Origin of the sequence: Bacillus chungangensis, from assembly GCF_030812995.1 — a bacterium.
Lineage (GTDB): Bacteria > Bacillota > Bacilli > Bacillales > Bacillaceae_C > Bacillus_CF > Bacillus_CF chungangensis.
Map to the genome: position 1 here is coordinate 1 of NZ_JAUSTT010000012.1, position 57,671 is coordinate 57,671.

At 37.2% G+C, this 57,671-nt stretch carries 50 protein-coding genes, 2 pseudogenes and 2 riboswitches; of the genes and pseudogenes, 33 read left to right on the forward strand and 19 right to left on the reverse strand.

Annotation, left to right across the window (positions count from 1 at the left end):
• Positions 1–99: 99 nt before the first annotated feature.
• Positions 100–1,851, reverse strand: coding sequence for a sensor histidine kinase (locus J2S08_RS10855; RefSeq protein ID WP_307229414.1), 1,752 nt, complete (start codon positions 1,849–1,851; stop codon positions 100–102).
• A 4-nt stretch (positions 1,852–1,855) separates the two neighbouring features.
• The gene (locus J2S08_RS10860; RefSeq protein WP_307229416.1) at positions 1,856–2,566 is read right to left on the reverse strand and encodes a response regulator transcription factor; all 711 of its coding nucleotides are present in this window, start codon (positions 2,564–2,566) and stop codon (positions 1,856–1,858) included.
• 162 nt (positions 2,567–2,728) lie between these two features.
• Between J2S08_RS10860 and J2S08_RS10865 the strand changes: the two genes are divergently transcribed.
• Positions 2,729–3,931: a DUF418 domain-containing protein gene (locus J2S08_RS10865; protein WP_307229419.1), complete on the forward strand. Its 1,203-nt coding sequence runs from the start codon at positions 2,729–2,731 to the stop codon at positions 3,929–3,931.
• A gap of 81 nt (positions 3,932–4,012) precedes the next feature.
• Here J2S08_RS10865 and J2S08_RS10870 read toward each other — a convergent pair whose 3' ends face one another.
• On the reverse strand, positions 4,013–4,906 hold the full coding sequence (locus tag J2S08_RS10870; RefSeq protein ID WP_307229421.1) for an acetamidase/formamidase family protein: 894 nt from the start codon (positions 4,904–4,906) through the stop codon (positions 4,013–4,015).
• Positions 4,907–5,295: 389 nt separating this feature from the next.
• Between J2S08_RS10870 and J2S08_RS10875 the strand changes: the two genes are divergently transcribed.
• The gene (locus J2S08_RS10875) at positions 5,296–5,487 is read left to right on the forward strand and encodes a hypothetical protein (protein WP_307229422.1); all 192 of its coding nucleotides are present in this window, start codon (positions 5,296–5,298) and stop codon (positions 5,485–5,487) included.
• Between the two features lie 743 nt (positions 5,488–6,230).
• Here the strand turns inward: J2S08_RS10875 and J2S08_RS10880 are convergent.
• Positions 6,231–6,446, reverse strand: a complete 216-nt coding sequence (locus J2S08_RS10880; RefSeq protein ID WP_307229424.1) for a hypothetical protein — start codon at positions 6,444–6,446, stop codon at positions 6,231–6,233.
• Between the two features lie 1,102 nt (positions 6,447–7,548).
• On the opposite strand from J2S08_RS10880, the gene J2S08_RS10885 reads away from it, so the two are divergent.
• A complete protein-coding gene (locus J2S08_RS10885) occupies positions 7,549–8,166 on the forward strand; it encodes a helix-turn-helix domain-containing protein (RefSeq protein WP_307229426.1) in 618 nt (205 codons plus the stop codon).
• A gap of 119 nt (positions 8,167–8,285) precedes the next feature.
• Here the strand turns inward: J2S08_RS10885 and J2S08_RS10890 are convergent, their stop codons facing one another.
• From J2S08_RS10890 to J2S08_RS22750, 3 genes and pseudogenes are all read right to left on the reverse strand, one after another.
• Positions 8,286–9,671, reverse strand: coding sequence for a methyl-accepting chemotaxis protein (locus J2S08_RS10890; RefSeq protein WP_370875673.1), 1,386 nt, complete (start codon positions 9,669–9,671; stop codon positions 8,286–8,288).
• A gap of 255 nt (positions 9,672–9,926) precedes the next feature.
• The gene (locus tag J2S08_RS10895) at positions 9,927–10,448 is read right to left on the reverse strand and encodes a GNAT family N-acetyltransferase (protein WP_307229430.1); all 522 of its coding nucleotides are present in this window, start codon (positions 10,446–10,448) and stop codon (positions 9,927–9,929) included.
• Positions 10,449–10,891: 443 nt separating this feature from the next.
• Positions 10,892–10,993 (reverse strand): annotated as a pseudogene (locus tag J2S08_RS22750) (IS200/IS605 family transposase); the annotation flags it as partial.
• Positions 10,994–11,288: 295 nt separating this feature from the next.
• Between J2S08_RS22750 and J2S08_RS10900 the strand changes: the two are divergent.
• From J2S08_RS10900 to J2S08_RS10925, 6 genes are all read left to right on the forward strand, one after another.
• Entirely contained in the window at positions 11,289–12,734 is a 1,446-nt protein-coding gene (locus J2S08_RS10900) for a carbon starvation CstA family protein (protein WP_307229432.1), read from the forward strand.
• 231 nt (positions 12,735–12,965) lie between these two features.
• Positions 12,966–13,790, forward strand: a complete 825-nt coding sequence (locus J2S08_RS10905) for an MIP/aquaporin family protein (RefSeq protein ID WP_307229434.1) — start codon at positions 12,966–12,968, stop codon at positions 13,788–13,790.
• A 144-nt stretch (positions 13,791–13,934) separates the two neighbouring features.
• The gene (gene glpK / locus J2S08_RS10910; protein WP_307229436.1) at positions 13,935–15,425 is read left to right on the forward strand and encodes a glycerol kinase GlpK; all 1,491 of its coding nucleotides are present in this window, start codon (positions 13,935–13,937) and stop codon (positions 15,423–15,425) included.
• A gap of 526 nt (positions 15,426–15,951) precedes the next feature.
• The gene (locus J2S08_RS10915; RefSeq protein ID WP_307229438.1) at positions 15,952–16,767 is read left to right on the forward strand and encodes a TrmB family transcriptional regulator; all 816 of its coding nucleotides are present in this window, start codon (positions 15,952–15,954) and stop codon (positions 16,765–16,767) included.
• Positions 16,768–16,779: 12 nt separating this feature from the next.
• Positions 16,780–17,670 (forward strand): sulfite exporter TauE/SafE family protein, encoded by an 891-nt coding sequence (locus J2S08_RS10920; protein ID WP_307229440.1) that lies wholly within the window; start codon positions 16,780–16,782, stop codon positions 17,668–17,670.
• A 24-nt stretch (positions 17,671–17,694) separates the two neighbouring features.
• Positions 17,695–18,684 (forward strand): ornithine cyclodeaminase family protein, encoded by a 990-nt coding sequence (locus J2S08_RS10925; RefSeq protein WP_307229442.1) that lies wholly within the window; start codon positions 17,695–17,697, stop codon positions 18,682–18,684.
• A 468-nt stretch (positions 18,685–19,152) separates the two neighbouring features.
• On the opposite strand, the gene J2S08_RS10930 is transcribed toward J2S08_RS10925, so the two are convergent.
• Entirely contained in the window at positions 19,153–19,647 is a 495-nt protein-coding gene (locus J2S08_RS10930) for a PTS sugar transporter subunit IIA (protein WP_307229444.1), read from the reverse strand.
• Between the two features lie 264 nt (positions 19,648–19,911).
• On the opposite strand from J2S08_RS10930, the gene J2S08_RS10935 reads away from it, so the two are divergent.
• Together J2S08_RS10935 and J2S08_RS10940 are read left to right on the forward strand one after the other, a co-directional pair.
• A complete protein-coding gene (locus J2S08_RS10935) occupies positions 19,912–21,399 on the forward strand; it encodes a PTS transporter subunit EIIC (RefSeq protein WP_307229602.1) in 1,488 nt (495 codons plus the stop codon).
• 8 nt (positions 21,400–21,407) lie between these two features.
• Positions 21,408–22,097 (forward strand): N-acetylmannosamine-6-phosphate 2-epimerase, encoded by a 690-nt coding sequence (locus J2S08_RS10940; protein ID WP_307229603.1) that lies wholly within the window; start codon positions 21,408–21,410, stop codon positions 22,095–22,097.
• 38 nt (positions 22,098–22,135) lie between these two features.
• Here J2S08_RS10940 and J2S08_RS10945 read toward each other — a convergent pair whose 3' ends face one another.
• The 5 genes from J2S08_RS10945 to J2S08_RS10965 all read right to left on the reverse strand — a co-directional run bounded on the left by J2S08_RS10945 (position 22,136) and on the right by J2S08_RS10965 (position 27,404).
• A complete protein-coding gene (locus J2S08_RS10945) occupies positions 22,136–22,942 on the reverse strand; it encodes a MurR/RpiR family transcriptional regulator (RefSeq protein ID WP_307229446.1) in 807 nt (268 codons plus the stop codon).
• A 215-nt stretch (positions 22,943–23,157) separates the two neighbouring features.
• A complete protein-coding gene (locus tag J2S08_RS10950; RefSeq protein WP_307229448.1) occupies positions 23,158–24,912 on the reverse strand; it encodes an FtsX-like permease family protein in 1,755 nt (584 codons plus the stop codon).
• On the reverse strand, positions 24,909–25,616 hold the full coding sequence (locus tag J2S08_RS10955; protein WP_307229450.1) for an ABC transporter ATP-binding protein: 708 nt from the start codon (positions 25,614–25,616) through the stop codon (positions 24,909–24,911). Before J2S08_RS10955 ends, J2S08_RS10950 begins: the two co-directional genes overlap by 4 nt.
• The gene (locus tag J2S08_RS10960) at positions 25,573–26,217 is read right to left on the reverse strand and encodes a TetR/AcrR family transcriptional regulator (protein WP_307229452.1); all 645 of its coding nucleotides are present in this window, start codon (positions 26,215–26,217) and stop codon (positions 25,573–25,575) included. The genes J2S08_RS10955 and J2S08_RS10960 overlap by 44 nt, the downstream gene beginning before the upstream one ends.
• Positions 26,218–26,552: 335 nt before the next feature.
• Positions 26,553–27,404 (reverse strand): polysaccharide deacetylase family protein, encoded by an 852-nt coding sequence (locus tag J2S08_RS10965; RefSeq protein WP_307229454.1) that lies wholly within the window; start codon positions 27,402–27,404, stop codon positions 26,553–26,555.
• 214 nt (positions 27,405–27,618) lie between these two features.
• Here J2S08_RS10965 and J2S08_RS10970 point away from each other — a divergent pair, with 214 nt between their 5' ends.
• From J2S08_RS10970 to J2S08_RS10980, 3 genes are read left to right on the forward strand one after another with little or no spacing between them, the layout of a single operon-like run.
• A complete protein-coding gene (locus J2S08_RS10970; RefSeq protein ID WP_307229456.1) occupies positions 27,619–28,002 on the forward strand; it encodes a GntR family transcriptional regulator in 384 nt (127 codons plus the stop codon).
• Between the two features lie 14 nt (positions 28,003–28,016).
• Entirely contained in the window at positions 28,017–28,862 is an 846-nt protein-coding gene (locus tag J2S08_RS10975; RefSeq protein WP_307229604.1) for an ABC transporter ATP-binding protein, read from the forward strand.
• Entirely contained in the window at positions 28,855–29,475 is a 621-nt protein-coding gene (locus J2S08_RS10980) for an ABC-2 transporter permease (RefSeq protein ID WP_307229458.1), read from the forward strand. Before J2S08_RS10975 ends, J2S08_RS10980 begins: the two co-directional genes overlap by 8 nt.
• Positions 29,476–29,872: 397 nt before the next feature.
• Here the strand turns inward: J2S08_RS10980 and J2S08_RS10985 are convergent, their stop codons facing one another.
• The gene (locus tag J2S08_RS10985; protein ID WP_307229460.1) at positions 29,873–31,246 is read right to left on the reverse strand and encodes a dipeptidase; all 1,374 of its coding nucleotides are present in this window, start codon (positions 31,244–31,246) and stop codon (positions 29,873–29,875) included.
• Positions 31,247–31,389: 143 nt separating this feature from the next.
• A complete protein-coding gene (locus J2S08_RS10990; protein ID WP_307229462.1) occupies positions 31,390–32,376 on the reverse strand; it encodes a sodium:calcium antiporter in 987 nt (328 codons plus the stop codon).
• Between the two features lie 437 nt (positions 32,377–32,813).
• Between J2S08_RS10990 and J2S08_RS10995 the strand changes: the two genes are divergently transcribed.
• The 17 genes from J2S08_RS10995 to J2S08_RS11075 all read left to right on the forward strand — a co-directional run bounded on the left by J2S08_RS10995 (position 32,814) and on the right by J2S08_RS11075 (position 49,633).
• The gene (locus J2S08_RS10995; protein ID WP_307229464.1) at positions 32,814–34,040 is read left to right on the forward strand and encodes a Tm-1-like ATP-binding domain-containing protein; all 1,227 of its coding nucleotides are present in this window, start codon (positions 32,814–32,816) and stop codon (positions 34,038–34,040) included.
• Positions 34,037–34,864, forward strand: a complete 828-nt coding sequence (locus tag J2S08_RS11000) for a phosphoenolpyruvate hydrolase family protein (RefSeq protein ID WP_307229465.1) — start codon at positions 34,037–34,039, stop codon at positions 34,862–34,864. The genes J2S08_RS10995 and J2S08_RS11000 overlap by 4 nt, the downstream gene beginning before the upstream one ends.
• A gap of 180 nt (positions 34,865–35,044) precedes the next feature.
• Positions 35,045–35,740 (forward strand): YetF domain-containing protein, encoded by a 696-nt coding sequence (locus J2S08_RS11005; RefSeq protein ID WP_307229467.1) that lies wholly within the window; start codon positions 35,045–35,047, stop codon positions 35,738–35,740.
• Between the two features lie 58 nt (positions 35,741–35,798).
• The gene (locus tag J2S08_RS11010; protein ID WP_307229469.1) at positions 35,799–36,197 is read left to right on the forward strand and encodes a VOC family protein; all 399 of its coding nucleotides are present in this window, start codon (positions 35,799–35,801) and stop codon (positions 36,195–36,197) included.
• Entirely contained in the window at positions 36,194–37,045 is an 852-nt protein-coding gene (locus J2S08_RS11015; RefSeq protein WP_307229471.1) for a GNAT family N-acetyltransferase, read from the forward strand. Before J2S08_RS11010 ends, J2S08_RS11015 begins: the two co-directional genes overlap by 4 nt.
• A 134-nt stretch (positions 37,046–37,179) precedes the next feature.
• Positions 37,180–37,289, forward strand: a riboswitch (TPP riboswitch).
• Positions 37,290–37,370: 81 nt separating this feature from the next.
• Positions 37,371–37,460, forward strand: a riboswitch (TPP riboswitch).
• A 92-nt stretch (positions 37,461–37,552) separates the two neighbouring features.
• Positions 37,553–38,854 (forward strand): acetylornithine deacetylase, encoded by a 1,302-nt coding sequence (locus J2S08_RS11020; RefSeq protein ID WP_307229473.1) that lies wholly within the window; start codon positions 37,553–37,555, stop codon positions 38,852–38,854.
• Positions 38,855–38,872: 18 nt separating this feature from the next.
• Positions 38,873–39,562 carry a thiaminase II gene (gene tenA / locus J2S08_RS11025; RefSeq protein ID WP_307229475.1) on the forward strand — a complete coding sequence of 230 codons (690 nt, stop codon included), beginning with the start codon at positions 38,873–38,875 and terminating at the stop codon, positions 39,560–39,562.
• Between the two features lie 18 nt (positions 39,563–39,580).
• Positions 39,581–40,327: an ABC transporter ATP-binding protein gene (locus J2S08_RS11030; protein WP_307229476.1), complete on the forward strand. Its 747-nt coding sequence runs from the start codon at positions 39,581–39,583 to the stop codon at positions 40,325–40,327.
• Complete coding sequence (locus J2S08_RS11035; RefSeq protein ID WP_307229478.1) at positions 40,314–41,078, forward strand: ABC transporter permease; 765 nt, start codon at positions 40,314–40,316, stop codon at positions 41,076–41,078. The genes J2S08_RS11030 and J2S08_RS11035 overlap by 14 nt, the downstream gene beginning before the upstream one ends.
• Before the next feature lie 14 nt (positions 41,079–41,092).
• A complete protein-coding gene (locus tag J2S08_RS11040; RefSeq protein WP_307229480.1) occupies positions 41,093–42,106 on the forward strand; it encodes an ABC transporter substrate-binding protein in 1,014 nt (337 codons plus the stop codon).
• Between the two features lie 38 nt (positions 42,107–42,144).
• A complete protein-coding gene (gene thiW / locus J2S08_RS11045) occupies positions 42,145–42,633 on the forward strand; it encodes an energy coupling factor transporter S component ThiW (protein WP_307229483.1) in 489 nt (162 codons plus the stop codon).
• A 348-nt stretch (positions 42,634–42,981) separates the two neighbouring features.
• On the forward strand, positions 42,982–43,779 hold the full coding sequence (gene thiD, locus J2S08_RS11050; RefSeq protein ID WP_307229485.1) for a bifunctional hydroxymethylpyrimidine kinase/phosphomethylpyrimidine kinase: 798 nt from the start codon (positions 42,982–42,984) through the stop codon (positions 43,777–43,779).
• A gap of 94 nt (positions 43,780–43,873) precedes the next feature.
• Positions 43,874–44,677 (forward strand): hydroxyethylthiazole kinase, encoded by an 804-nt coding sequence (gene thiM, locus J2S08_RS11055; protein ID WP_307229486.1) that lies wholly within the window; start codon positions 43,874–43,876, stop codon positions 44,675–44,677.
• Positions 44,674–45,288: a thiamine phosphate synthase gene (gene thiE, locus J2S08_RS11060; protein WP_307229488.1), complete on the forward strand. Its 615-nt coding sequence runs from the start codon at positions 44,674–44,676 to the stop codon at positions 45,286–45,288. Before thiM ends, thiE begins: the two co-directional genes overlap by 4 nt.
• Positions 45,289–45,660: 372 nt before the next feature.
• A complete protein-coding gene (gene licT, locus J2S08_RS11065; RefSeq protein ID WP_307229490.1) occupies positions 45,661–46,494 on the forward strand; it encodes a BglG family transcription antiterminator LicT in 834 nt (277 codons plus the stop codon).
• Positions 46,495–46,818: 324 nt separating this feature from the next.
• Entirely contained in the window at positions 46,819–48,678 is a 1,860-nt protein-coding gene (locus tag J2S08_RS11070; protein WP_307229492.1) for a beta-glucoside-specific PTS transporter subunit IIABC, read from the forward strand.
• 124 nt (positions 48,679–48,802) lie between these two features.
• Positions 48,803–49,633, forward strand: coding sequence for a PHP domain-containing protein (locus J2S08_RS11075; protein WP_307229494.1), 831 nt, complete (start codon positions 48,803–48,805; stop codon positions 49,631–49,633).
• Between the two features lie 424 nt (positions 49,634–50,057).
• Here the strand turns inward: J2S08_RS11075 and J2S08_RS11080 are convergent, their stop codons facing one another.
• The 3 genes and pseudogenes from J2S08_RS11080 to J2S08_RS11085 form a co-directional block, all read right to left on the reverse strand.
• Entirely contained in the window at positions 50,058–51,806 is a 1,749-nt protein-coding gene (locus tag J2S08_RS11080) for a SulP family inorganic anion transporter (protein WP_370875671.1), read from the reverse strand.
• Between the two features lie 255 nt (positions 51,807–52,061).
• Positions 52,062–52,265 (reverse strand): annotated as a pseudogene (locus J2S08_RS22755) (ISL3 family transposase); the annotation flags it as partial.
• A 14-nt stretch (positions 52,266–52,279) separates the two neighbouring features.
• Positions 52,280–52,471, reverse strand: coding sequence for a MerR family transcriptional regulator (locus J2S08_RS11085; protein WP_307229498.1), 192 nt, complete (start codon positions 52,469–52,471; stop codon positions 52,280–52,282).
• A gap of 524 nt (positions 52,472–52,995) precedes the next feature.
• Here J2S08_RS11085 and ilvA point away from each other — a divergent pair.
• Positions 52,996–54,264 carry a threonine ammonia-lyase IlvA gene (gene ilvA / locus J2S08_RS11090; RefSeq protein ID WP_307229500.1) on the forward strand — a complete coding sequence of 423 codons (1,269 nt, stop codon included), beginning with the start codon at positions 52,996–52,998 and terminating at the stop codon, positions 54,262–54,264.
• A gap of 270 nt (positions 54,265–54,534) precedes the next feature.
• Positions 54,535–55,755, forward strand: coding sequence for an MFS transporter (locus tag J2S08_RS11095; protein WP_307229502.1), 1,221 nt, complete (start codon positions 54,535–54,537; stop codon positions 55,753–55,755).
• A gap of 112 nt (positions 55,756–55,867) precedes the next feature.
• Here the strand turns inward: J2S08_RS11095 and J2S08_RS11100 are convergent, their stop codons facing one another.
• Positions 55,868–57,391, reverse strand: a complete 1,524-nt coding sequence (locus J2S08_RS11100) for a multicopper oxidase family protein (RefSeq protein ID WP_307229504.1) — start codon at positions 57,389–57,391, stop codon at positions 55,868–55,870.
• Positions 57,392–57,671 lie beyond the last annotated feature (280 nt).

Here is a 57,671-nt window from a genome sequence, read left to right on the forward strand (position 1 = left end):
TTAATGCAAAAGTTATCAAAGCCGGTGAAATTTTACTCGTCGTAAAATTTCACCGGCTTTTTCATGTCAGAGGTGGGTTTTGTCCCAACCTCTTTACGATTAATTTGTATGATAGAGTGGAAAGCTGATCGTAATGGTCGTTCCTTTTCCAACTGTTGATTCTAATTGTATTTCACCTTGATGCGCTTCGACGATTGCTTTGGCAATGCTCATTCCTAAGCCTGCACCTTCTGTTGTTTCATCTGTATTGGTGCCTCGATAGTACCGATCAAAAAAATGATCCTTTGTTTCTTCATCTATCCCAATGCCATTATCTGTGATGATTAATATTGCTTGTTGATTTCTCTGCTTTACTATTGCAGAAACTTCTGTACCAGCAGGATTATGCTTAACGGCATTATACAAAAAATTGTCTAGCATTCGCTCAAACCATTTTTGGTCTGCCATGATATTGGTAATCTCCTCTGTTTTATCCATAAAAGTAAAGGAGACATGCTGCATTGTTACATCATTTGCAAACTTTAATACTTGCTCTTGAACAATCTTTACTAAATCAAGCTTCTTCATAGAGAGAGGCAGTGTACTGTTTTTTAATTGAAAGGCAAGTGTGAAATCGGTAGCAAGTTGAACCATATACGTGCCTTTTTCACGAATCGTCTCGCCCATTTCTTGAAGCTCTTCCTTCGTCCACTCGTATTGTCCACTTTCAAGAAGATGGCCATAGCCTTGAATGGTAGACAAAGGTGTCCGCAAGTCATGAGAGATGCCTGTCATCCATTCTTCACGCGTTTTTTCAAGCAATTGTCTTTCTTTGTCTGACCTATCGAGCTTTTCGGCCATCAGATAGAAAGTATTAATAACTTCTTCGTATAAACGATATCTCATACGAATCTTTCCATTTTTTTTAAATACTTTTTTCCGTTCTTTTTTTGTTAGTACTTCCTCATACAGCCCTTGTTCCATTCTTTCCATCCAACCAATGAAAAGGAGCAGCGGCTGTCCATATCGAAAAGCATTCCACGCTGAAAAGCCAATGCTCATCAGAAGAACAATTAAACAAAATACAAGGAGCACCAAGATCATTTTTTTAATCATAATTGGCTGCATGATAGGCTGCTTTTCACTTTTCAAACGATAAAGCATCCATGTTTGATTATGGATTGGATCATGATAAATAGAAATACTCGGATCTTCTTTTTCAGGTGAAACTTTACTCTTTAAGACATCAAGAGGGGAGAAGTTATCCATATTATTTTGATCACCAATTGCTTGAATGATATTTCCGTTTTTATCCATAATGTGCAAGTAACCGTCAATATCACTTACTTTTTTTTCTATTTCAGCGGTGAATTCAGGTGTGAGTACGCCATTCGTGCCAAATTCATTTGCCCATTCTTCTAGTTTCTTAGCAAAATGATCTTCATAGCCTAATAGAAATAGACTTGTATCATTAAACATGGTGTCGATTTGTGCTTGTACATGAAATGTTTTGAAACGATTTGTTTCTTCTATCTTAATTAATTCAGGGGCTGTATATGTATTTGGTAATTCAGCCGGTGCAGCAATCGAATAAATGACATTTCCTTCTTTATCGACAATTTGCAGCCACATATTATTTTCTTTTATTTGTTTCTGCAAATCGGAAGGAACGGTGGCGACTCCGTTAGAAACATCTGTTTCAGAAACAATCAAGTCGATGGCTCCTACCGGAAAATTGCGCTTCATCTCGTCTATTACTAAGTAATGAACAAGGAGAAAGAGCAAGAAAAGAAAGAGACAAAATACAAAAACAGAAACGATAAAAAACTGCATGGTGAATTGGAGGGCAATTTTTCTTTTAATAGACTTCACCCTATTATCGCTCCTTTACAAGCTTGTAGCCTAAACCTCTAATCGTTAAAAGATAGGTTGGTTGGCTAGGGTTCGGTTCAATTCGTTCGCGGATTCGTCTAATATGAACCATAACAGTGTTATCGTCTACATAATTATCGAATCCCCATACATGCTCCAGCAATTGTATTTTTGAAAAGACACGATTAGGATGCTTGCAAAAAAAGAGCAGCAGTAAAAACACTTGTGCCGGACAGGAAACAACCTCTCCATTGACGATCAATTCTCCAGCATCTTCATCAACGACAAATCTGCCGAAATCGTAGCGTTTTTTTCTATTTTCTTCTCTTATTTCCGTTTGTGTTATCGTTCCTCTTCGAAGCCGCGCTTTAATTCTCGCAGCAATTTCTAAAGGATTAAAAGGCTTCGTTACATAATCATCTGCGCCAATCGCAAACCCTGTTAAAACATCTAGGTCAGAGATTCTCGCTGTTAAAAATAAAATATGAGCATCAGATGTTTCGCGGATTTTCGGACAAATATCAAATCCACTTTGATCTGGCAGCATCACGTCTAAGATAATCATTGTTGGTGCATGCTCTTCCACGATCTCTAGCGCGTCCTTGGCTGTATATGCTGTATATATATGCTGAAATCCTTCTTTTCTAAGTACAGTTTCAATCATTTTAACGATCGATTTTTCATCATCAACGAGTAAGATTTTTGCATTTTCCATTGTTTTTGACACCTCCTTGTTAGAATAGCATATAAACCTTAACGTGTACTTAACAATTTTGTGGGAATTTATGTGTTCGTAAGCCTTCGGTTTCATTCCAGTAATTCTTGTATTTTACGATAAGTACGATAACTTAAGTGTTAAACAAAGGTGGAACAAAGAATGAATAAAAGTGGAACAAGAATACAAGTAATCGATGGTATTAGAGGCTTTAGTTTAATAGGAATTTTAATGGCTAATATGCTGATTTTTCAATTTGGCATCTGGGGAAAGGAACAGCTTCCATTATATTCACTTCCTATTATAGAAGAGAAAGCTTTTCAAGTAATAAAAATTGTGTTTGAATCTAGCTTCATCCCAATCTTTACTTTTTTGTTTGGCTACGGGATGATCAAAATGAAAGAGAGTTTGGAGAGGAAAGATTTAAAGGTCAAAAGATATTTTGCCCGCCGCTCTATTTTATTATTGATACTTGGATTACTACATGGCACTTTCCTATGGGAAGGAGATATTTTACTTTATTACGGCATTAATGGACTTTTCTTGCTAATGTTTTTAAAGCGAAAAAAGAAAACGATGCTTATTTGGATGTCTATCGCTTATATTCTTGCTTCTTTAATCGGATTTGCTAATGTAGGGGTAACAAAAGATGAGAAAACCAAAATAGAAAATTATGCGAAAGAGACAATTACTATTTATGGAAGCGGCAGTTATATGGAGATAATGGATCATCGCAATAATGCAGATCCGATTGAAATGCCTGAATATTTCATTCTACTTAGCCTATTGCTTATACCGATTTTATCGATGCCAATGTTTTTATTTGGCATGTATGCTGCAAAAAGTGAGTGGTTTCATGAACCGAATAAACATCATTCCTTGTATCGGCGACTGGCGTTCCTTTTGATTCCAATCGGAATCATTTTTAAATGTTTGCCTGCATTTGTTTCCAAACATGTATTATTTAAGGTTATCGGAACAATAGGAGGAGATGTGTTGGCAATTGGCTACATTTTTGGATTAGCAGCTATTTATGCAAGCGGGAAGCTGACATTCATGTTAAGATGGTTTGAAAGCATGGGCAAGATTTCGTTAACGAACTATTTAATGCAAACAATCATTTGTACGACGATATTTTATGGATATGGCTTTGGATTATTCGGTAAAGTAGGAGTAATCGGCGGATTTTTCTTAGCGATCATTATATTCGCCATTCAAGTTGCAGCTAGCCATTGGTACTTAAAACGCTGGCGTACGGGACCAGTAGAAAAAATTCTGCGAATGTGGACAAATTTCTCTTGGAATGGCACAGCAAAGAGAAAAGTGCCTAAAGATGTGAAAATCGACGTAAATACTCAAGTGTAAACCTAAACTCCAAACAAACAGCCTCCTGCCTCTTTCGCTTCTTGCGATTAGAAGTTGGAGGCTGATGCCATTCGTTAAAAATTACGAAGTAAAAAGCGGCTGCTTTAACAAACTTTTAGGGATTGAAACTCGTACAGTAACGAGTGGATTGACGATTTGACTAATCTGCAAATCACAAACTGCACTTAAAAGCCGATACGCATCATTATAGGATAAGGAAAGCTGTTTTTGAATGGTGAAGACCGCGGTCTCCAACCCTTTCTCAATCGCTTGATCTAATGTTTCATCTGAAGCAACAATCATATAGGCTGTATCCGTTTCTACAATCGGCATCGAAATTTCCTGCTGGAAACTCGTTGCTTTCATTGTGACTCTCCCGCCAATTTCGACGCCAGAACCGTTTAGTTCGCCATCTCCCATTGCAGCATGTAAGTCGCCAAGTGCCAGCAGGCCGCCGTCATGAAAAACAGGCAAATATACTTTGCTGCCTGCTGTGATATATTTTGTATCCAAATTGCCGCCATGGTCGCCAGGTGATTCACATTTTACTTCTCCAATTTTTGGGGCGGTTCCAATCACACCGATCATTGGATTTGCTTCTATTTGCAAGTCATCACGAAAGATAACTTTTCCATCTCGGACAGGCAAGATTCTTGTATCCATCACGTCAACGTGTTTTCCAAGCGGCCCCATCCCAGGGTAAAGCACCATGACGCCAAACGCTTCTGTTTCTATTTTTATGATTTCCACACAAAGTGTTTCTTTTTCCTTTAGACCATTGATGTAAATTGGGCCAGTAGCTGGATTCAGATGATCAATTTGCACTTCTTTGCGAAGCTGTTTTTCACTTGTTATTGCCCCGCCATAGCAATCGAATGTTTCGACACAAAACGTTTCATTAAGTTCCACCGTATAGGCAGGCGAGTGGGTTGCTGAAAAACTAGCAATAAACTTTTCTTTTTTCAACACATTCATACTATCACACTCCTTATATATGATCTTTCCTATCTTTATCCCCATCTAACTGGCAAGTCAACATCCCCACCTTAGGGGGGAAGAGGAGTCAGAAGCGCTAGGTAGGGGATAACTGAAGGTCGAATGTCCGATTGGTTCGGGTCGCCCTGGATAAGCAGCATCGCACGAAGAAATAGCGGTTTTCTTTTTTTAGGACGCTTTCGATCTTAGCCTTTGTTCTACTCTTTATGAGTGGGGGATAAAAGAAAACTCCCGCTCATGGAAGTTTCACTTTATATAGTGTATCGCGTAAAGTCTTCACTAGTAAAGAAAAAACATTCTCATAAAATAGCATTAAACAGAGTGAATATGATACGCTTAGAGAAAATGAATAATAGGCAGGGATGATTGTGGAAAAAGTTTATTACTATGCCACTTTGTTTTTTGGCACCTTTATTACGCTTGCATTGATTATTTTTTCAATTTTTGCTTTTCGGCTTGGATACCCGGTGATCGGAATCTTCCTGGTATTGATCGTAATTGCTTCTATTTTTGTCTACATTGTTTTTATGAAAAAATGGGACAAACAGAAGCAAGTCTAAATGAACAGTCTAAGTTAAAAGGGTGGAAACCAAAAAAGATGAATGCTATACAGTGAGGGTTTGCTGAGACGCGTCATTAAACCTAAAATTTAGGATTAGACAAAATGCCATGGGGAGACGTTTTTTCGATTAGGGTTCAAGGAAAAGACTTTATAAAAAGCTTAGCGAGTTAAATGATAAAAAAGAAGGTTGCTTCACATTTTAAAAAGGCAAGGGAGTAAATGGGTCCGCTTCAATACTCAAAAGCGATTGGAAGAAAAGAAAAACCCCATTGTGAAGGGTTTTGAATTTGAATTAGGAAGATATATGGAGAAGTTTTAAGACTCGTTCACGAATTTTTTTGTTTGGCTGTGTACCAGAAATTATTTCAGATAAGCGCGTCATAGGGATTTGGTTTTTTTCACAAAATTCTTTCTGCGTAAGCTGCAACTCAGCAAGACGGCGTTTGATTTCCCATCCAAGCGGAGTAATCGGTCGTTTTCTTACCCCATGGCTGTATCTCCTTTCCCTTTTTAAGGCATAAATATTTGTGTGACGCTTACTATAAGGATATGTGATCTGTTTTTAAATGTGTATGGAGTGCTGTGTGGGTCATTTTACACTGTGATTTTGTATTTAAGATCAATTGGTTGAGAAACATCCCTTATGCCGCTTACCTTTCGCAATCTATGGACAGAAATCTCTCCATTAAGAACGTAATGCCACCGTTTGTAAGATAAAATAGTAAAATGAATCAGACTGGTTTATTTTAACTCTATAAATTTAGCTGAATATTGGGACTTTTGTTCTTGCTGCAATCCTTCAAAGATTTGTTTAAAACGGATAAAAGTCTGCAGCGCATAGTGATTTGCTTCATCAATATCAGTTGTTGCTTTGAAATCAAAAGTATCTGCACTTTTTATCAGCGCATAGCCTGCTTGTCTTAAAACATAACCATATGTATATTGAAAAATACGCATGTAAACCCTCCTGTTTAGCTGTAGAAAGAAACAAACTCTGCACATTTTCTTTACTTGTATGAATGAAAGTTCCACTTCTCACTTGTTTTTGATATCCTAAAAGTATACGTAATCAAGTTACGATTTGATCATCTCAAACTTGGGTCATTTGAAATTGATTACTGTCTTCATACAAATAACGAACGCATTGCCTTGGATGTATAAGTTCAATTGTTTTTAAAAAATTGCGAAGACCAGCAGACATCTCCATGCACATGGAAAAGAATGACGAAAGCACGAACCCTTTGGGCTTAGGGTAATGGGATAAACGTGTCCGTGTGTCTTGTTTCAGTCGGAGTATAAGCAGGGAAAGTACTTATACAAAGCTGATTTTATATACTTCTTGCAGAAGTAGGCAAGTAGATGCTAGCTGATCCTCGCTTTAAAATGGTTTCCTCGGTTTCAATTCAATTTTTTGATAGTAGTAGTGGTATGCCCAGTGTTTTTAAGGTGATGGAAATGACGGCGGGATAAGAAACAAGCTGTGCTGATGTTATAACTTGTATTGGGCTCCTCTTCTTTTTGTAAGCGTTTCTGCCGTTTCATATGCGTCTCTGATAAATGCAAACTTAATAAATGACTTCATGCGACACCAGGGATAGCATGAAATAGCATTGTTTAGTAGACCTTTTCTTTTTAGTCACACATATTCTTTTTGTTATGTCCAGATCGTGCGTGTACGTAAGAATAAAAGAAGAGGCTATTTATGAGTTTGTTATATGCAGATGCCTATCATCACTCTGTGTGATGCCCAATGTTTAAGAAACGGAAGGGAAGCTGTGTTCTATCACCTAAACGCCGTTCATCTCTATGTTGAAAAAGTAGAATAGTAATATGCTGTCTCTCAATACTAGAAGATGATCCACCAACATTGGCTGATTTATTTCCATCTATCAAAAGCATAAAAAGCGTTTACAGAAATGAGAGATGTTTCCATGATGAAATGAAACCGAGACTATGCTTTTGATTAATTCTATTTTACTACGAATTAGGAGTAAAAGCAACCTTTTTGTTACGAAAATGGAGTGAGATAGTAAAATTGTTTTAAAATGGAGTGAGTGACATGAGTTTTGGTAAACGTTTAAAACAGTTAAGAAAGTTAGAAGGCATTTCAATGGCATCATTAGGAAGCCATATCGGCACCTCTTCTAGTCGAATAAGTGATTGGGAAAATGAAAAAACTCACCCATCTTCTGTTTTTATTGTTCGTATTGCTCGATATTTCAACGTGTCAATTGATTGGTTATTAACCGGAGTAGAATTTGATGAGTATCTTGCCGTTTCAAAGATGGGAGATTTAACAAATGAGGAGGAAGCACTTATCCACTCGATAGTTGAACGGAATGAGATTGAAGACCCATTGTTATTTAAGAAGGCCGTCTCATATTTTTGTCAGTGGATGAAAGCAGAAAATGCTTCTGTTTCAATAAATAAGGAATCCCTTGAGTATTTATACTATTTACTTTTGACTTTTGTACATCGTCATAAGGCTGCGAGTGAAAAGATACAACCAAATATTGCCGAACAAACTCAACTTTATAAACCAGAACAAGAATGTTATCCATCTTCTGATGAACAGCATCTGCTGCTTCTTTTTCGCCAGCTCTCTAAGCGGGATAAGACTGAAATTGTATCGATTATGGAAATGAAAAAAACATATGGGAAAAAAGCTGATTCCTAACACTAGAATGTGATGCGCATTTATTCGTGCTGCTATCGTTCGTAACTGAATTACGAAAAATGAAAAACAGGCTAAAAAACTTTTAGCCTGTTTTTCTTCATATCTTTTTCCGATCACGATTATAAACGATATTTTTGAAGAGCTGCATCGATCTTTTTGCTTAATGCTGTTAAGCTTCCTGTTAGCGTTTCTATCTTTGAAATGGAATGTGATTGTTCAGTGACGGATGCTGTCACTTGTTCCGCAGAAGCCGCTGTTTCTTCAGAAACAGAAGAAACATTATGAACCGCATGAATAATTTTATTACTTTGCTCTGTGACATGTTGAATTTCATCATTCAATTTCTCAATAGCTTCTGCCAGCTGTTGGACAGTGCTAGAGATTTTATTAAATTCCGACTCTGTATTGCCGACCGCTTGACTTAATTGTTCTGAAATTGAAATTGTAGTAGCCATCGCGGTCACTGTACCTTCTGTTTCTTGTTCTATTCCAGCAATCATCTCTTGTATTTGTTGAGTTGCATGGTTTGATTCTTCAGCTAGTTTCCTAACTTCATCGGCAACAACAGCGAATCCTTTGCCATGCTCGCCAGCTCTAGCAGCTTCAATGCTAGCGTTTAATGCCAACAAATTAGTCTGCTGAGAGATGTTGTTGATTGTATCCGTAATGTTTGAAATATCTTGTATTTTATTATAAAGACTAGTGATGCCAAGACTAATTTGATCAGAGGCTTGAATCGCCTCATCGTTAGCTGTTTTTAATGCGACCATCATTTCTTTGCCTGTTAAGGTGGCATTCTCGGAAATAGCAGTAATTTTTTTCATCGCTTCATTTTCTTTGTTCATTTTTAAGATCGATTCTGTTAATTCTTGAACATGCCCATTCGTTTCTTCTAGATCAGTTGCTTGAGAAACAGCTCCTTTCGTAATTTCATTCATTGCACTTCCGACTTCTTGGCTGCTTGCAGCAGTTTCTGAAAACGCAGCAGTAAGTTCATTGGTTGTTGCAAGAAGGCTTGAGCTTGTATCTTGAAGCTCATGAAATAAAGTGCGGAGCTTGCCAATTATTTGATTAAACGAAATACTTATTTGTCCAATTTCATCTCTAGACTCTTTCAATTTTTCTTCTGTTAAATCGCCGTTCGCCAACTGCAAGTAATTTGCTGACACTTTTTTTAAGAATTGCAATTTGTTTCTTGCTGCAATAAAGATTAATAATGCCCCAACAATTGCCGTTGCTATTGTCATCAAAAGAAGCAGCCATTTCATTGTATGTATTGATGTATCAGAGCCTTTAGAACCGTAAATGGCTGTTTCAGCTTTTTCTTGAGCTTCTTTGCTACTGATATTGCCAGTCTCTACTTCTTCTTGCAGCTGTTCAAGAGCTGGAATTCCTGAACTCATCAGCTGTTCTACATTTACCTTGCTGCTGTTATTCAATGCTTTTTTGGCATAGAAATAGCTAACAGACCCTATCGTTCCACCGACAGCAAGCATCACTGCCATCGTGAGCACTAGCAGTTGGAATGAGATATTTTTGGAGAATGATATGTTTGATTTCAATGATGTTTCCTCCTTTTTATCATGCGCTACGGGCAAATTTTTAGATTTCTAACTTCATTGAGAATGCTAGCTTACGTTTAGTGAGAAATGAGCGAACACATCTTACTTTGATACAATGCCCCATCCCAGTATGGCGGTTATGAACGAAGGTATGTATGATGAAACATGAAAGGGAATGCATTGTCCAAATGTGGCTGGCTAATTGAGCAAATTTTGCAAATGTTCCCATCCATAGGCAATTTCTTCAAAGGTATCGCTGCCAATTTTAATTTGCTGTGTATCCACTTCTACTGGATTAAAAGCTTCATAAAAGTGTCTCGATGGATTTTCAGCTAGCACCCAAACGAGCATCGATTGGTAGCCTTTTGTAAAAAGATCCAAAGCAACTTGTTTTAGTAGATATTTGCCTATCTGTTGTCTTGCATATTTTTTTAAAAGATAAATGGCATATAATTCACCATCATATTTATATTTGCCAGTTCGCTCTTTGCCGCCATTGGCAAATCCGATAATCTCACCATGCTCATTCTCAGCTACAAAGAGCGAGGATGAGGAAAAGCCTTGCTTAAAAACATGTCTCCATTTTTCTTCTCGTTCTCCATAGGAGAGCCCATCGAGATAATTTCGCGAAACGATGCCGTCGTATGTTGATTTCCAACTATCAACATGAACTTTGGCAATGCCTTTTATATCGGCTATGTTCCCTTTTCTTATATTCATGACTATTATCCCCTCCATGAAAAAACGATCCTGTTGTTAGACCCCTGCCTCAAGGCCTATCGAGCGTCTAGCATGTTATCGAGGTGAGTTGACTGGAAATAGCAAATGAACATGCCCAATCCCCGATCTCTTGTTTCTCATATCTCACTTTAAATATCGTTGAAACCTGTAAGCTAACACCCGGGAAGGGGGAAAGAAGTCCCCTTCCTGGTGAAATTCTACTTTCATTAAATAGTATTCGAGTCCCGTAAAAAAAATCCTTTATATTTCCGTGTTTTTTTGTAAATAACCTGATATATTTTGACTATTATCAAAAAAAATGTAATGAGAGTTAGGATGTGGATTTGATGAAGGATGTTGTGAACCACTCACCACTTATCGACCTTGCGGTCTGACTGAAGTGGGAGCTTCTTGGGAACTAGATACTTTTGTTAGCTATCTATCCAAAGTTTTTTGCGAACAATGGGAAAGTCACGTTTTATTAGAAGAGAACTTGCACGCTTATGCACATTTAGAAACTTTGATAACTTACTATTCGGATGTGCCTATAAACATGTACATGGTTTTTTATAGTGCTATCAAACTCCATATTGTATAGACTATATCATAGAACAATCTTTTGGCTTACGGCAACCGAAAATTCATCTCCCACTTTCATTGGGCTAGCTATGCCCTTCATATTTAGAAGTGGGAGAATTCTTTTCGGAGATCCAGTTAAAATAACGTTGTCTAATTGCATTTAGTGTTAGGAGACCGTTATTACATATATTCGCCAGTTTAGACAAAATTATGGCAATTTGGCGTAAACTCCTTATAATTGAATGAAAGGGGGAGAGTACGTTGATTACATTTTTTGTGGCTATTATTATCTTAGTTGCTGGCTATTTTACTTATGGAAAATTAGTTGAAAACATTTTTGGAAGCAGGCAGGAGCGAACAACGCCAGCTTATACATTGGCAGATGGCGTAGATTATGTTCCGATGAATACGAAGCGGAATGCAATGATTCAGCTTTTGAATATTGCAGGAGTTGGTCCGATTTTTGGCCCTATTATGGGCGCACTTTATGGACCAGTGGCTTTTCTCTGGATTGTCTTAGGAGCGATTTTTGCGGGCGGTGTCCATGATTATTTAACGGGGATGATATCTATCCGCAACCGAGGTGCTCATTTACCGGAATTAGCAGGTAAATTTCTTGGGAAAACGATGAAACATGCTGTTAACGCCTTTTCAATTCTGCTGCTTGTTTTAGTGGGAACCGTATTTGTTTCGGCGCCTGCTTCTTTGTTGGACGGGCTGACGCCGGAAGTGATTACGCTAGGTACAATTGTTGCCATTATATTTTTGTACTATATTGTTGCGACAATTTTACCGATTGATAAAATTATTGGGAGACTTTATCCGATTTTTGGTTTACTTTTGCTTATTAGTGCAGTTGGAATTGGAGGCGCTCTTATCGTAAAGGGAGCACCAATTCCAGAACTTACGCTGGAAAATTTACATCCAGATGGATTAGCGATTTTTCCACTGCTTTTTTTAACGATTTCTTGCGGGGCATTATCAGGTTTTCATGCTACACAATCACCAATCATTTCGCGGACGACACAAAATGAAAAGCAGGGGCGAAAAATTTTTTATGGGATGATGATAACAGAAGCAATTATCGCCATGATTTGGGCAGCAGCAGCGATGAGTTTATTTGATGCAAATGAATTGAATACAATCCTAAAGGAAAGCGGGCCCGCTGCCGTTGTAAGTGAATTGTCTATCATGTCACTAGGTGCATTTGGCGGAACGTTGGCAATATTAGGTGTGATCGTGCTTCCAATTACTTCTGGTGATACTGCGTTTCGAAGCGCACGAATGATCATTGCTGATTATGTGAGAGTTGGCCAGAAAAAATTTAGCAGCCGTTTATGGATAGCGCTACCAATGTTCGTCATTTCTGTTGGGTTGACACAAATTGATTTTAATATTTTATGGCGCTACTTTTCATGGGCAAATCAATCGACAGCAATGATTGCTTTATGGGTAGGAGCGATGTATTTAGGTTTGCAGCGGAAAAACCATTGGATTGCTACTATTCCAGCGCTCTTTATAACGATGGTAACCTTTACCTATATTCTCCATGCACCAATTGGCTTTCACCTGTCAAAACCGATTTCTTATGCTGGTGCAGCACTCATTACGATTGCAGCAATGTTTGCCTTTATAAATGGTTTGAAAAAACGTTTAAATAAAGGGGAACCGATTAAAGTAGATGATGAATTAGGAGAAGCTTCATAAACTGAAAGAAGACATATCATAGCGATGGATGTTCATACAGCTGCAACTTTTTTAAAGGGACCAATAGTTGACAGCGTTTTCATCATTTGCTAAGATGTAGCATAAGTTAATATGGAGGACGGAGAATAAGAGATCCACACAGAACACCTTTATTATCATAAGGCTTGTTTTGTATGGATCTCTTTTTATTTTCTTTGCGAAAAATTTCGATAAAGAAAGGAGCATTTATACATGACAGCATTTGTTGGTGAACTTATCGGTACAATGATTTTAATTACGTTGGGATGTGGGGTTGTTGCTGGTGCCAATCTAAAAAAAACTTATTCAAATGGAAGCGGCTGGATCGTTATTACATTTGCCTGGGGATTAGCAGTTGCCGTTGGCGTTTATACCGTTGGCCAATTTAGTGGCGCTCATTTGAATCCAGCCGTGACACTTGGACTCGCTTTTCATGGTTCATTTCCTTGGGAAAATGTACTTTCTTACATGATTGCACAAATAATGGGTGCTATTATTGGTGGAGCTATTGTATACTTACATTATTTACCGCATTGGAAGGAAACGAAGGACCCAGCTCTGAAATTGAGCGCTTTTGCTACGGCGCCTGCAATTCCGCATTTCTTTTCAAATTTAATCAGTGAGATGATCGGTACTTTTATTCTTGTATTAGGTATATTAGCAATTGGTGCGAATACATTTACAGATGGATTAAATCCATTGATTATTGGACTTTTAATTGTTGTAATCGGTATGTCGCTTGGCGGCACAACTGGCTATGCCATTAACCCTGCTCGAGACCTTGGACCGCGAATTGCTCATTTTATTTTGCCGATAGCAGGAAAGGGAGGGTCTAACTGGCCGTATGCATGGATTCCGATTGTTGGTCCACTTCTAGGAGGTGCTTTTGGAGGGTTATTTTATAAGGCAATTTTTGAAGGGAAGTGGACAAATCATTTATGGTATGTACTGTCCGTTATCATTGTTGTATTGCTGATTTCCTATTTTGCAAGTAAACCAAGGATAGCTTCTCACAAAAAAACTGTTGCTTACAAATAAACGGCATTTAAAGTTGACATGGAATATTGGCAGATCCGCCCCTAAATAAAAATACGAACAGTGGTGACCAGGGGAGACGACTGCCAGCTGATTACGTTTCAACTAATGCTGCTTCGAAAAACATGTTTCTAGGGGGAAATAAAGATGGAGAAATATATGTTAGCACTTGATCAAGGAACAACAAGCTCACGAGCAATTTTGTTTAATAAGGCGGGCAGGGTTGTTCATGTTGCGCAAAAAGAATTTACTCAAATTTTCCCAAAACCAGGCTGGGTTGAACATCATGCTAATGAAATTTGGGGATCGATTCTAGCAGTAATTGCTTCTTGCTTATCAGAAGCAAACGTTAAGGCAGAGCAAGTGGCAGGGATCGGCATTACAAATCAACGGGAGACAACGGTGATTTGGGATAAAAAAACAGGTACACCTATTTACAATGCAATTGTCTGGCAGTCGCGGCAAACAGCAGAAATTTGCGAAGACTTAAAAGCAAAAGGCTATGATCAAATTTTTCGTGAAAAAACAGGACTTTTAATTGATGCCTATTTTTCGGGAACAAAAGTAAAGTGGATATTAGATCATGTCGATGGAGCGCGCGAGAAGGCAGAAAAAGGAGAGCTATTGTTTGGGACGATTGATACTTGGCTCATTTGGAAGCTGTCAGGGGGACGGGCTCATGTAACGGATTATTCTAATGCGTCAAGAACGCTTATGTATAACATTTATGAGCTTAAATGGGATGATGAATTGCTTGACATTTTAGGTGTTCCGAAAGCGATGCTTCCTGAAGTGAAGCCATCTTCAGACATCTACACACATACTGCCGATTATCATTTCTTCGGTCAAGAGGTGCCGATTGCTGGCATTGCCGGCGACCAGCAAGCAGCATTGTTCGGCCAAGCTTGCTATGAAGAAGGAATGGCGAAGAATACGTATGGAACTGGCTGTTTTATGCTAATGAATACAGGTGAAAAGGCAGTTGTTTCAGATCATGGATTGTTAACGACGATTGCTTGGGGATTAAATGGAAAAATAACGTATGCATTAGAGGGCAGTATTTTTGTTGCTGGTTCTGCAGTCCAGTGGCTTCGAGATGGACTAAGATTGTTCAAGGAAGCCAAGGACAGCGAAACATATGCTAGAAAGGTGCAGTCAACAGAAGGCGTCTATGTTGTTCCTGCTTTTGTAGGGCTTGGCACTCCATACTGGGACAGTGAGGTGAGAGGCGCTGTCTTTGGCATCACTAGAGGAACGACAAAGGAGCATTTTATTCGTGCTACTTTGGAATCACTGGCTTATCAGACGAGGGATGTCTTGCAGGCGATGGAGGCTGATTCAGGCATTTCATTAAAAACATTGCGTGTTGACGGCGGGGCAGTGATGAATGATTTCTTAATGGAATTCCAAAGTGATGTACTTCATGTACCTGTAGAACGTCCAGAAGTAAGTGAAACGACCGCCCTTGGCGCAGCATATTTAGCTGGGCTTGCAGTTGGCTATTGGAAGAACCAAAACGACATAGCTTCCCAGTGGAACATGGATCGACGTTTTACACCATCGATGGCTGCAGAGGACAGAGACACTCTTTATGACGGTTGGAAAAAAGCAGTAAAAGCTGCCATGGCATTTAAGTAGAAATGATAGAAAGAGAGGCAACGAAGTTGTTTCTCTTTTTTTGTGGTTTCTTTTTTTGAACAAAGATTGATCATTCGAATATATCTATGTCACACCACATCTAACTGGCAGTAAGACCCACACCTTAAGGTAAGAGGAATCAGAAGCGCTAGGTGGAGGATAACTAAAAATCAAATGACCGATTGGTTCGGGTCAATAGGATAAGGAAAACTTCTTGAATCGACATCGCACGAAGAAAAGCGGTTTCCTTTTCGATGACGTTGCGATCTTGCCTTTGTTCTACTTCTTATCAGTGGAGGATAGGAGAAAACCTCCACTCAAGGAGTTTCATTTTTATCTTGTCAAATTTGTGAATATATTCACAAACTCAAAAAAATCGTATATAATAGTTACCAAAGGTAGCTACTAAGTACGATCACATGTGAAAAGTTTCACAAAGTAATGAACATTTTTGTTACTTTCCTCATTTTGCAGCAAAATAAAGTATAGTGAAGGGAGATTATTTATCTATATGAGGTGAAGTAGCATGGAAAAAATCATTCAATTATTAAAGAGTTTTAATTTTACCGAATCAGAATCAAAAGTATATATATCTTTGTTAAAAAATGGTGCTGGAACTGGGTACGAAATAAGCAAGAACTCTTCTGTCCCTCGTTCAAAGGTATATAACATTTTGGAAATATTGATGGAAAAAGGGTGCGTTGTTGTTTCTAAGCAAACAAGCCCAGTAAATTATAGTGCTGTGCCTATTGATGAGTTTATTGAAAATATAAAAAGCACTGTGGATGAAAACCTTCTAGTAGTCAGTGAAGAACTGAAAAATTATCGTCAAACGATGGATCTGGAAATGTTTTGGTATATCCGTGGATACAAAAATATTTTTAATAAATGTAAACATTTATTAAACGCTGCCAACACGAATGTGTATGTTCAAGTTTGGAAAGAAGATATTGAACATATTATAGATGAGCTAAAAGATGTTGAAACAAGGCTCGACCAAGTAGTCATCATTCTTTACAGCAGTAATCACGATTATGATGTAGACCTGCAAAATTATTACAAGCATGGATTTGAAGAAGAAAAGTTGAAAGAAAGCGGCGGCAGATGGATTAATATCGTTATTGACTCGAAAGAAGTTATTTTTGGCCATATTCAAAATGATAAAAACGCTGAAGTAATTTGGACACAAAGTACGCCTATGGTTTTTCTAGCAAAGGAAAACATAAGCCACGATGCATACTGTCTAAAGCTTATTCAGGCTTTGGGAGAAGATGCAAAACGCCAATTTGGCAGTGAATTAAAAGGGATAAGAAGCATTTTTACACACAATAAATTAGAGTGAGGATTGAAGCTTATGAACACTGTGACGACCATCATACTAACATTAATAGTCATCGTAAATGGGATTTTTGCTATCAAATTCTTGAAAGACTTAAATAAAAATAAACAAGCAATGAGAAAAGAACCTGGTAGTAATCTATTTCTTGCAATTTCGTCATCTATTATTTTCTTCTTTTCAACTTTTGGCATTTCTGATTTTGCTATTTCTACTATTCTATATCGAAAGAAAAAATTAGTAGAAGATACAAAGCTTCCGGGTACATTAAATACGCAATGTGTTATTCCAGTCGCGGTGATGGCATTAGCGTTTATTTCTGTCATCAAAGTAGATATGACAACATTAGTTGTGTGTATCGTTGCACAAATTATTGGAGCCTACATTGGGCCGCGCTTTGTTGTAAAACTATCAGCTACTGTTATTAGAAGATTTATTGGAACTGGACTTGTCATTGCGACGGTATTAATATTAGCAGGAAAATTCAATTTGATCCCTTCAGGAGGGACAGCTACAGGTCTAAGTGGTGGAAAACTAATCTTTGCTGCAATTTGTTTGTTTATTTTTGGGGCATTAAATAATATTGGTATTGGTTCTTACGCTTTAACGATGGTAACTATCTATGCACTTGGCATGAACCCAGCTGTTGCTTTTCCAATTATGATGGGAGCAGCTACGTTCTCAGTTCCAATTGGCAGTATGGAGTTTATAAAATTCGGACAATATAGCAGAAAAATCACATTGTTTACCTCTACATTTGGTTTAATCGGTGTTCTTATAGGTGTTTATTTAGTAAAAGGTTTAGATGTCTCTATGCTTCAATGGGTTGTAGCAGCCATTCTTTTATACAGCGGCGTCAGTATGCTAGTGAATGAATATAAGTCAGCAAAAGGCATCCAAGCTGCATAAATAATTGATCAGGAGTGTATGGTTATGTTGATGTTAACGAAACAAGATATTAAAAAAATCTTTTCAATGAAAGATGCGATTGAAGCGGACAAAGAAGCTTTACGGATTTATTCAGAAGGGAAAAGTACTGTTCCGCTGCGAGCAAAAATAGACATTCCAAAAGAGCTAGGACAAAGCTTATTTATGCCAGCATACGTAGAAGAGCTTGATGCGATTGGAATAAAGATTGTTTCTGTTTTTCCAAATAATATAACGTTGGGTAAGCCCTCTGTCCCTGCAAAAATGGTGCTGATGAACGGAAAAACAGGGGAAGTACTAGCGATGATTGATGGCACTTACTTAACACAATTGAGAACTGGCGCTGTACAAGGTGCTGCCACTGATATTCTTGCAAGAAAAGACGCGAAGATCGGCGCATTATACGGTACTGGAGGACAAGCTAGTGGACAGCTTGAAGCAATGATAAATGTAAGAAAGCTAGAAGAAGTAAAAGTGTTCGATATTGATTTTGAGCGGGCAAAGAAATTTGCTGCACAAATGCAGGAAGAACTTGCTCATTATTTCACAAAAATTATTGCAGTAGAAGATAGCAACATGGCATTAATAGATGCTGATATTATTACAGCAGTAACAACATCGAAGAAACCAGTATTCGACGGCACATTAGTGAAAAAAGGTGCTCATGTTAACGGTGTTGGCGCATATACACCAGAAATGCAAGAACTGCCTGAATCCATTGTAGTCAATGCCGATAAAATATTCTTTGATACAGCAGAAGGCGTCCTAGCAGAAGCTGGAGATTTGATTATTCCACTAGAAAAAGGACTTGTTTCTAAAAACGACTTTGATGGTGAATTAGGGAAAGTGATTCTTGGTGAAGTGAAAGGGAGAGAATCAGAAAAGGAAATTACGCTCTTCAAAACAGTAGGAACAGCTGTCCTTGATGTTGTTACAGCGCATAAGATTTATCAAAAAGCGTTAAAACATCACGTTGGACAGCATGTAGAGATTTAATAATACATTAGTCAAACAGGGTATACTCATTCGCTTTTGCGAATGAGTATACCCTGTAATATTCAAAAAGAACGATTAAAAGAAATAAAAGATTTACACGAAAAAATAGATAATCAAAAAAATAAGAAGTGATTTAATACTAAACTATAATGTTGGCAACTGTTTAATAGCTGCTGGCATTATTTTTTTGCTGTAGGACATCATTCGTTGCAAGTGCACTGTTGGCATTTTTGAAATTGTTAACGTTCTAGAATTTCACAAAATGAATAGGAGTGGTTTGGAAGTCAAGATGAGAAGTAGGAGGAAGTAAAGAGAGCAGTTCATCTCTTTATCGAAAGTGGAATTATTTATCGGTTTGATCCATATCTATTTTAAACAGTAAAATATCATGTGAATTGAGGTAATAATCTTTCTTTTTTAAATAGGAAAGTCAGCGCTATTTGAGCGCCGTTTCCCTATTTAGAAGGATTATTTTTTAATAAACAATATTTCATCCTGTCCAGCAGCAACTGTGTTATTTTTCGCTTTGCGAATTTCCTTCATGTCAGTTGTGTTAGTGATAATGATAGGTGTAATGGTGCTTTTTGCCTTTTCTTGAATGACTGCTTCTTCAAAAGTAATCAGCTTGTCCCCCTGTTTTACTGTATCGCCTTCTTGTACATGTGCAGTAAATCCTTCTCCTTTTAAATTAACTGTCTCGAGTCCAATGTGAATTAAAATTTCTACACCGTTATCTGCTTGTATTCCTACGGCATGCAGCGTAGGGAAAACTTGAAGGATTTTCCCGTTGACAGGAGCTACAACATTGCCGTTCGCAGGTTTAATTGCGATACCATCTCCCATCATTTTTTCGGAAAAAACCGGATCAGGAACTTCTTCTAAAGGAACTAATTCGCCATCCACAGGAGCAGCTATTGTAATTTCATTTGTATTTTTTTTATTTCCAAATAATTTTTTAAACATATTTATTCCACCTTATCTAAAAATATTAATGATTTTCATCAATTAGTGTCATTATAAATTGAATACTCTTACGTAGCAATAAAAACGAAAGATGTCAGTAGATGAAGAATAATGAAACTTTTCATTTAAATAAAAAACACTTGATAAAAATGATTTTCAGTAATAAAATTAATGTGAAAATAATTTTCTAAAATGAGTAGATTAGAGGTGGAAAAATTGAAAAATGCTTTTTTCGAGAAGGCGCAGAGATTCGGAAAATCATTTATGCTTCCGATTGCTGTACTTCCAGCAGCAGGATTACTTCTAGGAATTGGGGGAGCATTTAGTAATCCAGCAACGATCATGTCTTATCCATTTCTTGATCAAAAGTGGCTACAGGCAATCTTTACGATTATGAGTTCCGCTGGTTCAATTGTGTTTGCCAATTTGGCCATTATTTTTGCAGTTGGGGTAGCTATTGGGCTTGCTAGGTCAGATAAGGGGACAGCTGGTCTTGCGGCAGTATTAGGTTATTTAGTCATGAATGCGACGATCAATGCGATGTTAACGATTACTGGGAAGTTAGCAGAAGACAATTTTGCTGAAGTAGGGCAAGGAATGGTGCTAGGGATTCAATCTTTAGAAACCGGTGTCTTTGGTGGTGTTGTTCTAGGATTAATGACTTATTGGCTCCATCAAAAGTACAATAAAATCGAATTACCTAGGTTTTTAGGTTTCTTTGGTGGTTCTCGCTTTATTCCGATTGTTACTGCCTTTGCATCCATACTATTAGGAATTGCATTATTCTACGTTTGGCCAGTGATTCAGTCAGGCATCTTTTCACTAGGCAATCTCGTAGAAGTGACGGGGTATGTTGGCACATTTATTTATGGATTTGTGCTGCGTTTACTCGGACCGTTTGGACTTCATCATATTTTTTATATACCATTTTGGACAACGAGCCTCGGCGGTTCAATGATTATCGATGGGACATTAATTGAGGGAACGCAGCGTATATTCTTTGCTCAATTAGCCCAACCGGATGTAGAAAAATTCTTTATTGGAACAGCACGGTTCATGGCAGGAAGGCATATTACAATGATGTTCGGTCTGCTTGGAGCTTGTCTCGCGATTTACCATACAGCAAAACCTAAAAATAAAAAGAAAGTACTCGGTTTAATGCTGTCAGCTGGATTAACTTCCTTTCTAACTGGTATTACCGAACCAATTGAATTTTCGTTTTTATTTATAGCTCCAGTATTGTATGTCATTCATGCGTTTTATGATGGACTTGCATTTATGTTCGCTCATATTTTCGAGATAACGATTGGCCAGACTTTTTCTGGAGGATTCATTGATTTTCTTCTATTTGGTATATTGCAAGGAAATGCGAAAACAAATTGGATCATGGTTCCTATCATTGGAGTTCCTTGGTTCTTCCTATACTATTTCACATTCAAATTTGCAATTAAGAAATTTAATTTTAAAACGCCAGGACGCGAAGAAGAAATGGAAGAGTTTACTTTTTCTAAAACCGAAAGAGCGGAAGCAATCATCACCGGTTTAGGAGGCGGGGCAAACATAAAAGATGTTGATGCTTGTGCTACTCGTTTAAGAGTAAGTGTTCATCAATCCGATCTTGTACAAAAGGATGATTTGATGAAAACAGGTGCTAAAGGTGTGATTGCAAGTGGAAATGGTGTACAAATTATTTATGGACCTGAAGTCACGAGTATAAAAAATGAGGTTGAGGAAGCGTTAGGAGATCATTAAACATGGACATTTTAAACAGGCTAGAAAAACAATTAATTGTATCATGCCAGGCTTTGGAAGATGAGCCGCTTCATTCATCAGAGATAATGGGGAGAATGGCGTTAGCAGCTTTACAAGGAGGGGCAAAAGGTATCCGGGCCAATACGGTCGCCGATATTAAAGAGATAAAAAAACAAGTAGATTTGCCGATTATCGGAATTATTAAGCAAGATTATCCTGATAGTGATATTTATATTACGCCGACATTAAAGGAAATAAAAGCACTATTAGCTGCTGAAGTAGATATTATTGCGACGGATGCAACAAGTCGCAAAAGGCCTAATGAAGAGAAATTAGACGCAATCATTTCATATGTAAAATCCCATCACCCTGAGGTTGCATTCATGGCCGACATTTCTTCTGTTGAGGAAGCTGTTTGTGCAGAACAATTGGGCTTTGATTGTATTTCAACAACACTTGTTGGATATACCGAAAAAACAAAAGGGGAAAGCATTGTTGACAATGACTTTTCCATTTTAAAGAACATTGTTGCATCTGTTTCAATTCCAGTCATTGCTGAAGGAAAAATCGATACTCCCGAAAAGGCATTCATGGCGCTTGAAAATGGTGCACACTTCGTTGTCGTCGGTGGGGCAATTACTCGACCGCAAATAATTACAAAAACGTATGTTGATTCAATCAAAAAATGCCAACTATAATAAGAATGATTTGTATAGAACCAGAGCTTAAACTGGTTCTATATTTTTTTATATTCATTGATTGCTTTTAACGTTTTGTTGCTTTTATTTAGAGCATCTTGATTTAGCAAAAGCATCATGCTTAAAATGTCTAAAGAATAAAGGATAGATAGCTGACTGTTCATAAAGCCATTGTCACGATATGTTTGAATACTAGAAGTATATAAGATGAGATCGGAGTTTTTTGCTAGGCTCGTTTCAGAATAATTAGTGATAGCAATGATTTTGGCATCTTGCTGTTTGGCTATTTGTATCCCATCAATGATCTCCTTTGTTTGTCCTGAACTTGATATTGCAATAATAACATCTTGGGAAGTTAGGATAGAAGCATTAATAATCATAGCGTGAGAATCTGTATGTGTATCTACAAATAGTCCCATTCTTGCTAATCGCAGCTTTAATTCTTGAGCAGATAAACCTGAACTGCCGATACCATATATATGGATACTTTTTGCTTCAAAAATCCAGTTGCACGCTGTTTCAAAATCATGAATATTCGTTAGAGAATTTGTTGATTTGATGACGGAGTGATAAATTTGATCAACGGCATCAATGGCATCGTGTGTTTCATCTGTTTGCTTTACGGCATCACGCAAAAGGATTTTAAATTCAACAAAACTTGAAGCTCCGATTTTTTTGCAAAAACGTGTAATGGTAGAGATTGACACATTGATTTTATCGGCTAATTCTTGAATATGAATGTTCAATAACGTTTTATTATGGTGTATGACATAATCGGCTATTTTTTTTTCTGTCTTGCTTAGTGTTTGATATTTTAACTGTATTTGGTCTAGAATCGAATGCATCCATTTACCTCCAAATATAACAAAAGACATATTGAATTCGTTAGGGTGTTGTATTCATTATAGAATGTATAAAATGAAAATGAAAGAGAATGCAATGCTGCTGACAGTAGCGTAGTTACTAATTTCAATCCACCTCAGAACTAAAAAACGCCCTTAAAGGTGAAGTGTACCCTAATTATTAGATACCATCTAAAATTTAAGGTTTATATTATCGCCTATTGTAAGTGGTGGTGAATAGTTTCAGATAGAATGATTTTCTTAATTTTAGTCGTGAATGCCGCCTCCACAATTGCATAAATAATTTGAATAACAACAAATATACCCAATATGATAAAGACATTGGTTTGAAACGGAATATAATCGACTGTTTGTATGGATAAGCTTCTGTGTATCTCTTTGCATATAACAACACTGGGAAACAGCATTAACAAGAAAGCAATATTTATAATAGGTCTATAAATGCTTATGAGCATTTTGTTGATCTCTTTTGGTTTGTATCCTAATAAATTTAAAATCAACATTTCTTTTGAGCTGTCCTGAAAGTTGAGAAGTAACACCAAATAGATTAATATACATCCAGCAACACATCCAAGCAGTTGATTTATTACCGCACTCATTCGATTCGAAACCGTCTCTTCGTCAAGTGTAAGTAACCGTTCTTCTTTTGTAATAATTTGTCCAGTCATAGTGGAATCTATTTCAGTGCTTAAAAGTCCATTATATGACGTTTCTGGTATGTGCATCCATTTAGCTAATTGCTCTTTTGACATATAAATACAGTTAGATTCTGCATTTTCTGCCACATTAGCAACTATAACGGAATAATTTTCACCAGATATTGAAATTGTAACTTCATCACCTTTTTTTAAACCATATACTTCTTGGAGTGCAACTCCAATCAATATTTCATTATTCTCTTGTATACTCAGTAGTTCACCGCTCTGATTGTAGAGTTCTAATAAATTTCCACCATCAGATAAGCCAATTATTTGCTGTGCAATAGGTTCATTGTAGTTTTCTGTATACAGGGAAGTCGAGACTTCTAAGTATAAGACCGAGTTCGTGTGTTCCTCTGAAACTTCTTGATGAATTTCATCAAATTTTACATTGTAAGAATAATTGTGTCCCTCCGTCTGTGACTGATAAATTTTATCGCTGCTTAGATAGAGGGAAATACTCATGATGAAAAGACTTGTACTGACACCAACGGCAATAATGCATAAAATAAGTGTCGTAGGTTTGCGAAGTACAATCCTAATAGGAAATCTTTTGTTTTCTGGCAAAACAGAAGAAACTTTATCGGCTATAAAAGTGATTGTCCGCTTTTCTTTTTTTATATCCATAGCATTTATCAATAAGGCGGCTTCTTTTTTGTAAAACGCTTTACAGGATAATATAGTTGTCATACATAATACCAAAATAACCAGAATTACACCGTAAAATATACTATTGGCATGGATACCCTTTTCTATATCAGGAATCCCATATGAAACCTTATAAGCGTTTAATAATACACTTGAAAATATCCAACCAAACAACATCCCTGTTATCGTGGCAAAGAAAGACAATGAAATAGTAAAAAACATATAAGTTTTTACAATAGAAAAATCTTTAAAACCCAATGCCTTAAAGCAACCAATTTCTTTTTGATGTTGATTAAAATAATGTTTATAGAATAGATACAATACAAAGGCACTCATAATCAAAAAGCATAAGAGGAAAGTCCATGCCAAGGAGTTGTTGGACTGTAAAGCCACAAATAAATCGGCTTGATTGTCCGAAAATGCTCTGCTAGCATTTAATATGCTTTGGAGTTTTTCCATATTTTTATCAATGGAAAACTGGACAAAGAAATACATAAACGAAGTTAGCATGATGAAAGTGTAAAGAAGAATGATATAGCTCTTGTTTTTTAATATGCTTTTCATCACTTCTTTATAAAGTAATTTTTCATTTTTCTGGATTATCAAAATAAATCCTCCCAGCTCATTTCATCTGCACTGATAGGCGCTTTATTCCACATATCTTTATGAATAAGTCCATCCTTAATCGTAATAATGCGTTCAGCAGTATTAGCAATTTTTAAATTATGGGTAATGAAAATAATTGTTACACCATATTGTTTTTTTATCAGATGTAATAATTTTATAACCCGTTTGCTGTTATCCTCGTCCAATGCGCCTGTGGCTTCATCACAAAATAAAACCTTTGGATTTTTGATGATCGCTCTTGCGATAGAGGTTCTTTGTTGTTGTCCTCCGGAAAGTTGAGAAGGGAACTTATTTAGAATATCATCAATTCCCAGCATTTCAGTTACCTCATTGAAAGGCAATGACTTTCTAACTGGGGAAATTCCTATCCGAATATTTTCGGCAACTGTTAAATTTGGCAGTAAGAGATAATTTTGAAATATATTGCTAGTTTCATTTCTCTTTAGATATGACATCTGTGAATTGCTAAAGGATGTAATCTCTAATTCTTGATAATATATCTTTCCTGATGTGGGCTTTAACAGCCCTGACATGATATTCAGCAATGTGGTTTTGCCGGAGCCGCTTGCACCAAGTATTACATTAAATGAATTTAAAGATATTGATAAATCCACTCCATTTAATACTGTTTCATTTTCATTAAATTTTTTTGTAATTTTTTCTGCTCTTATAATTGGTTTCATTATATTCTCCAGTTCTATAAATGATTGTTTTCAAGATCATGTCGATTTGTTCTTGTATTAGCTCAGGCGAAATAGATATACTCATAGATAGAAGATTTAATCCCTCAAGTAAAATTACGATGTGCCTTGCCGTTTTCTCTATATCTATAACATCTAAATGAGCGATTTCCTTTCTGCTAATTCCATAAGAAAGCGTTTTGGAAACAATAGTAACTGCGTCATTAAAATATTTTTCTAAAACTTCCTCAAAAGGATTGTTTCTTTGTGACAAGAAAAATTCATAGATTGCTACTCTAATTGTATTTTCTGTGTTTAGTAATTCATTTTTCTGTCGTTGTAAAAATTCATTTAATATTGCTATTGCATTCATCTCATTTTCCATGCATTTTATAAAATAGCAATAATCATTTTCTTTTTCTAACGATAAAATATCCTCAAAAATTTCTTTTGTTGACCCATAGTATCTGTATAACCCACCACGGCTTATACCACATTCTTCAACAATATCCTTCATGGTAACAGAGGTATAGCCCTTTCTCATAAAGACATTTGCGGCATTCTCTAAAATATAATTTTTTTTCTCAATAGCTTTTGATGTCATATAGATATCTCTCCTTACTTACTTACAATACAAAAGTGACACATGTGTCGATGAATAAATTATGCGACACACGTGTCACTTTGTCAAGTTAAAAAAATTAACTAGCCATCATAGGCAAAAAATGATGGTGATCATATACGTGAAATAGCAATGAAAAGCTATATGATCGAGGTTGAATATGATGACCAATTTACTGAAATAAGCAAAATTGAAACTCTGATCAACACAATAGTAGTAGCATAACAGTAAAGAAATTTCATAAAAGCAGGGCGAAAAAATTACCCTGTTCTTATTTTTTTACAGAACATCCTTGATAAAATTCGCTGGAACATGTATTATTGCTGTCCTTCTATTTGAAAAAGCTCCGGAATGGTTACTAATTCTATGCCATCATTTTGTAGTTTTGGAATGATAATATCCAATGCTTCTACTGTACCAGATAAGTCTTGTGTCCAATGACCGCCATCATGAAATAAAATAACGGCGCCGGGATGAATATTGCTTAGGACATTTTTTTGAATTTGTTCAGCTGAAAGCTGCTGCCAGTCTGAGGAATCAACTGACCACATGATTGCAGATAAATTCATTTGTTCCAATGCTTTTACTTGTTCACGAGTTAAATTGCCATAGGGCGGCCGAAATATCCTCGGTTTCATGTTAACTATTTGTTCTATCGTATTTTCCGTATCTGAAATTTCTTTTTTCATTCGATCAATATTTGCTTCATTTAAATTTGGGTGCCAATAAGAATGATTTCCAATTGCATGTCCCTCTTCATGAATGCGTTTCACAATATCTGGATAGGCCCCAGCTCTTGATCCCATCATAAAGAAAGTCGCTTTTGCATGATGTTTTTTTAAAACATCTAGTATTTGGGGTGTATACTTTTCACTTGGGCCGTCATCAAAGGTGAGAGCCATTTTTTGTGTATTGTTTGCTCGAATTGCAATAATATCAGGATATTCGCGCTGCAGTGTCCAAAATGATACTGGCTCTTGCACCCTGCTTGCTAATTCTGATCCTCCTTCAAGTTCTTCTATATGTTGCTGCTGATTGTCGTTATGGGTTACTGTCATTAGCTTGTTTTCCTCTTTCACAGGCTCTGTGGCGTTATTGTTGCATGCAGATAAGAAAATACTCATAAAAGACAAAAATAGGAGCAAACGGCAGCGTGTGGTGATATTCATTTTAATCCCCCTTTTAGATACGTTTCCACTAGTATTTTCCGAAGTTTGTCATTTCATGTATATCAAGAGCAATCAAAGTGATGATATGTGAAAAAATCTCATTAACGTCGAATAAGGCTTTTTTTACAATATTTTACTAGAAAAATGTATTGACACTCAATGTCTATAGTGTATATACTTTATATATACACTATAGACAATTGTAGGTGACTAAATGGGTATTATTATTTCAAACACCTCAAAAGATCCTATTTATCAGCAAATTATTACGCAAATAAAAGAAATGGTTTTTAAAGGGGAACTTAAAGAAGGTGATGCACTTCCATCTATTCGTCAGCTGGCTAAAGATTTACAAATTAGCGTCATTACAACAAAACGAGCTTATGAGGAATTGGAAAAGGAAGGATTTATTATCTCGGTTGTTGGAAAAGGATCGTTTATTGCTGGTCAAAACAAAGAACTGTTAAAAGAGAGGCGCTTGAAGATAATGGAAGAAAAAATGATTGAGATTATTGAAGAAAGCAAGCTGTTAAACATTTCAATTGATGAGCTTTCCGATATGCTCCATTTATTGTATAGAGAGGATGACGAGCGTTGAATACAGTAGAATTAATGAATGTCACGAAAAAGTATAAAAACTTTACATTAAATAATGTTTCTTTTTCAATAAAAAAAGGATATATCACTGGTTTTATCGGGGAAAATGGAGCAGGAAAAAGTACAACGATAAAATTAATTATGAATTTAATTAAACGAGATAGCGGAGATATTCGTATTTTCGGTGACGATAATCTCCAACATAGCACAAAGATAAAAGAAAGAATCGGGTTTGTTTACGATGAAAATTACTTTTATGAAGAATTGACGATCAAAGAACTAAGGAGAATCATTGCTCCCTTTTATTCAAAATGGGATGATCACCTTTTTCAACAATACATTGACATGTTTGAACTCCCAATGAATCAAAGGATTAAAAGCTTTTCAAAAGGAATGAAAATGAAGACTTCGATCGTATTTGCACTCGCTCATCATCCTGATTTCATCATTATGGATGAACCAACGTCAGGGCTTGATCCGATTTTTCGCAGGGAGATACTAGATATTTTTCATGATGTAATGCTCGATGAAGAAAAAACAATCTTTTTTTCAAGTCACATTACTACTGATTTAGATCGTATTGCTGACTATATTACATTTATTCATAAAGGCAATATCATTTTTAGTCAAGAAAAGGATATTCTTTTGGAACGATACAGCATTGTAAAAGGTGATAAGCAATTATTAGACGATGATACGAAAAATGAGTTCGTAAGTATACGTCAAACGAGTGTCGGTTTTGAAGCACTCACTAGCAACACCCAAAAAACAAAAGCAGTATTCGGAGATGATGTTTTGTATGAAAAACCATCTCTTGAAGATATTATGTATTTTACTAGTAAGGGGGATATCCATGTATAACCTGATTGTAAAAGATCTAATATTAATGAAGAAAATGCTCCTAATGTTATTCGGCTTTGCTATTTTCTTTGGTCTATTAGGTAATCCTCCAACTTTTTCAATGTGCCTTATTGGTCTGTTTTTAATTACAGGGACCGGCCATTTTGAAGATCGAAATCAATCCCATATCATGTTAAATAGCTTGCCATTGTCACGAAAACAAATCATTTCTTCAAAATATGTCGGTGCAATTGTTAGTGCTTTGTACGCAACAATTTTAACTATTTTTGTTCATTTCCTTTTTACTTTGTTTATTCCACAAACATCTGCTGATGTGAGGCAGATTTTAGTAGGGATCATGATCATTTTAATGATGGCAGCTTTTTACTATCCAATATTATATAAATTCGGCGTAAAGTATGTTAGAATGATTGTTTTCTCCATTTTTGTATTCGTCATTATTTTTGGGAGAATTGTTTTATATGTGTTTAGTGACCAAGTTGAAACAGTAAAACAATTTTTTATGCAATTTACAGCTGATCAATTAGTGTTGACTTTTCTCTTTACTACTGTTGTCATTTTTTTGATTTCATGGGTTTTATCCATAAAAATATATGAAGCAAAAGAATTTTAAAAACGAAAGCGAGAAATAGGCTAATCTTGACGCAATTGTCTAGATTAGCCTTTCTGTTTATTTTTCACATTTAACTGGCAGTAAGACCCCCACCTCGGGGAGTAAGAGGTGGGGGGAACTGCCAGTGTCCGATTGGTTCCGGCCTACAGGATAAGGAAAGCTTCTTGAATCAGCATCGCACGAAGAAAAAGTGCTCTCCTTTTTCGAGGATGTAGGTCATTCAAGCGTTGCGACAGGACAAGGAAAGCTTTGGCAGTGATACATCGCACGAAGGAAAAGCGATTTTCTTTTTCGAGGACGTTGCGACTTAGCCTTTGTTCTACTTCCCATCAGAGGGGGATGAGAGAATCCCCCCACTGATGGAAGTTTCACTTTATTTTTGAGATAGATAGGTTGATTACATCGCATCTGTTAGTTCGTACCAATAATGGCAAATTGTTAGCAAGCCTTTGTCGAAATTTTCGAGATGAAAATGCTCATTCGGAGCGTGGAAATTTTCATCAGGAAGCCCAAACCCCATTAAAACAACCGGCAAATTTAAAATTTGGTCGAAGGTTGCAACGATAGGAATAGAGCCTCCGCCTCTCGTATAGGATGTCGGTACGTTATACACTTTTTCATAAGCTCGCCCTGCTGCTTGGATCGCCGGATGATCATATGGTGTTACATATGGCGCTCCTTTATCAAGATGTTCAACTGTCACGGTGACACCCTCTGGTTTATTTGCATCAATATGTTTTTCTATTAATGCCAAAATTTCATCTGGATCTTGGTCAGGAACAAGTCTGCACGTAATTTTTGCAGCTGCTTCCGACGGCAGCACTGTTTTTATCCCTTCACCTTGAAAACCGCTGTACACTCCGTTAATTTCAAGAGTAGGACGCACCCAAGTACGTTCATTAAATGTATAGCCTTTTTCTCCAAATAGTTTTGGTACACCTAAGTCTTGACGCAGTTTTTCCTCATCAGTATGTAAGGCTTCATACGCTTTTTTCTCATTGTCCGTAATCGCAACTACTTTATCATAAAATCCGTCTACTAAAATCCGCCCATCTTTGCCACGGAATGAAGCTAAAAGCTCCACAATTGCATGGGCAGCATTTTGAACACCGCCGCCATATAAGCCTGAATGGAGGTCGCCTTTTGTACCTTTTACATTAATTTGCATTCCGCATAACCCACGAAGTCCATAGCAAATAGTTGGTTTTCCTTTTTCAATCATTCCTGTATCTGAGATGACAATCACATCAGCAGCAAGTAAATCTTTTTGATTTTCAACAAAGATAGGAAGGTTTGGGCTTCCAACTTCTTCTTCACCTTCAATCATCATTTTAATGTTAACTGGCAAAGCTCCAGTAGTTTGAAGAAGGGCTTCAATTGCTTTTACGTGCATGAACACTTGGCCTTTGTCGTCGCTTGCACCGCGGGCAAACAGTTTTTCATCTGAAATAGTAGGCTCAAATGGCGGTGTATCCCATAAATGTAGAGGATCGACAGGTTGAACATCATAATGGCCGTAAATTAGGACTGTTGGCTTTCCTTCCGCATGAAGCCAATCTCCATAAACGACAGGATGGCCATCGGTTTCCATTATTTTCACATTCTCAAGCCCTGCACTCATTAGTGATTGAGCGAGCCATTCTGCGCATGTTTTTACATCTTCTTTATGTTCAGATAATGAACTAATGCTCGGTATACGTAAAAAATCGAATAATTCGTCTAAATGCTTTTGTCGATTGTGTTTTAAATATTGCTCAAAATTCGTTGCCAATTGAACAACCTCCTAAAATGATTTCTATATTTTATTTTACGTTAAAAAAAATAAGTTAGCTATGACAAAGTTTTTAGATATATGCAATATTACGTTTCATTTGAAAAATAGGAACCATTTTTCAATTCCATCCTTTTCCAAAGTTAATAGGAGAAAATGAAGTAGGATGAAATAAAGTAAAGTATTATTAGCAAAAGGGATGGCAGAGCGTAAATAAAAGATGAGTGCTGCTTTTTCCGAGTGAGTGAGAAAAGAATAATAATTGAAAGCACACTAACAGCTGCAGCAGTAATTTGATGGACAGATGATACGTGTGCAAGAATAGCTCCTTTTCGAAATAATATATCAGAACCGCTAAGGATAAGCATATTAAACATATTGCTGCCGAGTATGGAACCTATTGCTAATCTATCATTGCCGAGACGAATGGCAATAAGAACGGAAACAGCTTCAGGCAGCGATGTCGTTGCAGCGATTAAAAAGCTGCCGACAAAACTTGAACCAAGTCCAGTGATAACGGCAATTTTATCTCCAGCAATCGATAAAATTGTTCCAGTCATTAAGATGATCATTGCAGCTAGAGTAAATCCCCAGATTGCTTTTTTTAACGAAATTGCTGTATCGTTGCTGTCATTTTGCTTCATTTCTCTATGAACAGGGTTGTCTGTTTTTGGTAGATTCGTTAATACGAACATCCCAACGCCATAAATGACGATAATGAGCAACGTGTCAATTCCAATCCCCAAAACCGTTATGTTCAGTTTTAGCTTTAAAGCAATAAGTGAAGTAATTGCTAACACTAAACCGATGCCTGCGGTGTAAAAGTGTTCTTTTTCTGCTTCTCTTAAAAATTGTTGTTTACGAAAATACAGATCGAACATTGCTAAAATAAACAAATTAAACATGTTGCTGCCTAATACATTTCCAACCGCTATATCAGGGTTATGAATAATAACCGCCGATAAGCTGGTCGTTACCTCTGGCAATGAAGTCGCACCTGCTAAAAAAACCGTTCCGATCAGCATTCCGCCTAAAGATGTTTTTTTGCTGAGCACATCTGCATAAGTGGATAGCTTCATCGCAGCTATGACAGTTACAATCGCGCATAAACTAAAAATAAAATAAACCAATGAACATCCTCCTTTAAAAAGAAACAAAAAAGACCTTTTTATAAAAGCTTAGTAAGCTTTTATAAAAAGGTCTTGCGTACTTTGTGGTGACAAAGCTTAATGAACCGAGCGAACATACTCGCTGTCATGACGATTCATTAACCGTTTCCGGTCGCTACTCCCCTTTTGGGCTTATTTACCTTTATAAGGTAACATGGGACACTTCAATCGTCAATATATTTTTCTCTTTAGTAACATGAAATTTATTTGTGGCCTATATAGGCAAGTTTCTTCGAGAAGAGAATTGTACATTCCTTTCATTGAGGATTTCATAAGCTTAGTTTGGGAGTGAGAACAAAAAAGTATTCAAGAGAATTTACCTCTTATTTAAATAAAACTTAATTATTTCCGTTGTTTTTTGTACACACTATTTGGTAAAGCAAATAGGGGGTGATGATTTGAACGAAAAAATTGTTATCGTCGGAACGTTGGATACGAAGGGCGAAGAATTTCAATTTATTAAAGACATATTTATAAAAGAAGGGCTGCAAACAGTAGTGATTGATACAGGCGTTAAAGGCGAACCTTATTTTAGTCCAGATATTTCAAGTGATGAGGTTGCGAAATCCGGAGGATCATCTATTCATAAGCTAATTAGCAACAATGATCGTGGACAAGCAATTGATGTCATGATGAAAGGTGCGGCCAAGATTGTTCAACAGATGAATGAGAACGAAAGAATTAAGGGCATAATTAGTTTAGGAGGGACTGCAGGAACAACGATTGGAACATATGCGATGAGAACATTGCCAATTGGAATCCCGAAAATAATGGTCTCTACTGTTGCTTCAGGTGATACTAAACCGTATGTAGGCGAAAAAGATATCATCATGATAAATTCTGTCGTAGATATTTCGGGAATAAACTCTTTTTCTGCAGAAATTTTAGCGAATGCAGCATATGCACTTGTTGGAATAGCAAAAGCAAACTATCAAGTTCAAATGGATGAAAAGCCCTTGCTAGCTGCAACGATGTTTGGAGTTACGACTCCATGTGTGACAAAGGCGAGAGAGCATTTAGAAGAAAACGGTTATGAAGTTTTGGTTTTTCACGCGACAGGCTCTGGCGGCAAAGCAATGGAAAGTTTAATTGATTCAGGCTTTATTAAAGGTGTATTAGATATTACAACAACAGAATTATGTGATGAATTAGTTGGCGGTGTTCTCTCTGCTGGCAAAGATCGTTTAGAAGCTGCGGGGAAAAATGGGATACCACAGGTCGTTTCAACAGGCGCTCTTGATATGGTTAATTTTGGTGCAATCGATACAGTACCAAGCAAATTTAAAGATCGCAAACTATATAAGCATAATCCGACTGTTACGTTAATGAGAACAACGAAAGAAGAGAATGAACAGCTCGGAAAAATCATTGCCGATAAATTAAATGCTGCAAATGGGTCAACGGCTTTATTTTTACCGTTAAAAGGGGTGTCGATGATCGATGTGGAAGGGCAGCCTTTTTATGGGCCTGAGGAAGATCAAGTATTATTCGATACATTAAAAAAGCACATTGATGAACAGAAAGTTGAAGTAATAGAGATGAATACAGACTTAAATGATGATGCATTTGCGATTGCGCTGGCGGAAAAATTAATCGAGATGATGAAGGGGGACAAGTTAAAATGAGTCTTACGAGGCAAGACGTTATAGAAAAGTTAGAACAGCAAATGAGAGCGGGCAAGCCGATTATCGGCGGGGGAGCAGGAACAGGAATATCTGCGAAAAGCGCCGAGGCTGGAGGAGTCGATTTGCTCGTCATATATAATTCTGGCAGATACCGGATGGCTGGAAGGGGATCACTTGCAGGTTTAATGCCATATGGTGATGCGAATCAAATTGTTGAGGAAATGGCTGGCGAAGTATTAACTGTTGTAAACGATACACCTGTCTTAGCTGGTGTGTGTGGAACCGATCCGTTTCGCCGTATGGATGTTTTTCTAAAAAAGTTAAAAGATATTGGATTTTCAGGTGTCCAAAATTTTCCTACAGTTGGGCTTATTGATGGCATCTTCCGTAAAAATTTAGAAGAGACAGGGATGGGCTATCAGTTAGAAGTAGAAATGATCAGATTAGCCCATGAGCTTGATTTATATACGACTCCATACGTATTCAATGAAGAGGATGCGATTCAGATGGCTAAGGCTGGAGCGGACATGCTAGTTGCCCATATGGGACTAACGACAAAAGGAACGATTGGAGCCGAAACAGCCCTAACGCTTGATGATTGCGTCGAAAAAATTCAAGCAATCCATGATGCAGGCAAATCTGTTAATCCCGACGTTCTCGTTATCTGTCACGGCGGTCCCATTTCAGAACCAGAAGATGCAAAATACGTATTAAGCAAAACAAATGGCGTTGTAGGCTTTTACGGTGCTTCCAGTATTGAGAGGCTTCCAACCGAAACAGCGATTAAAAGCCAAGTGGAAAACTTTAAGCATATATTTGCATAATAACGTGAAAAAACCTTCTGAAATGCTATTTTATAGAAGGTTTTTATTCTGCGTTTGTATTTTTTTGGAATAAAATGAAAGTATTGAAAAAATAAATGATATGAAGCCTTTTTGTATAAGATGACGTACGTTTGGATAAAAGGGAGTAATAAATGATAATCAAAGGGAGTCTACTTTACGATGAGCTACCTTCAATTAACAAAGGAATTAATCGTTGGGTTTATCATGCTTTTTCTCATAATAAAATTGGTAGGAAAAAAGATTATCAATCAAATAAGCCCGTTTACTTTTATTTCTTCAATCGTATTAGGTGAAATACTCGGAAATGCGCTATATGATCCAAATGCTAATGTATTCACAATTATATATACGATGCTTTTATGGGGGGGGCTTCTGTTTATTGTTGAATATATTGGACGTAAATCGCTGCGTTTTAGAAAAATATTTGAAGGAAAACCAGCAGCATTAATAAAAAATGGCATTATTGATAGAAATGAGCTCAAAAAAAATCATATGAATATAAACCAGCTGCAAAGCTTGTTAAGACAAAGTGAAACATTTTCAATTCGAAAGGTAGCTTTTTGTTTTCTTGAATCAAATGGATCTATTAGTATTTTAAAAAAGTCAAAATATCAGAAAACGACACAAGAAGATTTTCATTTTGCCCCTAAGACTGTTTCTGTTCCCGTTACGATTATCCGAGATAGGGTAGTCCTCTGGGATGAATTAAAAGAACTAAATTTTGATGAAGAATGGTTAAAAAAACAATTAATAAAGCATAGTATAGTGCAATATGATGGTATTTTTTTTGCCGAATGGCTTGATGGTGAAGGACTTTTTGTTCAAACTTATCATGAGGAGCTTATCGATTTTTAAAAAGTACTATTTAATGAACATCATTATTGTAATGTGATAATAAAAGGACGTGTTCATCTTGCTTCACCATCTTGAAATTTATGTATCCGATTTAGAGCGATCGATTCGATTTTGGGATTGGTTTTTGAAAGAGCTTGACTATGAAGTATTCCAAAAGTGGGAACGAGGGATAAGCTGGAAGTGTGGTGAAACATATTTAGTCTTTGTTCAGGCCAAGGAACGGTTTTTAGATGTTCCTTATCATCGTTGTCGTGTTGGTTTAAATCACTTGGCCTTTCACGCAAAATCGATTGAACATGTAGTAGAAATGACAACAAAACTTAAAAATAAAGGGATTCCTATTCTTTATGAAGATCAGCATCCGTTTGCAGGAGGAAAGAATCATGTTGCTGTCTATTTTGAAGATCCTGATCGCATAAAGGTTGAATTAGTGGCACCTACAGAAGAACAGGAGTGATTAAAATAAACGTAAGAAGGTTTGCTTCAGCGTCAAAGTTGTTGGAAGTTGGAGAAGCATATTTGTTGGAAAATGAAGCAGCGAATAACCTGTCGTTAGGGGTTCTTTATCGGATCCTAGAGCAGGATAACCACTCACAGCAGGATTTGTTTGCTATTGTAGAGGATGCGAATGGCATTGTACTTGTTATGATTAAAACATCCTTGCATTTAATTTTAGCAGGAAATTCAGTTAATAAGGCAGGCATCGATTATGCTGTCTCCTATCTCAGTACGCAACAAATTGTATTGCCAAGCGTCATTGGTCCTCTTGATCTAGCTCATTGTTTTGCTGAAAAATGGGCGGCGCGCAAGAACCTTTCTTATACAATAAATATGAGACAACGCATCTATCGTTTAGATAGAGTAATAGAAAAAAAGCGTAGTACAGGACGCTGTCGGAAAGCCCTCCCACAAGATATGGCCTTTTTAAGAGATTGGGTTTACGATTTTAGTAAAACAACATTAACTCCTTTTACACCTGAAGAGGCGCGTATATTTGCTGAAGAAGGTATTAAGTTAGAAACGATTTATATTTGGGAAGATGATCAACAAACACCAGTATCAATCGCGAAAAAAGTTCGTTCAACAAAAAATGGCGCCGTGATAGGCCTCGTGTATACACCTCCTATCTATCGGAAAAAAGGCTATGCAAGCGCCTGTGTCGCAGCATTGAGTCAACAGCTGCTAGATGAAGGCTATTCCTTTTGCAGCCTATATACAGATCTCTCGAATCCGACCTCCAACCATATTTATATGGACATTGGCTATCAGCCAGTTGTGGATTCTATCGTTTATCAGTTTGATTGAATCATTGTGATGGAATTGATTCTTACCTGAACATTGTCTTTGGTGTCTCGTTTAAAAAACGATGTTAGATGATATAGCCAGGAAGTTTTTACTTGCATTTATACTAATACATGCTATGATGACATTGAATCAATATTTTTCACTAGGGGTGTCTTTATGTAAAAGACTGAGATTGAACGGCCGTTCTAAACCCTTTGAACCTGATCTGGATCATACTGGCGTAGGGAAGTGGAGCTTATTGAATAGTCAATCTGTCTATTCTTTCATGCCCACTTTTTAGTAAAAGTGGTTTTTTTATTGGTTTGATATTTGAATAGTATCGAGATTTGTCTGCTAGGGGCGCCTTTAGGCTGAGATGCAACCCTTTGAACCTGAACTAGCTAGTACTAGCGTAGGGAAGTAGGCTTGATGACACTACGATTCTTGTTGTACAGGTAGGTAATCAGCCGCTTTCCATTCTGGAGAGCGGCTTTCTTCATGATGAAGGCATAGAAGGGAGGAGATAAAATGCCCGCTTTACAGAAGGATGTCGCTTCGTTAGTTGAAGAGCGTCAAGATGAGCTTCTACAGATTCTTTCGGATTTAATTCGCTTTCGGACAGTTAGTCCACCCGCAAGAAATACAGTCGAGGCCCAACAATATGTGGAAGCGTTTTTAAAAAAAACAGGTTTTGAAACAACGAGCTGGGATGTTTTTCCGAATGACCCGAATGTTGTTGGCGTGAAAAAGGGAATTGATTCCGCTCATTACAACAGTTTAATTATGAACGGCCATATAGATGTCGCTGATGTTGGTGATATTAGTGTCTGGACGGTTCCCCCTTTTGAATTGACAAAGAAGGATGGTTTTCTGTATGGACGCGGAACATCTGACATGAAAGGTGCACTTGCCGTAGGCCTTTTTGCGGTTAAGCTTTTACATGACATGGACATCACCTTGAAAGGAGATTTGCAGATACAATCTGTTATCGGGGAAGAAGCAGGGGAAGCTGGAACACTATCTTGTACAGAGAAAGGCTATACAGCTGACTTTGCGCTTGTCATCGATGGCAGTGATCTGCATATTCAAGGGCAAGGCGGCGTGATTACAGGCTGGATCACTGTAAAAAGCAAGGAAGTCTTTCATGATGCGATGCGAATGAAAATGATTCATGCGGGCGGTGGTATAAAGGGCGCAAGTGCGATTGAAAAAATGATGAAAATAATCGAAGGACTTCAGGAACTTGAACGTGTATGGGCGGTAACAAAACAATACGCAGGATTTTTGCCAGGGACAAATACGATTAATCCAGCGGTTATTGAAGGCGGCAGACATGCTGCTTTTGTTGCAGATGAATGCAGGTTGTGGATTACTGTCCATTTTTACCCAAATGAAACGTATCAGTCAGTTATAGAGGAAATCGAACATCATCTCCAATGTATTGCCATGGCTGATCCATGGTTAAGAGAACATCCTCTGTATTTCAAATGGGGCGGCAAGTCAATGATTGAAGAGCGAGGTGAAATTTTCCCAGCATTGGAATTAAGTCGAGATCACCAAGCGATTCGGCTTCTTGAACAGGTGCATCAACAAGTGATGGCAGCACCAGCAGTTGTTGGCATGTCAAAAACCGTTACAGATGCAGGCTGGTTAGGGGAAGCCGGAATTCCAACAGCCATATATGGTCCAGGAAAATTAGAAGAAGCACATGCAATAGATGAGAAGCTTGCTATGAAAGATTTGCTTGATTTCACTAAAACGCTAGTGCAATTTATACCAGCTTGGTGCAATACAAAAAAAGCAAATCCTAATAAGAATAATCGCTTTTAAAATAGAGGAGGAAAAATCATGGAAATGATAAAGACAAAGAAATTCACGGAGCGTTTATATCAAAATGTCCAGCCAATTTGGGAAAAAAATCACGAGCATCCTTTTGTTCAAGAAATCGGTAAAGGCACGTTGGATGAGCAAAAATTTATTTATTATATGAAGCAAGACTATGCCTATTTAATCGACTATTCTAAGTTGTTTGCAGTTGGTGTCATGAAAGCTCAAGACTTACAAACAATGGAAAAATTTTCTCAAATTTTGCATGAAACGCTGCATTTTGAAATGGAACTGCATCGTAAATTCGCTGCTGAATTCGGTATTACTAGAGCAGAGCTGGAAGCAACAGAGCCGACTCCAGTAAATTTAGCGTATACTCGCTATATGTTAAATGTTGCGCAGAATGGCACGTTGGCGGAGCTGGTTGCTTGTCTGCTGCCGTGTGCTTGGGATTACTGGGAAATTGGCAAGCTCTTAAGAAAGCAATATGGCGATCGTATCGCTCATAATCGCTATGCAAAATGGATTGAAACCTATGACTCTGAAACATTCGGAAACGGGGCAAAATGGTTGATTCAGTTAATGGATGAGCTCGCTGATGGGAAGCCAGAGAGAGAGCTTGTTGTTTTAGAAAAACATTTCCAAATAACTTCTAAGTACGAGTATTTATTCTGGGATATGAATTATCATCAGCAGGAATGGCCGCTGTAGAAGAACGTGGGTGACGTTATGACACTTGTACTCGACAATGTTTCTCACACATATTGGAATAAAGACAAAGAGCCTCATAAAGTGATTTCAGGATTTCATTTAAAGGTTAGGCAGGGGGAGTTTGTCTCTTTAATTGGCAAAAGCGGAACAGGAAAAAGTACGATTTTAAAACTAATTACTGGTCTATTGCAGCCAGATGAAGGCAACATATTCATTCATGATAAAGCAATTTCGCTGGGGGATGTAGGCTACATGCCCCAGCGGGATTTGTTGCTGCCATGGCGGACCATTCTCGATAATATTATGATTGCCGCAGAAATACAAAAGGATTTACAGTTGACAAAAGCGGAGGCAAGCAGTTGGTTGGAACGAGTCGGACTGTCAGGATATGAGGATGCACTTCCGAAACAGCTATCAGGAGGAATGAGACAGCGTGCAGCTTTTTTGCGAGCATTATTGACAGGGAAAGATGTACTTTTACTCGATGAACCATTTGGTGCACTTGATGCGCTGACGAAGAAAGAGATGCAGCATTGGCTGCTCTCTATTTGGCAGGAATTAGATAAAACAATTTTGTTCATTACTCATGATTTAGAGGAAGCTTGTTTTTTAAGCGACCGTATCGTATTGCTGCACCCAAACGCTGCGAAAGAAGAAATTACTGTTGATTTGCCGCGCCCCCGTCAACAGGATATGCTTCATTCCCCGGAGCTGGCATCTTTGCGGCAAGAATTGGAGAATAAGATTTCAAATGAAAAAAGTTAAACATTGGCTTCAGGCATATTTTTTATTTATTGTTGTTTCAGTTGTTGTGCTGCTGCTATGGGAATGGCTTGTACGGGCAAGCTTTGTTCCCTCTTTTATTTTACCTGCACCAACGAGTGTCATTGTGATGATAATGGACAATTGGCAAGCACTAATTTTTGAACATTTAAGTGCAACAATGCTTGAATTTGTCATTGGATTTACGATCTCTATCTGTGGCGGTGTTTTATTGGCAGTCTGTATGTTTTTTTCGAAAACGATGGAAAAAATTATGTACCCAGCTATCTTAATTTCTCAAACAATCCCTATCATTGCCTTATCACCGATTTTTGTTTTGTGGTTTGGCTATACCATTTGGAGCAAAGTAGCGGTTACTGTATTAATCTCTTTTTTTCCGATCGTTGTTAGTACATATGATGGACTGCGCTCAAGCGATAAAGATTATATGGAGCTGTTTCGAGCAATGGGAGCGTCACGTTGGCAAATGTTTCGCAAGCTTCATGTCCCAATGGCGCTGCCAGCATTTTTCTCTGGTTTGAAGCTTGCGATTGTGTATGCATTAGTTGGAGCAACGATTGGAGAATGGTTAGGAGCTAGTGAAGGGCTCGGCTATTACAGTCGGAGAATGTCAGGGAATTTGAATGCAGAGGGTGTTTTTGCAGCTATTACGATTTTATCAATCTTAGGCATGCTTTTATTTGGACTTGTTTCGTTTATTGAAAAACGTATACTACGATGGAAATTAGATTAGGAGTTGAAAGAAGAATGGCAAAAAGAAATTTGTTTCTTCTTATGATAATGAGCTTGATCGCCAGTTTGCTGCTTATCGGCTGTTCAGCATCACAAGAAAGCAATACAGGCAAGAAAGATAAGTTGGAAGATATAAGCATCATGCTTGACTGGTATCCAAATGCTGTTCATTCAGCTATTTACTATGCAAAGGAAAAAGGCTTTTTCGAAGAAGAGGGCTTGAATGTCAAAATTGAAATGCCTGCGGATACAAATGATCCATTAAAGTTAGCTGCAACTGGGAAAGTAGATTTGGCAATCAGCTATCAAACACAGCTCATTGTATCGAGGGGGGAAGGCATTCCAGTTGTTTCGCTTGGGGCATTTGTAAGACATTCTCTTGATGGCATCATGTATAAAAAACCTAACGGAATTGCAGTTCCGAAAGATTTGGAAGGAAAAACGGTTGGCTATCCATCCACTTCAGTTAGTGAAGCAATTCTCGCAACGATGGTTGACCATGATGGCGGTGACATGAGTAAAGTAAAGGTAACTGATGTCGGATGGGACTTAATGCCTGCCTTAGCTACTGATAATGTTGATGCCATTATCGGTGCCTATATTAATCATGAGCTTGTCTTATTAAGAAAAGAAGGCTATGAAGTAGAGATGATGAATCCTTCTGATTATGGCGTCCCTGATTCTTATGAATTAATTATTGTTTCAGGCGAAAAAACGTTAAAAAAGAAAAGGGCAGCTTTTGAAAAATTTTGGCGGGCATTATCAAAGGGACACGAAGCAGTGAAACAAAACCCAGAGGCGGGATTGCAGGTGCTGCTCGATCATGAAAATGAGAGTTTTCCTTTAGATAAAGAAGTAGAAACAGAAAGTTTAAACATTTTACTGCCATTAATGGACGATGACGGAGTGCCATTTGGATACCAAGAAGAAGCGATGTGGCAGGATGTCATTAATTGGCTGTTTGAAACCAAGATTTTAAAGGAAAAAATAGAGCCTACTGAGGCATTTGAAAATGTGACAAGCAACTAGATTGCTAGACAGAATGATAGAGGAAGTGAAAACATCACATGCAAAAAACGAAAAAATTGACACTCACTGCCATCATTGCAGCCATTACGACGCTGTCTAGCAGTATCATCTACATTCCTGTTGGTTTTGCGAAAGTGTTTCCAATTCAGCATCTTGCTAATGTCTTGTCAGCTGTTTTACTGGGACCAGCGTATGCTGTCGCTCAAGCATTTATTTCTTCGACTTTAAGAAACATGCTTGGAACCGGCAGCCCGTTTGCTTATCCAGGCAGTATGATTGGTGCTTTTCTGGCAGCCTATCTTTATAGAAAGACAAAAAAAATCGGTTTTGCAGCACTAGGAGAAATTATCGGTACGGGAATTTTAGGTGCACTTGCCACATATCCAATCGCAGTCTTGCTGCTCGGTCAAAAGGCAGCGATATTTGGTTTTATGCCTTCATTTCTGATTAGTTCCTTTACGGGAGCGATTCTTGGTTTCTTCTTTTTGCGAATACTATTAGGACGTGTTCAAAAAGTACTAGAATAAGTGAACTTCCATCAGTGGGGGTTTCTCTCATCCCCCATACAAAGGATCTCAAGCTAAAAGCGCGACGTCCTTGAAAAAGGAAACCCGCTTTTTCTTCGTGCAATGTTGATTCAAGAAGCTTTCCTTATCCTGTTGGCCCGAACCAATTGGACATTTGACTTTCAGTTATCCCCCACCTAGCGCTTCTGATTCCTTTTACTCCCCGAGGTGGGGGTCTTACTGCCAGTTATATTAGATGTGGGATAAAAATGTAAATACGAAAGGAACATGATGTTATGATAGAATGGGAGGCTTTTTGTCGAACCGTGACAAATATGAGATAATGTAAAATATTAGGGGGTATGTGTCTTGAAAACAGCTCTAACCATTGCTGGTTCTGACTCTGGTGGAGGTGCTGGCATCCAAGCAGATTTAAAAACATTTTCAGCACATCGTGTCTTTGGGATGTCTGTGATCACAGCAGTAACTGCACAAAACACGCAGGAAGTTCGTTCAGTGCAAAATATTGATATACCAATTATTAAAGATCAAATTGAAGCTGTATTTGATGATATTCCGGTTGATGCAGTGAAAATCGGCATGTTATCGTCTCCAGAGATAGTAGAGGTAATCGCAGCCGCTTTACGATCTTATCAACCTAAGCATATCGTCTTAGATCCGGTAATGGTTTCCAAAGGAGGGCATCAGCTTTTAAAGAAAGCAGCAATGAAAGCTTTAAAGGAACAAATGGTTCCACTAGCTTCTGTTTTGACTCCTAATATTCCTGAAGCTGAAGTGTTGACGAATTGTATGATTCATACGGAAGAGGATATGCAAAATGCTTGTATCAAATTACATGAACTAGGAACGAAAGCTGTGCTTTTAAAAGCAGGCCATTTTAGCGGAGATCCGAATGATTTATTGTATGATGGTACAACATTTCATTGGATAAAAGGAGAAAGAATCATAACGAAAAATACGCATGGTACTGGGTGCACACTATCATCCGCAATTGCAGCCAATTTAGCACAAGGCTTCTCCTTATTGGAAGCTGTTCAAAAAGCAAAGAAATATATTACAACTGCTATTGCTCATAGCCTTGAGCTTGGTTCCGGGCATGGCCCAACGCACCATTTCTATGATTTATATCAACAAACTGAGCTTTAAATCTTTGATTTACTATTCTAACACTGCATAATCGTATCACTTATATGTTATACTGCAAAAATGGATATTAACGTTAGTTATTGGAGGCTTCAATATGAATACAGAACACATCAAAGAATTGTTTTCAACTGTGAAACAGCGGCGGCCGCTTGTTCATCATATTACAAATCAGGTGACGATAAACGATTGTGCAAATGTAACGCTTGCGATTGGTGCTTCGCCAGTTATGGCAGTAAGCACAGAAGAAATGGAAGATATGATTAAGCTTGCGGATGCGCTTGTGATTAATTTCGGTACAATTAATGACGCTCTTTATGCAGCGATGATCCGCGCTGGAAGAGCAGCGAATAAAAAAGGAATTCCAGTTATTCTCGATCCGGTAGGAGTTGGTGCGACTCGCTATCGAACAGAGAAAGCTTACGGATTTTTACAGCTTGTTAAGGTTAACATCGTGCGTGGCAACAGCAGTGAAGTAAATGCACTAATCGGCGGTGAAGCAACGACAAGAGGTGTAGATGCGGGCGAGCTTTCAATCTCTAATGAGGAGCTTGCTTTACAAGCTTCCAAAAAATTAAATGCTATTACTGTCATTAGCGGCAAACAAGATGTTGTTGCAAATGATGAGCAGATCATTCGCATAGATAATGGTCATGAGTGGTTGACAAATGTTACCGGTACAGGCTGTATGACCGGCTCTTTAATTGGCAGCTTTTCAGGAGCAACAGATGATTGGTTTGCAGCTGCTGTCGCAGGTATGTCCGTCATGAGCCTTGCTGGAGAACGTACGAAGAAGCAGCTTAAAGAGAGTGATGGCATCGGCACTTTTCGCGTTAAATTAATGGATGAAATCTTTCAGATGACTGGACAGATTTGGGCAGAGGAGGTGCGTCTCAGTTGACATTGGATTATCGCCTTTATCTCGTAACAGAGGAATCGCTTCCTATTGATGTATTGCTTGAAAAGGTAGAGGCAGCAGTAAAAGGCGGCGTCACACTTGTACAGCTTCGGGAAAAAACGAGCGACGGCAGCATCTTTTTAAAGAAAGCAGTCATGCTCAAGCAATTGCTTGATCGTTATGAAATTCCGCTTATCATTAATGACCGTATTGATGTGGCACTAGCTGCTGATGCTGCTGGGGTTCATATTGGCCAAAATGATCTGCCATTAACAGCGGTTCGGAAAATTGTGCCTGCTTCGATGATAATTGGTGTTTCGACTGCTACTGTTGCCGAAGCAAAACAAGCAGAAAATGATGGTGCAGATTACGTTGGCATCGGTGCTGTTTTCCCAACAAAATCAAAGGCAGATGCAAAACTGCTGCCTGCTGGAATGCTAGAGAGAATCATGCAATCGATCCAAATTCCTGCCGTCGCAATTGGCGGTATTACGCTTGAGAACATAAAAGAACTTCAAGGAAAAGGATTAGCTGGTGCTGCCATTGTGTCGGGGTTAATGCGTGCAGAAGAACCTTATCAAGCAGCGGCAGCCTTTCGTCAAGCATGGGAATAACGAGGAAAAAATTTTTATCACTTACATGTAGGACTTTTTCATGTAGAGAAAAAAGCAGGTTGATCAAAACTGCTTTTTTTCTCTTACATACGAAATTAGTTCAGTTTATTGTAAAATATAAATTTGAGGCACATGTTCGGCAATTATCTATCAATATTGAGAAAAATTTAAAGCACACCTCTTATCAAAAGCTCTTGACGAGAGTGCAACATAATGTTAAATTAAAATTGCAATAAAAACTAAATAATTTATATCTTCTACATAGGATTGTTATAGCAAGTAACAGCGCTACACAAAACCTATTTACAAGTATCTATTGGGCATACTTGTAAATAGGTTTTTTTATTTTTATATGGAAGGGAGTGATGATACATGATGATTAAAAAGATACTAAATAATAATGCGGTTATAACGAAGGATAGCAATAATAAAGAAATGATTGTGATGGGTAAAGGCATAGCATATGGTAAAAGAACTGGAGAATCTATTGATACAAGTAAGATTTATAAAACTTTTTCCGTAGATTCGAAAACAGTCCAAAATCGCTATGTTGAATTGATCAATAGAATTCCAATCGAATTCATTGATTTATCAGAAAGAATCATTCATATGGCAAAAGAAAAAATAGATACACCTTTAAATGATAGTATCAATATTTCTTTAACGGATCATATCTATTCTAGTGTTCAACGATATCATGAAGGGATTCCTTTGAAAAATAAATTGCAATGGGAGATTAAATATTTTTATAAAAAAGAATTTGAAATTGGGTTAGAGGCTTTAATGTTAATTAAAGAAGAGACTGGTATATCCATGTTAGAGGACGAAGCTGGTTTTATCGCAATGCATATCGTTAGTTCAGAAATGGGAGAAGATATGCGTAGTGTTTATGAAGTTACTCATTTTATTCAACAAATAGTTAATATTGTCAAGTACTATTTTTCAATAGATTTTGACACAGAATCGCTTGACTATCATCGTTTCATAACTCATTTAAAATTTTTTGGCTACCGCATTTTCTCACAAATGAATAAAACCAATAATGCTTTAGAAAATGATTTATTAGAAATAGTTAAAGAAAAATATGTCCAACCTTACTTATGCTCACTTAAAGTAAAACAATATATTGAGCAAAAGTATGATTATTTATTGGATAGTGACGAAATTTTATATTTAACAATTCATATTGCAAAAATTTTAAAATAAAATCTTATATTTTAAAGGTGGTGATAAGTAAAGAATTTTATCCCACATCTAACTGGCAGTAAGACCCCCCACCTCAAGAGTAAGAGAAATCAAAGAAGTTTAGGTGGGGGATAACTGAAAGTCAAATGTCGATTGGTTCGGGCCTACAGGACGTAGGTCACTCAAGCGTTGCGACAGGACGTCGCGCTTTTTAGCTTGAGATCCTTTGTATGGGGGATGAAAGAAAACCCCCACTCATGGAAGTTTCACTTTATTTGATGGATAGTAACATTAAGTTGGCTAAACCTTCATTATTTTAAAGTTTAATAAATGGAGGGTATGAAAATGAAATATGAAAATTTGTCAAAGCAAATCATTCAAGCAGTGGGCGGAAAAAATAATATCAGTTCTGTTGTACATTGTGCAACGCGGTTAAGATTTACATTAAAAGATGAAAACAAGGCAAATGATGATGAAGTTAAAGCAATAAAAGATGTTCTATCGTTAGTTAAAAGTGGTGGACAATATCAACTAGTTCTTGGTAATAATGTCGATTTAGTTTATGAAAAATTGGTTAAGGTTGCAAATATTCAACCAAATCAGGGGAAAAGTGAAAAAAAAGACGAAAGGTCAATCTTTGATAAAATAATTGGTTCTATCACTGGTTCTATTGCTCCTGTCGTTCCATTACTAGCTGGATGCGGAATGGGGAAAGTTTTATTACTTGTATTGACTTTATTAGGTATCTTAACGAAAGAATCTCAGACTTATGTTATATTAAGTTTTATCTTTGATACAGGTTTTTATTTTATGCCTGCTTTTATTGGTTTTTCAGCAGCAAAGATTTTTGGTGCAAATCAATATCTTGGAGCATTTTTAGCATTAGTAACTGTTCATCCAGAATGGGTGGCGTTGGTTTCCGCAGGCGAGCCTGTTAAATTTTTAGGTGTTGGAGTCTCCTTAGTAAAATACTCAGGAACTTTAGTGCCAGCGCTTCTATCTGTTTGGATTATGTCATATATTGAACGTTTCGTTAAAAAAATTGTTCCAGCTATGATCAAAGTTTTTGCTGAACCTTTATTGATTGCTATTGTAAGTGTCCCTTTAGCTTTAATCGTTGTAGGACCGATTGGCGATTTTATTTCCAACTTAGTAGCTGATGGTAGCATGTTCATTTATAACAATGGAGGTTTTATTGCAATTCCTATTTTAGCAATGGTCTATCCATGGTTAGTTTCCATTGGTATTCATAAAGCGTTAAGTCCTGTAAGTATCTCACTTGTTGCTGAACGTGGGTTCGATCCTATCATCCGCGTTGTTGCCTTATGCTCAAACATGGCTCAAGCTGCCGCATCTCTAGCGGTTTCGTTTAAAACAAAAAATAAGGAATTAAAATCATTAGCATTTTCCTCTAGTATGACAGCATTTTTGGGCGGTATAACGGAACCTGCAATGTATGGTGTTAACCTTAAATTAAAGAAACCAATGTACGCTAGTATGATTGGTGGTGCAGCAGCTGGTTTATTTGCTGGAATTGTTAAATTAAAAGCTTTTATTTATGTTACTCCTGGTTTATTAAGTCTTGCAATGTGGATTTCAGAAGATGAGAATTTCATCATTTTAGCAATCATCACATTGATCATATCTACAGTTGTAACATTTATTGCAACATGGATAATTGGGTTTGAGGATCCTATTACTGATAAAGAAAATAATAATGTTAAATCTAGTAAATCTATCAATGTTTCTGAAAATCATGTTAAACTTGTTAGTCCCTTAAAAGGAGAATTAGTAAAATTAGAAAATGTTCAAGATGAAACATTTGCTAGTGGAATAATGGGAAAGGGTATTGCGGTAAAACCAGAAGAAGGAAAAGTATATGCACCTTGCGACGGAATTGTTAGTGCGACATTCAAGTCAGGTCATGCAATTGGGTTAACCACAAAGAATCATGTTGAAATTCTCATTCATGTTGGAATTGATACCGTATCTTTAGAAGGTAAATATTTTCATTCATTTGTAGAAAAAGAACAACACATAAAACAGGGTGATTTACTTATTGAGTTTGATTTAGAAAGAATACAAGAAGCAGGCTTTGATACAACAACAATATTAATTATTACAAATAGTGATGATTATCTTGATGTAATACCAGTAAATAAAGAAAAAATAAATAAATCAGAGGACATATTGGCGATTATATAGATAATGATAACACCTTAATAAAACAAATGAAGAAAACTATTTATTAAGTGTTTACAATTTGAATGATAAATGTTGGCTGGGACACTTGATCACTGCTAATACTTAAAATGGAAGGGGTACGACAATGATTTACGCGGATTTACATGTTCATACAAATCATAGTGATGGTATATGTGAAATAGAAGATGTATTAAAAAAAGCCAAAGATCGAAATATTAAGGCAATAGCTATTACCGATCACGATACTGTCAATCACTGGTCAGAAGTAAAAACAATTGCAAATCAACTCGGTTTAGAAACTATTCGTGGTGTAGAAATGAGTTGTTATGATTTTGATGTTTATAAAAAGGTTCATATTGTTGGTTTATGGCTCGATCAAGTAGAGAATGTTGAAAGATTGTGTACAAAGACTTTAATCTCACGTGATCATTACCATAGAGTATTAATTAATGAACTGAAACAAAAAGGTTACTTTATAACATATGATGATTGTAAAAAGTATTCTAAATATAATATCGTCTTTAAAATGAATATATACCAAGCACTGAAAGAAAAGTATCCTGATGAAATGACTCCAGAGAAATATAAAGAGCTTTTTGCTTCCAAAACATCAAAAGAAACTGATATAAAAATGGGCTATATAGATATAAAGGAAGGTATAAAAGCAATTCAAAAAGATGGTGGCATTGCTATACTCGCTCATCCATGCGTTTATGATAATTATAGTGAAATCGGAAAATATGTAGAATATGGACTACAAGGCATCGAAATTAATCACTCTAAAATGAAATCTATTGATTACGAATTAACTAGAGAATATGCATGCAAATATAACTTATGTAAAAGTGGTGGCAGTGATTTTCATGATCCTGAACTCATCCAATTTGGTAATAATGGCTTAACACAAAAACAATTTGAGGAATTAAAAAGTTTTGCAATGCAAACTAAAAAATGATAGTTTTATCCCACATCTAACTGGCAGTAAGACCCCCACCTCAAGAGTTAGAGTAATCGAGAAGTCTAGGTGGGGGATAACTGCCAGTAAATGTCCGATCGGTTCAACTAACCATCAGTGGGGGATGAGAGGAAACCCCCACTGATGGAAGTTTCACTTTACAGTAATTTGTTCCATTTCACATTTAATTAATGGTTTTTTTGTAAGTTCAGGAAATTAGATATCGTGCCCTAGTTGGTGAAAGTCGACTAGATACTTAATAGTAGGAATTAGGTGCTGCAAGGATAGCTACTTGCTGCAATTATAATAAGCAAATCCTGATTTTAAAGATAAATCGGGATTTTTAAGTTAATAAATACCTAGATCCACTTGTTTGTCTAGCCATTTTATAAAGGAAAGAGCTTAACCAAAATCATCTCTTTCCTTATATTTGTTCACTATACTGTTCTCTAGAAAACGCTTTTTGTTCTTTAAAAGCTGCACATTCACTAAACGCATAAAATCGACACGATTTGCATGTTTTATAATTAATTATTTTTAATCCGTATTGCAGTGCTGGTCCTGTATGTGAAAAGAAATGTTCTGCTCCGATTCGTTCATATAGTCCGCTTTTTTTCAGGACTTCCAAAGGTTCTTCACTCATTCCAGAAACAAGAATGGTTCCACCTTGTTTTTGAAAATCAGCCACGAGTGAGGCAAGGTTTGCTTCACCTGTCGCATCAATGATCGGTACATGTTTCATTCGAAGCAACAGTACTTTCGGTTTTTCTCGCATCGTTCTCGTCAGCATTTTTTCAAATTTATCGGCAACTCCGAAAAATAACGGCCCATCAATCGTATAGATTTCGATTTGAGGGCAATCACGGCCCGCTTCTACTGGGTCGGGCGATACTTGTTTGTTGTGAGATTTCGGCAGTACTTTCTCCACTTCTAGTACGCCGCTCATTCTTTTAATAAAGGAAAGCATGGCAAGCAATAATCCAACCTCAACCGCAACCGTTAAATTCACAAAGACAGTTAACAGAAAGGTAACGGCAAGCACAACGGAGTCACCCGTACGCATTTTTAGAATGTGAGCAAAGGATTTTTGCTCACTCATATTCCAAGCAACCACCATTAAGATAGGTGCCATACTTGCTAGTGGAATATAAGATGCATAAGGAGCAAACAACAGCAAGGTGAAGAGGACAAATAAGCTATGAAATATACCAGAAAGCGGACTCCTTGCCCCGCTCTTAATGTTAGTAGCTGTCCGGGCAATGGCACCTGTCGCTGGGATGCCGCCAAACAATGGGGTTACAACGTTAGCAATTCCTTGTCCTAACAGCTCCCGATTGGAATGATGCCGTTTGCCTGTCATACCGTCAGCTACAACCGCGGACAAGAGTGATTCAATGCCGCCAAGCATGGCAATGACAAAAGCAGGCCGCCATAGCTCCGCAATCTTTGCCAGCGTGATCTCTGGAAAGCGAAAAGCAGGAAACGTTTGTGCGATTCCGCCAAATGCGGTTCCAATCGTCTCAACTTTATCAGGATAAAAAAGAATGGCAATCATTGTTGGGATAAATAGGGCTACAAGTAAAATCGGTACTTTAGGAAATAATTTCGGTACAAAAATAATGATTAGTAGTCCAATGAGAGCAGTGATCACACTATATACGTTAAATGAATGAAACTGCCGAATGATTTCTATCATATTTTCATGAAAATATTCTTTTTTTTCAACATTTTCCAATCCAAAAAAATTCGCAATTTGCCCTGCAAAAATAATAACAGCAATCCCAGAAGTAAATCCGATCGTAACAGAGCGAGGAATATATTTTATGAGACTGCCAATTTTAAAAATTCCCATTAAAATAAGCAAAATCCCTGCCATAAATCCAGCTATGAGCAAATTCTTATAACCGTACTGCAGCACAACTGCTAATAAAATTGGAATAAAGGCACCGGTTGGGCCTGCAATTTGGTATCGAGAGCCTCCAAACAATGCGACTAACAATCCAGCGATAATAGTTGTGTAAAGACCATATTCCGGCTTGACTCCTGAAGCAATTGCAAACGCCATTGCGAGTGGAATGGCAACAATCCCGACAGTAATTCCAGCAGTAACATCTTTTTTCAAATCGCCCAATTGATACTTGTGAAAGCGATCATCAAAAAACAACCAACTCATCTCCTAATTATGTTGTATATCATGTGAAACTCCCAACAATTTGGAAAAAACATGTATTTTCCAATGATTGGGAGTTGATATCCGTATAAAAAGAATTATGATTCCTATTTAATGATACATATTCTATTATACACGTTCTGTATAAATAAGCGAATTAGGTCATTATCGTCTCTAGATAAATCCTTCTTGCTTATTTATTTTAATGATCTACAAAAAATAATCGGATTTTACACATAGGAAATATTTAAAGTTTGCGTTGTAGTTGTATGCCCATCTCTTTAATCGAATGGGCATATCCATAGTAATTTGTTTCCGTGTTCCATGTTTGTACAATTTATCAAAACCACATTCAGGACAATGTTTAGGTGCACAATCGACTTCAACCTTAAAGAGCATATCAGAATCATTTTCTTGTGGTACTTCAATTGTAGTAAGGTTAATGACTAACTCCTTTATCAAACGAGCTTTAAAAACTATGAAAATATCAATTTTTTATAAAAATATTCTAAGAAAAGTTGAACTGCTTTTACACGCTCCACATCCTCCTCGCTATATACACGATATCCATTTTCTAATCGCTTTGGATAAATTAATTTCTTTTCCTCATAATATCGAATTGATCGGATGCTAACTCCAGTTTTTAACGATAATTCGCCTATTTTCATATTAATTTGCCCTCCTAAATTACTACGTTAAAACCAGATTAAAGTATGACATGGTGTGAGGGTCAATATCCATTCTTTGAATTATCATGTTCTCAACATAGTACAGTTTAAGTATTCAATTCTTCTTTTTTAAACATTATTAGGGTGATGGAAAAATATTTTTAAATGTCAACGCTTACATTTTAATATTTCGAATATTCTCATTTGAAACTGAAAAAAACCATGTTATAATAGAAAAATTACAAAGGATATCATTGAAGATTCGATTGATTCAATCGTTTCAGGTACGTGAATAAAGTGAAACTTCCATGAGTGGGGGTTTTCTTTCATCCCCCACTCATGGTTAGTTGAACCAATCGGACATTTACTGGCAGTTATCCCCCACCTAGACTTCTTCGATTCCTCTTACTCCCCGAGGTGGGGGTCTTACTGCCAGTTAGATGTGGGATAAAAAGCCTATTTAAAAAAAGAGAATTTCCTTCATTCACGGAAGGTTCATTAAAGAGAAGTGAGGATGTTTAAAAATGGAACAGAGTATTGTGAAGGATCAAGCAATCCATGTAGAGGATGTTCTAATTGCATATCAGCAGCTAAAGGATGTTGTTGTACATACTCCTTTGCAGAAAAATGAACGATTGTCAGAAAAGTATGAGTGTAATCTCTATTTAAAACGGGAAGATTTACAGTATGTCCGTTCGTTTAAGTTAAGAGGTGCTTACTATAAAATGAAAACAATCGAGTCAGAGGCTCGGGAGAAAGGCGTTGTATGTGCAAGTGCAGGCAATCATGCTCAAGGAGTTGCTTATGCATGCCGTAAATTAGGTGTTAATGGGAAAATCTTCATGCCGCAAACAACTCCGCGCCAAAAGATTTCTCAAGTACAAATGTTTGGGCGGGAATATGTCGAAATTGTCTTGATTGGCGATACATTTGATGACTCTTACTATCAAGCGAGAAAATGTGGAGAAAAAGAAGGAAGAGCGTTCATTCATCCTTTCGATGATGAGAAGGTAATTGCAGGGCAAGGAACCATTGCGGTTGAAGTTTTGAATGATATAGAAGAGCCGATTGATTTTGTATTTGCAAGCATTGGCGGCGGCGGACTAATGTCTGGCTTGGGTGCATACTTTCATAGTGTTTTTCCACATACGAAGATGATTGGTGTGGAGCCAGAAGGTGCAGCAAGTATGAAAACTTCTATTCAGCGCAATGAAATTACACCGTTAGCTGATATTGATAAATTTGTTGATGGTGCAGCAGTCCAATGTGTTGGAGAAAAAACATTTGAAATTTGTCAAAATGTTGTGGCTGATATTATTCCAGTACCAGAGGGAAAGGTTTGTACGACCATTTTAGAGCTTTACAATGAGCATGCGATTGTAGTTGAACCAGCAGGAGCGCTGCCAATTGCAGCCCTTGATTTTTATAAAGATCAAATAAAAGGCAAGTCTGTTGTTTGTGTTGTAAGTGGAGGCAACAATGATATTAGCCGTATGCAAGAGATAAAAGAAAAATCATTAATCTATGAAGGCCTGCTTTATTATTTCATTGTTAATTTTCCACAACGTGCAGGAGCATTGCGGGAATTTCTTGATGAAGTACTTGGTCCAGAGGATGATATTACTACATTTGAATATACGAAAAAAAATAACAAAGAAAATGGGCCAGGGCTTGTCGGGATTGAATTGAAACATAAAGAAGATTATCATTCCTTAATTGATCGCATGAATAAAAAAGGTTTTCCGTATACGGAAGTGAATAAAGATAGCAATCTATTCCATTTATTAATTTAGTCGATCATTGGTGAACCTTTCAAAGTATAAGGAGTGGTTCTGAACGTTTTCAACCAGCTTTAAAAAATGCATCTCTTGCCGCTAGGGGGTGAAGAGATGCATTTTTTTATATTGTACTAATCGTATTGATTTCGTTCTAAAGAAATGAATCTTTCATTTGTTTTTTAAAACGTATTTCTTGTTTTTTTCATATGAAACCAATATGTTTTATTTATGGCTGTTTACTGTTATTTATTCTCCATAGCGAATTAAAACAGAAAGGAAATGTATATGAAGCACCAGACAGAAGAAAAACAGGTATTATGGTCGAAAGCTTTTATTATGCTTTTATTTGCGAATCTCTTTATCTTTATGGGCTTTCAAATGTTGATCCCAACATTGCCTCCATATAGTCAATCAATAGGTGCTTCCGGCTTAGAAATCGGTTTAGTCACGACCTTATTTTCAATTGGCGCGGTCATTATCCGCCCCTATATTGGCTACATGCTAGAGTATAGAGATCGCAAGCCGCTCATTATAATTGGCGCCATTTCATTATTGCTTATTACCGTACTATACCCTTTTACCCAGTATATCTTCGTTTTTTTGATATTTAGACTGATCCATGGTCTCGCATGGGGTTGGTCGACAACGGTAAATGGAACAGCTGCAGTTGATATTGTCCCTAATGCTAGAATTGGGGAAGGGATGGGTTATTTTGGTCTATCCGTAACAATCGGCATGATTATTGCGCCAAGTCTTGGAATTTATTTATTCCAGCACTATAGTTTTACCGTTTTAGTAGTTGTCTCAACTATCTTAACGATCATTGCCATCGGATTGCTGATGCGTGTTAAGTTGACAACTCCACGAATTGTTGCAGAAAGGAAAAAGGAAGAGGTACATTTTTCTTTTCTCAGTTCATTTGTAGAAAAGTCAAGCTGGTACCCAGCTTTTGTTACATTCATGGCAACATTTGGCTATGGAACAATCGTTACCTTTATCATTATCTTTAGTGAAGAGAGAGCGCTGAATAATATTTTTCTTTTCTATTTGATTAATGCAATTGTGGCAACGATCGTCCGGCCGATAACGGGAAGATGGTTTGATCAGAAAGGGCCAAAAGCTTTAATTATCACGTGTGCTGCTCTTACGTTTATTGCGCTTTGGCTATTATCGTTGGCGACTTCTACAGCTTATATTATTTACTCTGGGATCTTCTTCGGTGCTGGGTATGGTTCGCTTATTCCAACCTTGCAAGCATGGGTCTTGGCGAAAACAAATCCTGAACGAAGGGGAGTTGCAAATGGGATGTTTTATTCAGCCATCGATTTAGGAATTGGACTTAGCGGCCTCGTGTTTGGAATCATCTCTAAATATGTTCAAACTGCTGCTTTGTTTCAGATTTCAAGCTTCTTTTTTATTCTTGTCATCCTCCTTACGATGTTTGCTAGTAAGGAAGCACTGGAAAAACAGCAGCCTAAAATAGTAGTCTCTCACGGTCGCAAGTGAATGGGATTTTCTGGATTCCTCTTAAATTCCCTGCATGACAATGTTATTCATACTAGAGATGAATGACAGGCGCAGCAGGGAAGTGTACAACGGTACTCCATTACAAATGTTTTTATTTTAGCACATCAAACGGACGCATCATGTCATAATCTTCATGTTCGAGAATATGGCAATGCCAGACATAGCGGCCATGGTAAGGTTCAAACACCGCTTTAATTCGCGTTATCTCTCCTGGTGTCGCTAATACAGTATCTTTTCGCCCCCGTTCATATATAAATGGTGAAGAAGCAGGGCCAGTAAAGAAGATTGTGCCAGTTTCTTTAAATCGTTCTACATCGAATGGTCTACGATCAAGTACGAGAAAATCGACTAAATGGATATGAATAGGATGAGGAAAGTTCATTACATTTAAAAACGACCAAATTTCGGCATCCCCTAATCTCGGATGATCAGAAACAGGATCTGACCATGATTTGTTACTTAGTAAAAACAAGGGTCTGCCATATTGGTCTTGCTCTGTATCTAGAGTCATATACCGCAAGCCTTTAACTGGCTGGTCGATGGCCAATGATTTTCTCGCGAGTCTTTTTGGGAGAGAATGGTCTTTCTTATCTGAAAGTGGAAGTGATACTGTAAATTGCATGACGAGTTCCGTATTTTCATTAACTGGTGGACTACTATTGCGTAAAATGATTTTTTTCCCAGCATGGGCAGAAAAATCGATGATTATGTCTGCGCGCTCTGCAGGTGCCAAAGTGATCTGATTGAGTTTTACTGGCTTTTCCAACAAGCCGCTGTCAGTTCCAAGTTGATAAAAAGATTCTTCATCATCTAGTGTAAAGGTGTAATTGCGGCTATTAGAGCCGTTTAACAAACGAAAGCGATATTTACGGGGCTCAACTTCTAAATAAGGCCAAATTTTCCCGTTTGCTAAAATAAAATCGCCTGCAAAAAATGGAACAACGGATGGATTAGGAGTGTCTCTAGTAGCAGGTGTCGGCTGTTCTGGATAGAACAAAGATCCATCTCTGTTAAAGGACCGATCTTGAATTAGTAATGGGATATCATACTTTCCAGAAGGCAAGTTTAAACACTTTTCTGTATAATCATGAATGAGGTAAAATCCTGCAAGACCTGCGTAGACGTTTAAGCGTGTAATACCAATTGCGTGGTCATGATACCACAAAGTTGCTGCTTCTTGTTTGTTCGGATATTCATATATTTCGTGTTGAAAGGTTGGCCCAGTTTCCTGAAATCGATAAGAAAACCATGCTTCAGGATAACCATCGCTTTCAGGAGGTGTTTTCGCCCCGTGAATATGGACTACTGTTCGGACTTCAGGAGCATGCTCTCCTCCATGAAGTGTATGATCGATTGGCAAAAAATGTTTTTTAGGCAATTCATTTATCCATTTGATTTGGACAAGCTCATTCTTCTCGGCTTCAATCGTTGGCCCAGGGAAACGCCCCTCATATCCCCATAATCGCGTTGGCCTTAAATCACGATGCAGTTTTTGATAGCATTCAGTCATTCTCACTTCATAATATGTTTTCTGGTCATCCTTATATTTAGGTTTTAACGTTTTTGGAATCGGCAAAGGATCGACAAATTTTCTTAGTGTTTGATCCAACTTCATGTTTGTCCTTCCTTTCATTACATAATAGTAAAAATAAGATCGAGACAAGCTGTTGAAATGACTATTTAGTTTAAAGCAAGAGAAAAACGAGAAAAAGTTCTACATGCAGCCCATAAGAAATGATCTCTTTTATTAGATGCCCGCTTTTTTAAATACGGAACGGCTAATCGAAAAAATTTTAGATGTTCCATTTTTTCAGGTATGATCGTTGAAAAGAGAGATGTTTCTCACTCTTATCTTAGATATGTTTAATAATTCGAGAATTTCCAATGATGTATAT

Bases quoted from the DNA above. Each gene is read 5' to 3' on its own strand.
- J2S08_RS10860 (WP_307229416.1), bottom strand. From the start codon at position 2,566: ATGGAAAATGCAAAAATCTTACTCGTTGATGATGAAAAATCGATCGTT.
- J2S08_RS10865 (WP_307229419.1), top strand. From the start codon at position 2,729: ATGAATAAAAGTGGAACAAGAATACAAGTAATCGATGGTATTAGAGGC.
- J2S08_RS10870 (WP_307229421.1), bottom strand. From the start codon at position 4,906: ATGAATGTGTTGAAAAAAGAAAAGTTTATTGCTAGTTTTTCAGCAACC.
- J2S08_RS10880 (WP_307229424.1), bottom strand. From the start codon at position 6,446: ATGCGTATTTTTCAATATACATATGGTTATGTTTTAAGACAAGCAGGC.
- J2S08_RS10885 (WP_307229426.1), top strand. From the start codon at position 7,549: ATGAGTTTTGGTAAACGTTTAAAACAGTTAAGAAAGTTAGAAGGCATT.
- J2S08_RS10890 (WP_370875673.1), bottom strand. From the start codon at position 9,671: ATGGCAGTGATGCTTGCTGTCGGTGGAACGATAGGGTCTGTTAGCTAT.
- J2S08_RS10895 (WP_307229430.1), bottom strand. From the start codon at position 10,448: ATGAATATAAGAAAAGGGAACATAGCCGATATAAAAGGCATTGCCAAA.
- J2S08_RS10905 (WP_307229434.1), top strand. From the start codon at position 12,966: ATGACAGCATTTGTTGGTGAACTTATCGGTACAATGATTTTAATTACG.
- glpK (WP_307229436.1), top strand. From the start codon at position 13,935: ATGGAGAAATATATGTTAGCACTTGATCAAGGAACAACAAGCTCACGA.
- J2S08_RS10915 (WP_307229438.1), top strand. From the start codon at position 15,952: ATGGAAAAAATCATTCAATTATTAAAGAGTTTTAATTTTACCGAATCA.
- J2S08_RS10920 (WP_307229440.1), top strand. From the start codon at position 16,780: ATGAACACTGTGACGACCATCATACTAACATTAATAGTCATCGTAAAT.
- J2S08_RS10925 (WP_307229442.1), top strand. From the start codon at position 17,695: ATGTTGATGTTAACGAAACAAGATATTAAAAAAATCTTTTCAATGAAA.
- J2S08_RS10930 (WP_307229444.1), bottom strand. From the start codon at position 19,647: ATGTTTAAAAAATTATTTGGAAATAAAAAAAATACAAATGAAATTACA.
- J2S08_RS10935 (WP_307229602.1), top strand. From the start codon at position 19,912: ATGCTTCCGATTGCTGTACTTCCAGCAGCAGGATTACTTCTAGGAATT.
- J2S08_RS10945 (WP_307229446.1), bottom strand. From the start codon at position 22,942: ATGCATTCGATTCTAGACCAAATACAGTTAAAATATCAAACACTAAGC.
- J2S08_RS10955 (WP_307229450.1), bottom strand. From the start codon at position 25,616: ATGAAACCAATTATAAGAGCAGAAAAAATTACAAAAAAATTTAATGAA.
- J2S08_RS10960 (WP_307229452.1), bottom strand. From the start codon at position 26,217: ATGACATCAAAAGCTATTGAGAAAAAAAATTATATTTTAGAGAATGCC.
- J2S08_RS10965 (WP_307229454.1), bottom strand. From the start codon at position 27,404: ATGAATATCACCACACGCTGCCGTTTGCTCCTATTTTTGTCTTTTATG.
- J2S08_RS10970 (WP_307229456.1), top strand. From the start codon at position 27,619: ATGGGTATTATTATTTCAAACACCTCAAAAGATCCTATTTATCAGCAA.
- J2S08_RS10975 (WP_307229604.1), top strand. From the start codon at position 28,017: ATGAATGTCACGAAAAAGTATAAAAACTTTACATTAAATAATGTTTCT.
- J2S08_RS10980 (WP_307229458.1), top strand. From the start codon at position 28,855: ATGTATAACCTGATTGTAAAAGATCTAATATTAATGAAGAAAATGCTC.
- J2S08_RS11000 (WP_307229465.1), top strand. From the start codon at position 34,037: ATGAGTCTTACGAGGCAAGACGTTATAGAAAAGTTAGAACAGCAAATG.
- J2S08_RS11005 (WP_307229467.1), top strand. From the start codon at position 35,045: ATGAGCTACCTTCAATTAACAAAGGAATTAATCGTTGGGTTTATCATG.
- J2S08_RS11020 (WP_307229473.1), top strand. From the start codon at position 37,553: ATGCCCGCTTTACAGAAGGATGTCGCTTCGTTAGTTGAAGAGCGTCAA.
- tenA (WP_307229475.1), top strand. From the start codon at position 38,873: ATGGAAATGATAAAGACAAAGAAATTCACGGAGCGTTTATATCAAAAT.
- J2S08_RS11030 (WP_307229476.1), top strand. From the start codon at position 39,581: ATGACACTTGTACTCGACAATGTTTCTCACACATATTGGAATAAAGAC.
- J2S08_RS11035 (WP_307229478.1), top strand. From the start codon at position 40,314: ATGAAAAAAGTTAAACATTGGCTTCAGGCATATTTTTTATTTATTGTT.
- J2S08_RS11040 (WP_307229480.1), top strand. From the start codon at position 41,093: ATGGCAAAAAGAAATTTGTTTCTTCTTATGATAATGAGCTTGATCGCC.
- thiW (WP_307229483.1), top strand. From the start codon at position 42,145: ATGCAAAAAACGAAAAAATTGACACTCACTGCCATCATTGCAGCCATT.
- thiM (WP_307229486.1), top strand. From the start codon at position 43,874: ATGAATACAGAACACATCAAAGAATTGTTTTCAACTGTGAAACAGCGG.
- licT (WP_307229490.1), top strand. From the start codon at position 45,661: ATGATGATTAAAAAGATACTAAATAATAATGCGGTTATAACGAAGGAT.
- J2S08_RS11070 (WP_307229492.1), top strand. From the start codon at position 46,819: ATGAAATATGAAAATTTGTCAAAGCAAATCATTCAAGCAGTGGGCGGA.
- J2S08_RS11075 (WP_307229494.1), top strand. From the start codon at position 48,803: ATGATTTACGCGGATTTACATGTTCATACAAATCATAGTGATGGTATA.
- J2S08_RS11080 (WP_370875671.1), bottom strand. From the start codon at position 51,806: ATGAGTTGGTTGTTTTTTGATGATCGCTTTCACAAGTATCAATTGGGC.
- J2S08_RS11085 (WP_307229498.1), bottom strand. From the start codon at position 52,471: ATGAAAATAGGCGAATTATCGTTAAAAACTGGAGTTAGCATCCGATCA.
- ilvA (WP_307229500.1), top strand. From the start codon at position 52,996: ATGGAACAGAGTATTGTGAAGGATCAAGCAATCCATGTAGAGGATGTT.
- J2S08_RS11095 (WP_307229502.1), top strand. From the start codon at position 54,535: ATGAAGCACCAGACAGAAGAAAAACAGGTATTATGGTCGAAAGCTTTT.
- J2S08_RS11100 (WP_307229504.1), bottom strand. From the start codon at position 57,391: ATGAAGTTGGATCAAACACTAAGAAAATTTGTCGATCCTTTGCCGATT.